This is a genomic window from Burkholderia sp. B10 (genome assembly GCF_004368385.1).
GTDB classification, from domain to species: domain Bacteria; phylum Pseudomonadota; class Gammaproteobacteria; order Burkholderiales; family Burkholderiaceae; genus Burkholderia; species Burkholderia vietnamiensis.
Map to the genome: position 1 here is coordinate 1 of NZ_PQMX01000018.1, position 56,280 is coordinate 56,280.

Genomic DNA, 56,280 nt, shown 5'->3' on the forward strand with positions numbered 1-56,280 from the left:
GTTCTGTGCCGCGTTGGTCTACCGCCCAACTTTCGCGCGACGCTCTTCGTCGCGTTCCCTGCGGGCGGTGCCCGATACGCCGGTATGACCCCGCTTGCATCGGCGTCAGCGATGAACCATGCTCGTTGAACGGGCGCAGGTGCGGCTCGGCATCGATCGCGGTAGCGCGTACCGCATGTCCCGCATCTTTCATCACGCATCCCGCCCCGAAGCCCCGAAGCCCACAACCGCGTCGCGACAGCATGGCCCCGAACCTGCCCGAATGTTTCACCGATCGCGCCGACGCCGGGCGCCGGCTCGCGCATGCGCTCCACGGCTATGCGGACCGTCGCGACGTCGTCGTCCTCGCGCTGCCGCGCGGCGGTGTGCCGGTGGCGTTCCCCGTCGCGCAGGCGCTGCGCGCGCCGCTCGACCTGCTGATCGTGCGCAAGCTCGGCATGCCGTCCGATCCGGAGCTCGCGATCGGCGCGCTCGCGACGGGCGGCGCGATTCATCTGCGGCATGCGGCGATTCGCGCGATGGGCGTGACGCGCGACCAACTGGCCGACGTGATCGCGCGCGAAACCGCCGAGCTGCAGCGCCGCGACGCGCTGTATCGCGGCGCGCGGCCGCCGCTGCCGGTCGAAGGGCATGTCGTGATCGTCGTCGACGACGGTGTCGCGACCGGCGCCTCGATGCGCGTCGCGCTACAGGCACTGCGCGCGCGCCGTCCCGCGCGCATCGTGGCTGCCGTGCCCGTCGCGCCGGCCGGTGCCGCGCATATGTTCGACGACGTGGCCGACGCGTTCGTCACGGTGTTGCAGCCCGCGCGGTTCTTCGGCATCGGCCAGTTCTATGCGGATTTCGACCAGGTCGGCGACGACGAAGTGCGCGCGCTGCTCGACGCGGCACGCGTCCGGCACGACGGGATCAGCCCCGCCTGATGCGGCGCCGGCGCGGCCGCGGGCGTTCGGCTTCGGCCTGCGCGAACATCCGCTGCAGCGCCGGGTGGACGTCGGCGTGCCAATGGTCGCCAGTGAAGAGGCCGTAGTGATCGCACTCGTCGACATCGACGCGATGACGCTCGCCGGCCGTCAGTCCGCGACACATGTCGAGCGCCGCATGGGTCTGCCCGGCGCCGGTGACCGCGTCGCAGCGGCCTTCGACGGTCAGCAGCATGACGCCGCGCAGCGCGGCCGGCTCGACGCGCCGGCCGCCCACGTCCCACGTGCCGTTGGCGAGGCACATCCGCTGGAACACGATGTCGACGGTATCCAGAAAATACTCGGCCGGCATGTCGAGCAGCGCCGTGTACTCGCGCAGGGCGCGCCGTGCGTCGGCCAGCGCCGCCATGTCGACGCGCGATGCGGCGCGCGCGTAGTTTTCGATCAACGACATGAAACGCTGCGGATACAGCAGCGCGATTTCGCCCTGCTGAAGATAGGTCGGGAACACGTGACGGCCGTGGCCGGGGAAGCATGGCGGCACGATATCGATCAGATGACGGCGGCACCACGCGAGCGAATGCGACGCGGCCGTCGTGCCGAGCGCGCTGGGATTGACGCGCGCGTCGATTGGGCCGCCGATCAGCGTGATGCTCGCGGGCGGCGGCAGGCCGCGCGCGGCGCGCAGCGCGAGCGCGCCGAGCGCGGGCACCGTCGCCTGGCATACGGCGACGACGTGCAGCGGCCGAGCGTCGCTCGCGAGCGCGTCGACGAAGCCGTCGAGCGTCGCCACGTACTCGTCGAGTCCGAAGCGGCCCGCGGCGAGCGGGACGTCGCGCGCATTGACCCAGTCGGTCACGCAGACGTCGCCGTCCGCGAGCAGCGCCTCGACGGTTTCGCGCATCATCACGGCCGCGTGCCCGGCGAGCGGCGCGCACAACAGCACGGTGCGGCGCGTGCCGGCTTGCGCGAAGCGTCGCAACTGGCAGAACGGCGTGTGCGCGACGATCCGCTCGTCGATGCCCGGCTCGCGCAGCTCGAAGCGCGGCGGGCCGGCGGCCGGGCCGAGCAGCGGCTCGAACAGGTCGTCGTAACACGTGGACGCGCTGTGCGGCAGCGTCGCGGCCGGCCACACGTCGAACGCGTGACGCGTCGCCGCGCGCCAGGCGCGCATCCATTCCCGCTGCTGTTCGACGACGGCGTACCACATGGGAGACCTTGACGCGGAAGGGGCGTGAATCTGCATTATGGTCATTCCGGACGCGCCGCGGGTGTCCGATGCGTGACCGGGTGACGCGCATCAATCGCGCGAGGGGCCGCGCGTCGCTAGGCGGCCGCCTGCGTCGCTGCTACAGTCGATGGCCCTGGTTTGTCACTTGGAGCGTTTGCAATGAAGCTGATCGGTATGCTGGATTCCCCGTTCGTGCGCCGTGTCGCCATTTCGGCGAAGCTGCTGGACCTGCCGTTCGAGCACGAGTCGGTTTCGGTGTTTCGCCATTTCGACCGGTTCCGCGAGATCAATCCGGTCGTGAAGGCGCCGACGCTCGTGACCGACGATGGAGTCACGCTGATCGATTCCTCGCTGATCGTCGACTACCTCGACCATCTCGTCGCGCCGGAGCGGCGCCTGTTGCCCGAGGCCGTTGACGCGCGGTTGCGCGCGCTCGTGCCGGTCGGCTTCGCGCTGGCCGCGGCCGAGAAGACGGTGCAGGTCATCTACGAACAGGCGCTGCGGCCGGCCGACAAGCAGCACGCGCCGTGGCTCGAGCGCGTGCTGGGCCAGCTCGAGGCCGCGTACGGCGAACTCGAGCCGCTGGTGGCGGCCGCCAACGGCTGGCTCGGCGGCGCGCGGCTGCTGCAGTCCGACGTGACGGTGGCCGTCGCGTGGCGCTTCACGCAGTTCATGATCGCCGAATATGCGCCGCTCGCGCGGATCGAGCCGGCCCGTTATCCGGCGCTCGCCGCGCATTCGGCGCGGGCCGAGCAGCTTCCCGCCTTCGTCGAAACGCCGCTCGATTGAGCGCGGCGGCGCATCGCGCCGATATGCGAGCGAGCGCGGGGAACGCTCTGCGATCCGCTTGAGCCGCGCCGTGTCGCTTCGTGCTTCGTGCTTCGCGGTGCGGGCGTCCCGCACGGCCCGACGGCGCAGTTCGCCGATGGCCGTGCGATAGCCCCACGCACGTTGGTCCGACCCACGGCGCGGCTACCCGGCGCGTTCGCGCAACCCCGACACAGCCGCCCCCACAGGCCCCCGGACGACGCCGTCAGCCGCACCAGCCAAGGGCGTGGCCGATTGTTCACCGGCGGCAACAAGTGACTTCGCAAATGTGCCGTTTATCGGGATCAGGGTGATCCCTAGAATTCACTCCATCGAATATGCGTTGTCTGATGGAGCCGAAGATGAGAGCCCTGATCGAATCGAGCCTGTACCACCCGTCCGTCGTGTTGCCGCTCGCCGCGCTGACGCAGCTGATGGTCGAGCGCGATTTCAATCTCGGCCAGGTCGGCCTGATCGTCGCGGCGCGCGGTGCCCAGGCTGCCGTGTCGCGCTCGCGTGCGCTGATCTTCTGCCGCGAATGCGAAGCGCACGCCTGAACGCCGCTTCGGCGAACGAATAAAGGAACGCCCGGCCGGCAGGCGCCGGTCGGGCGAATCGGAGTAGATCTGGCCCCGGCTATTGCCGGGGTTTTTATTGGGCGCTCATTGGGCGCTTGTTGAGCACTCAGGCGCGTGCGGCCGACACGACGCCGTAGATTTCGGCTTCGTCCTCGTCGCGCAGCTGGCGCACCAGCTGGTGTGCTTCGCGGTGCGTCGCGACGGCCGGCGGCGAGCCCTTGAGCGGCTGACGCGCGGTCTCGGCGAGCGCGACGACCGACACGATGCCGATCACGGCGGCGCCCATCATGTAATAGGCGGGCATCATCAGGTTTTGCGTCACGTCGACGAGCCAGGCCGTCACCAGCGGCGTCGTGCCGCCGAACAGCGACACCGACACGTTGAAGCCGATCGCGAGCGCGCCGTAGCGGATCTCCGTCGGGAACAGCGCGGGCAGCGCCGACGGCATCACGCCGGTGAAGCACGACAGCAGCACGCCGAGGATCAGCAGGCCGCCGAACACCGACGCGGTGGTGCCCGCATGGATCAGCATCATCGACGGGATCGACAGCGCGAGCAGGCCCACGCAGCCGGCCAGCATGACCGGCTTGCGGCCGATGCGGTCCGACAGGCGGCCGGCCGCGAGCGTGAGCGGCATCATCAGCACCATCACGATCAGCACCAGCACGAGGCTGTGCGACTCGTCGAAGTGCAGCGTGGACGACATGAAGCTCGGCAGGTACGACAGCACCATGTAATCGGTCACGTTGAAGATCAGCACGAGGCCGACGCAGAGCAGGAGCGCGCGCCAGTTGGCGAACAGCGTTTCGCGAAAGCGCGTCTTCGGCACGGCCTTGTCCTGCGCTTCGCGCGCTTCGGCCTGACGCTTGAACGCCGGCGTCTCCTCGAGCTTCATCCGGATGTACAGCCCGATCAGGCCGAGCGGCCCTGCGATCAGGAACGGCACGCGCCAGCCCCACGACAGCAGCGCGTCCTCCGACAGCGACGCGGTCAGCAGCGCGACGACGCCGGCGCCCATCACATAGCCGATCAGCGTGCCGAACTCGAGGAAGCTGCCCATGAAGCCGCGGCGCTTGTCGGTCGAGAACTCGGCGATGAAGGTGGCGGCGCCGCCGTATTCGCCGCCGGTCGAGAAGCCCTGCACGAGGCGGGCGACGAGCAGCAGCACGGGCGCCATGATGCCGATCGACGCGTAGCTGGGGATCAGGCCGATCGCGAAGGTGCCGACGGCCATCATGATCATGGTGGCGGCGAGCACGCGCTGGCGGCCGATGCGGTCGCCGAGCGGGCCGAACACCATGCCGCCGAGCGGACGCACGACGAACGCGGCCGCGAACGTGCCGAAGGTGGCGAGCAGCTGCGCGGACGGGCTGCTCGACGGGAAGAACACCTTGCCGAGCGTGACGGCGATGTAGCTGTAGACGCCGAAGTCGAACCATTCCATCGCATTGCCGATGGCCATTGCGCTGACGGCGCGCTTGAGCAGGCTCTGGTCGACGACGGTGATGTCGTCCGCGGCGAGCGGGGCCTCGCCGGACGACGGGGAAGGGGAAGCAGCGATCGGGCTGACGTGTGTTGCGGTCAAGGTCATGCACTCCTTTGACTGCGCCGGAACGGATGGCCGTCCGACACGGTTTGCCGGCAAGCGCGAGGTCGTGTGCAGCGCGTCGGGGCAGGCCTTTGAGCACTTACTGCGCGAATGGCGGTAAAGAGCCGCAAGGGACTGCTTCGACGCGGGCCCGATGGGCCGCCGCGACGGTGCGCTCATGAAGAATGGGCCGCGTGATGCAGGCGGCGGATACCGGTGCGGACGAAAGTCCGGCGCTCCGGCAAGTGCCCCGGAAGGGCAACGAAACGAGAAAAGCGGGCCTGTCGGGCGGGCTTTCCTGTGGATGCAATGTCGATCGAAGCGCCGGCCTGCAGGCGCGGGCGGCATTCGATCGAGATCGAAAAAGAAAGAGATTCGAGGTTGAAACAGGCGACATGATAGCACGATGACAGACGATCGTGCAAATTGCTCGGAGTCGCCCGTCCCGCGGCGGTTCCGGCGCGGCTCGCGCGGGTATGATGGGCCGCGCCGGGCATGCCGTCGCGGGACCCTCGCGGACCCTGCGCGACGGACGCTCATTCCAAGAGGAACCGGATGACCGAACTGATCAGGATCGCGGCATTGTTCGCCGTTACCGCGGTGGCCGAAATCGTGGGCTGCTACCTGCCGTGGCTCGTGCTGAAAGGCGGGCGGCCCGTGTGGCTGCTGGTGCCGGCAGCGCTGTCGCTGGCGCTGTTCGCGTGGCTCTTGACGCTGCATCCGAGCGCGGCGGGGCGCACCTACGCGGCGTATGGCGGCGTGTACATCGGCGTGGCGCTGCTGTGGCTGCGGGTCGTCGACGGCGTCGCGCTGACCCGCTGGGACGCGGCCGGCGCGGCGCTCGCGCTCGGCGGGATGGCGATGATCGCGCTGCAGCCGCGCACGTAGGCGCGGGTGCAGTGCAGCGGAGCGGTCGGATGCGTCAGGCCGCTTCGACGGCGTCCACTTCGGCGGACGTGCGCCAGACGCAGGTGCCCTTGACCGACTTGTCCAACTCGTCGAGCTGCGCCTGGTGCGCGGCGAGCTCGTCGTCGCTGGCGGCGACGACCGGCAGGTCGAGCGACGCGAGCGAGATGCGCTGGCCGTTCGCCGTGCCGCCGTCGGCGCCTGCGTCGTCGAGCATGTCGATCACGAGGCTGTCCTGGCCGCGCGTCATCGCGAGATAGACCTCGGCGAGCAGCTCCGAGTCGAGCAGTGCGCCGTGCAGCGTGCGGTGCGCGTTGCTGATGCCGAACCGGTCGCACAGTGCGTCGAGCGAGTTGCGCTTGCCGGGGAACATCTGCTTGGCCTCGGCCAGCGTGTCGATCACGCCGTCGCAATGCTCGATGAACGGCGGCAGGCCGAGCCGCGCGAATTCGGCGTCGAGGAACCCGAGGTCGAACGGTGCGTTGTGGATGATCAGCTCCGCGCCCTTCACGAAGTCGCGGATCTGGTCGGCGACTTCCGCGAACTTCGGCTTGTCGCTCAGAAACTCGGTGGTCAGCCCGTGCACGGCCAGCGCGCCCGGATCGCTGTCGCGCTCGGGGTTCACGTAGATGTGCAGGTTGTTGCCGGTGAGCCGCCGGTTCAGCAGCTCCACGCAGCCGATTTCGATCAGGCGATCGCCCGAGCGGGGATTGAGGCCGGTGGTTTCGGTATCGAGAATGATCTGGCGCATGTCGGATAAATCGGGAAAGACGGTAGGGCGGCCGGCGTTCAGGCCGCGAGGGATTCGACGCCGCGATTCGCGAGCGCGTCAGCGCGTTCGTTTTCGGGATGGCCCGCGTGGCCTTTCACCCAGCGCCACTCGATCTCGTGCTGCGCGACGAGCGCGTCGAGCCGCTTCCAGAGATCGGCGTTCTTCACCGGGGTCTTGGCCGCGGTGACCCAGCCCTTTTTCTTCCAGCCGTGGATCCACTCGCTGATGCCTTTCTGCACGTACTGCGAGTCGGTATGGACGATCACGCGGCACGGGCGCTTCAGCGCCTCGAGCGCGGCGATCACGCCCATCAGCTCCATCCGGTTGTTGGTCGTGTTCGGCTCGCCGCCGAACAGCTCCTTTTCGCGGTCGCCGTAGCGCAGCAGTGCGCCCCAGCCGCCGGGGCCGGGGTTGCCCTTGCAGGCGCCGTCGGTATAGATGTCGATGGTGTCGATGGTCATGAATGTTCTTGATGGGTGGTCGGGGTGGCCGCCGGCGTGAGGCCCGGCGCGAGCACCGGCTTTTTCATCTTGATCGGGCCGATCAGGCGCATGCCGCGCACGCGCTTGACGGCCGTGACCATGTAGACGGCGCCGAAGATCGGCCACCAGCGGTCGCCGGCGGCTTCCATGAAGCCGTAGCGGGCCAGCCACTTGTCGGTGACGAGCGGCGGCCGGTAGCAGCCGAAGCGGCCGCGCTCGAGATCGAAGCCGAGCAGCTTGATCCAGTCCTTGAGCCGAATGAACGCGATCTGGTCGCGCGCGGCCGGCACGAACGGGCGGTTCGCCATGCGCCCGAACGATTGCCGCATGCCCCACAGGCTCAGTGAGTTGAAGCCGGTGATCACGAGCTGCCCTTCGGGCATCAGCACGCGTTCGGCCTCGCGCAGCAGCCGGTGCGGGTCGGACGTGAACTCGAGCGTGTGCGGCATCACGATCAGGTCGACGCTCTGCGACTCGAACGGCAGGTCGAGCAGGTCGCACCACGTGGTGCTGCGCTCGGCCGGCGCATGCTCGGGGGCGGATGCCTCGCGCGCCCACGGATACTGGTAGGGCGCGCTCGCGCCGCTGGCGGGATCGAGCACGAGGCCGCGATACGGCATGCGGTTCTCGCGCAAGGCATCGAGCTGCGGCAGCCCGAGCTGCAGCGCGTGAAACCCGAACACGTCGGACACGATCCGGTCGAGCTGCGCCTGCTCCCAGCCCAGCACGTAGCGGCCGGGCGGCGAGTCGGTCCAGGCGGGCCAGTCTATAATTTGAGGATCGGACATAACGATGATTGCGTGCCCATGAACGAGCTGGAATACGTGCCGGTGCCGGCATTCGAAGACAACTACATCTGGCTCGTGTCGGACGGCCGCGATGCGATCGCCGTCGATCCGGGTGAAGCCGCGCCGGTACGCCGCGTTCTGGCGGAACGCGGCTGGCGGTTGACCGCTATTCTACTCACCCACCATCACGCCGACCATGTCGGCGGTGTCGCCGCCCTGCGCGATAGCCAGCCGGACGATGCGCCGCTCGTCGTATACGGCCCGGCCGCCGAGGCGATCGGCGTCGTGACGCGGCCGCTGGCCGGCGGCGCTCGCGTGACGCTCGACGCGCCGGCGCTCGCGTTCGACGTGCTCGACGTGCCGGGTCACACGCGCGGCCACATCGCGTATTTCCAGGCGGCCGGCCACGGCGCCGCCATCCCTCACGTGTTTTGCGGCGACACGCTGTTCTCGTGCGGCTGCGGCCGCCTGTTCGAAGGCACGCCCGCGCAGATGCTCGCGTCGCTGGATGCGCTCGCGGCGCTGCCCGGCGACACGCGCGTGCATTGTGCACACGAATACACGCTGTCGAACATCCGCTTCGCGCTCGCGTGCGAGCCCGGCAATGCGGCGCTCGCCGCGTGGCGCGACGACGCGCAGGCGCTGCGCGCGCGCGGGATGCCGACGCTGCCGACCACGATCGCGCACGAGCGCGCGGTGAACCCGTTCCTGCGCGCGGACAGCGCGGCGATCCACGCGACGCTCGAGGCCGAGTTGCACGAAACGGTGCCCGACCGGTTGGCGGCATTCACGCTGATGCGCGAATGGAAAAACCGCTTCCGATGACGCAATCGGGAGGACTCCGTACCTCAGGCGCTACCTGTAAAAATTGCCCCAAACGTAGGATTTCGCTGAGTTTTCGGTGTTTTTATTGACGTGAAGCACGCACTTCCGTAGTATCGCCTGCAATTTCCAGCCGTCGGAAGCCGAGATTTTCATGCGACTTATATTGAGTGCGATGGTGGTCCTGCTGCTCGCCGCATGCGCGAGCCAGGGTCCTGTCGCCAACAACGCCGCCGATTCGCAGGCGGCGTCCAATTACCTCCGTAAATCAGCCACCGCGAAAGAAACCGTCGACGTCGACAAGCAGTCCGTCGGCGATCTGACCAGTGCGGATTCCGACCTGTGGGCGCGCATTCGCCGCGGCTTCCAGATGCCGGACCTGCAGAGCGACCTCGTCGACATGCAGACGACCTGGTACACGCAGCGTCCCGATTACGTGCAGCGCATGACCGAGCGCTCGCAGAAATATCTGTATCACATCGTCGAGGAACTTGAGGCGCGCCACATGCCGACCGAGCTCGCGCTGCTGCCGTTCATCGAATCCGCCTACAACCCGCAGGCGCTGTCGGTCGCGAAGGCGGCCGGCATGTGGCAGTTCATGCCGGGCACGGGCCGCACGTACAACCTGAAGCGCAACATGTGGCAGGACGAGCGCCGCGACGTGCTGGCGTCGACGAGCGCCGCGCTCGATTACCTGTCGCGCCTGCACGACATGTTCGGCGACTGGTATCTGGCGTTGGCCGCATACAACTGGGGCGAGGGCAACGTGCAGCGCGCGATCGCGCGCAACCAGGCGGCCGGCCTGCCGACCGATTACCAGAACCTGCGGATGCCGAACGAGACGCGCAACTACGTGCCGAAGCTGCAGGCGGTGAAGAACATTATCGCCAATCCGCAGCAATTCGGTTTGGCGCTGCCGGACATCCCGAACCACCCGTACTTCGTGACCGTCACCACGTCGCGCGACATCGACGTGGCGGTGGCCGCCAAGCTCGCCAATCTGTCGCTCGACGAATTTCGCTCGCTGAACCCGTCGTTCTCGAAGCCGGTCATTCTCGGCGCGACCGAGCCGCAGATCCTGCTGCCGTTCGACAACGCGGCGGCGTTCGAGAAGAGCCTGAAGGCGTACAACGGTCAGCTGTCGTCGTGGACCACCTATACGGTCAGCGAACGCGCGCGGCCGGCTGCGATCGCCGAGAAGATCGGCGTCGACCCCGATACGCTGATGTCGGTCAACAAGATTCCGGCCGGCATGCGCCTGAAGCCGGGCTCGACGATCGTCGTGCCGCGCGGCGACGACGATGACGAGGACATCAGCGCCGACGTCGCCGAGAACGGCGTGCTGGCGATGGAACCCGACGTGCCCGACACGCGCAAGATGCTGATCCGCGTGCGCCGCAAGCAGTCGATGGCCGCGCTCGCGGGCCGCTACGGCGTGTCGGTCGGCCAGCTGAAGGCGTGGAACCGCACGCATCGCGACATCGCGATGCCGGGTCAGGCGCTGGTGCTGCACGTGCCGGTCGGCCGCGCGGTGCCGGCCGAGCCGGGCCCGGAGCGGATCGCGACGTCGGCGGCCGGTGCGCACATCGAGCGCGCGAGCCTGTCGGTGGGCGGCAAGTCGCGCGGCGGCAAGCATGCCGCGGCGAAGCCGGCTGCGCATGCGGCGAAGGCGGCGCCCGCGAAGGCAGCGCCGAAGGCCGCCGCGCACAAGGGCAAGAAGAAGTAACCCACGCGGCCGCGCGCGCAGCGCGCTGGCCGGGTCGGGCGGCGCGATTGCGCGACGATCCGACACGAAGCGACGCCGTCACCGAGGTGACGGCGTTTTCGTTTGTGCGCGGCGGCGGGCGGGCGCTTCGCGCGGCGACCCGCGGCAACCCGCGGCAACCGGTTGCGAGGAGAGGGCGATGTCGGCGGTGCAGATCAGGGTGCTCGCGCTGTTTGCGCTCGGCTATTTCGTGTCGTACGTGTTTCGCGGCGTCAATCTCGGCTTCGCGCCGTTCGTCACGCACGAGCTCGGGCTGTCGGCGGCCGATCTCGGGCTGCTCACCAGTCTCTATTTTCTCGGCTTCGCCGGCGCGCAGGTTCCGGCCGGCGTGCTGCTCGACCATTTCGGCCCGCGCCGCGTGGCGGCCGGGATGTTGCTGTTCGCGGCCGCCGGCGCGGCCGTGTTCGGCACAGCGCATGGTCTGGGTACGATGATGGTCGGCCGGCTGCTGATCGGCGTCGGCGTGTCGGTGTGTCTCGGTGCGGCCTTCAAGGCGCTCGCGCAGCATTTCCCGGTCAGCCGGCTGCCGCTCGTCAACGGGCTCGTGATGGCCGTCGGCGGCCTCGGCGGCGTCGCGGTGGGTTCGCCGCTCACCTGGCTGCTCGGTCTGACGAGCTGGCGCGCGATCTGCGGCGGGCTCGCGGCGCTGACGCTCGTCGTCGCGGCCGCGATCGGCTGCGGCGCACCCGAGACCGCGCAGCCGCGCCACCAGGGCGGGCTCGTCAGCCAGTTCAAGGGCACGTGGCACATCCTCGCCAGTCGCGCGTTCTGGAAGATCTCGTCGTTCTCGATCGTCACGCAGGGCGTGTTCTACGCGATGCAGTCGCTGTGGGTCGGCCCGTATCTGCGCGATGTCGGGGGATTCGACGCGCAGCACGCGGCGCGGCTGGTGTCGGTGCTGGGCTTCGCGATGATGGCGGGGTGTGTCGGCTTCGGCGCGGCGGCGCGCGCGCTCGAGCGACGCGGCGTGTCGGTCCATGCGTTCTGCAGTGTCGGGATGGCGCTGTTCGTGGCGACGCAGGTCGCGATCGTCGCGCGTGCACCGCTGCCGCCCGCGCTGTTGTGGGCCGCCTACGGGATGTTCGGCGGCGTCGGCATCCTGACCTATGCGGTGCTCGCCGCCCATTTCCCCGCGCATCTGATCGGCCGCGCGAATACGACGCTCACGCTCGCCATCTTCGTGCTGATCTTTACGTTCCAGATCGGGATCGGTGTCGTGCTGTCGCGCTGGCCGGCAACCGACGGCCATTATCCGGCGAGCGCGCATGCGACGGCGTGGGGCGTGCTGCTCGCGCTGCAGCTCGCGAGCGCGGCGTGGTCCGCATGGCCCGCGCGCAGTGCTGGCAAGCGGGCCGATCCGGCAGTACGCTGAAGGGTGATGCGGCGGCGCAAACGGGGCCGCAGCAGCGGAGGCCACGGGCCGGCGATGGATGCGGCACGCGGCGCGCACGATCGGGCGCCCATGCCGATTGAAAATTAGGCCATTTTCGGACTATAATTTGAAAGTTTGTGCTGATCAACCTCGCACCCTAGCGCCTACCTCATTCACCCCGTTCATCCGCCGCACGCCGCCTGTCGGGCGATGCCGCGAAGCCTCGTGCGCGCTGCGCCGGCTTCGCGTGTCGACCACCCAGGGGCGTCAAGCCAGCGACCGACGCGCGTCCACGCAGCGCGGCGCTCGCGCGGCCGGGTAGACAGGTCGGCAGCAGGGTGTTCCCCAAGGAGCCTCCCGTGTTGCCGTCTTTTTCCCCCGCCTTGCTTGCACTCGCCGACGGCACGGTCTTTCGTGGTTATTCGATCGGGGCCGAAGGCCATACGATCGGTGAAGTCGTGTTCAACACCGCGATTACCGGCTATCAGGAAATCCTGACTGATCCGAGTTACGCGCGCCAGATCGTCACGCTTACCTACCCGCATATCGGCAACGTCGGCGTCAACGCCGAAGACGTCGAAGCCACGAAAGTCCATGCCGCCGGGCTGATCATCCGCGATCTGCCGACGCTCGCCTCGAACTTCCGCAAGGAGCGCACGCTCGGCGATTACCTGCGCGACGAAGGCGTCGTCGCGATCGCCGGCATCGATACGCGCAAGCTGACGCGCATCCTGCGCGACAAGGGCGCGCAGAACGGCTGCATCCTCGCCGGCTCGGACGACGAAGCAAAGGCCGTCGAACTCGCGCGCTCGTTCCCCGGCCTGGCCGGCATGGACCTCGCGAAGGTCGTGTCGACCGCCAAGCCGTTCGAATGGAAGCAGACCGAATGGCGTCTCGGCAGCGGCTACGGCATGCAGCAGGCGCCGAAGTACCGCGTGGTCGCCTATGACTTCGGCGTCAAGTACAACATCCTGCGCATGCTCGCCGAGCGCGGCTGCCACGTGACGGTGCTGCCGGCCCAGGCGAGCGCCGCCGACGCACTCGCGCTGAATCCGGACGGCATCTTCCTGTCGAACGGCCCCGGCGATCCGGAGCCGTGCGACTACGCGATCGCGGCGGCCAGGGAATTCATCGAGCGCGGCGTGCCGACCTTCGGCATCTGCCTCGGCCATCAGATCATGGGCCTCGCGGTCGGCGCGAAGACGCTGAAGATGAAGACGGGCCACCACGGCGCGAACCACCCGGTGAAGGATCTCGGCGACGGTCGCGTGGTGATCACGTCGCAGAACCACGGCTTCGCGGTCGATGCGGATTCGCTGCCCGCGAACGCGCGCGTGACCCACGTGTCGCTGTTCGACGGCACGCTGCAGGGCTTCGAGCTGACCGACAAGCCGGCGTTCTGCTTCCAGGGCCACCCGGAAGCGTCGCCCGGCCCGCACGACATCGCGTACCTGTTCGACCGTTTCACCGCACTGATGGACGCGGCGAAGCAGCGCAGCGCCTGACGCGATAGAAGCAACCGAAGCAAACGAAGAACGGGAGAGTCGCATCATGTTCGGCCACGCACTCGGCATCACCGATATCTGGACCTACGTGTTCGGCGTGGTGTTCATCATCCTGCTGCCGGGGCCGAACTCGATGTACGTGCTGTCGCTCGCCGCGCAGCGCGGCGTGAAGGCCGGCTATCGCGCGGCCTGCGGCGTGTTCGTCGGCGACACGGTCCTGATGGTGCTGTCGGCCGCCGGCGTCGCGTCGCTGCTGAAGGCGAACCCGCTGCTGTTCTCGGTCGTCAAGTACGGCGGCGCCGCGTATCTGCTGTACATCGGCGCCGGGATGCTGCGCAGCGCGTGGCGTAAGCTGCGCGCGGGCGCGGACGCCGCGGCCGACACGACCGACGCGCCGCAGCCGCCCGCCGGCGAGCGCTCGTTCGACACGCCGTTTCGCAAGGCGCTGGTCGTGAGCCTGCTGAACCCGAAGGCGATCCTGTTCTTCATCTCGTTCTTCATCCAGTTCGTCGACCCGGCATTCCCGCATCCCGCGCTGTCGTTCGTCGTGCTCGGGGCGATCGCGCAAAGCGCGAGCTTCCTGTACCTGAGCACGCTGATCTTCGCGGGCGCACGGCTCGCCGAGCATTTCCGCCGTCGCCGCAAGCTCGCGGCCGGCGCGGCGAGCAGCGTGGGCGGCCTGTTCATCGGTTTCTCGGTCAAGCTCGCGCTTGCCACCATGAGCTGAGCGCGGCCCGCCGACCCACGACAAAGATTACTTACTGAATTCACAAGCCATGCCAAAACGCACAGACATCAAAAGCATCCTCATCATCGGCGCCGGCCCGATCATCATCGGCCAGGCGTGCGAGTTCGACTACTCGGGCGCACAGGCATGCAAGGCGCTGCGTGAGGAGGGCTACAAGGTCGTTCTCGTCAACAGCAACCCGGCGACGATCATGACCGACCCGAACACGGCCGACGTCACGTACATCGAGCCGATCACGTGGGAAGTCGTCGCCCGCATCATCGAGAAGGAGCGCCCCGACGCGATCCTGCCGACGATGGGCGGCCAGACCGCGCTGAACTGCGCGCTCGACCTGCATCACCACGGCGTGCTCGAGAAGTTCGGCGTCGAGCTGATCGGCGCGTCGCCGGAAGCGATCGACAAGGCCGAAGACCGCCAGAAGTTCAAGGAAGCGATGACCAAGATCGGGCTCGGCTCCGCGAAGTCGGGCATCGCGCACTCGATGGAAGAAGCGACGAAGGTGCACGCCGAGATCATGGCGGAGACGGGCGGCAGCGGCTACCCGGTCGTGATCCGTCCGTCGTTCACGCTCGGCGGCTCGGGCGGCGGCATCGCGTACAACCGCGAGGAATTCGAGGAGATCTGCAAGCGCGGCCTCGACCTGTCGCCGACGCGCGAGCTGCTGATCGAAGAGTCGCTGCTCGGCTGGAAGGAATACGAGATGGAAGTCGTGCGCGACCGCGCCGACAACTGCATCATCGTGTGCTCGATCGAAAACCTCGACCCGATGGGCGTGCATACCGGCGACTCGATCACGGTCGCGCCGGCGCAGACGCTGACCGACAAGGAATACCAGATCCTGCGTAACGCATCGCTCGCGGTGCTGCGCGAGATCGGCGTCGATACGGGCGGCTCGAACGTGCAGTTCTCGATCAACCCGAAGGACGGCCGCATGGTCGTCATCGAGATGAACCCGCGCGTGTCGCGTTCGTCGGCGCTCGCGTCGAAGGCGACCGGCTTCCCGATCGCGAAGGTCGCGGCGAAGCTGGCGGTCGGCTACACGCTCGACGAGCTGAAGAACGAAATCACCGGCGGCCAGACGCCGGCGTCGTTCGAGCCGACGATCGACTACGTCGTCACGAAGATCCCGCGTTTCGCGTTCGAGAAGTTCCGTGAGGCCGATTCGCGCCTGACCACGCAGATGAAGTCGGTCGGCGAAGTGATGGCGATCGGTCGCACGTTCCAGGAGTCGTTCCAGAAGGCGCTGCGCGGCCTCGAAGTCGGCGTCGACGGGCTCGACGAGAAGTCGACCGACCGCGACGAGATCGCGATCCAGATCCACGAGCCGGGCCCGGATCGGATCTGGTACGTCGGCGACGCGTTCCGCATCGGCATGACGGCCGAAGAGATCTTCGCTGAAACGTCGATCGATCCGTGGTTCCTCGCGCAGATCGAGCAGATCATCCTGAAGGAAAAGGCGCTGTCGGGCCGCACGCTCGCGTCGCTGACGTTCGACGAGCTGCGCTTCCTGAAGCAGAGCGGCTTCTCGGACCGCCGCCTCGCGAAGCTGCTCGGCGCGACGCCGGAAGACGTGCGCCGCCGCCGCGTGGAGCTGAACGTGCGCCCGGTCTACAAGCGCGTCGACACCTGCGCGGCCGAGTTCGCGACCAAGACGGCCTACATGTACTCGACCTACGAGGAAGAGTGCGAGGCGCAGCCGACCACCAACAAGAAGATCATGGTGCTGGGCGGCGGCCCGAACCGGATCGGCCAGGGCATCGAGTTCGACTACTGCTGCGTGCACGCGGCGCTCGCGATGCGCGAGGACGGTTACGAAACGATCATGGTCAACTGCAACCCGGAAACGGTGTCGACCGACTACGACACGTCCGACCGCCTGTACTTCGAGCCGCTGACGCTGGAAGACGTGCTCGAGATCGTCGACAAGGAAAAGCCGGTCGGCGTGATCGTGCAGTACGGCGGCCAGACGCCGCTGAAGCTCGCGCTCGACCTCGAGGCGCACGGCGTGCCGATCGTCGGCACGTCGCCGGACATGATCGACGCGGCCGAAGACCGCGAACGCTTCCAGAAGCTGCTGCAGGACCTCGGCCTGCGCCAGCCGCCGAACCGCACGGCCCGCGCAGAAGAAGAGGCGCTCGCGCTGGCGGCCGAAATCGGCTATCCGCTGGTCGTGCGCCCGTCGTACGTGCTCGGCGGCCGCGCGATGGAAATCGTCCACGAGCCGCGCGACCTCGAGCGCTACATGCGCGAGGCCGTGAAGGTGTCGAACGATTCGCCGGTGCTGCTCGACCGCTTCCTGAACGACGCGATCGAATGCGACGTCGACTGCATCTGCGACGGCGAAGCGGTGTTCATCGGCGGCGTGATGGAGCACATCGAGCAGGCGGGCGTCCACTCGGGCGACTCGGCATGCTCGCTGCCGCCGTACTCGCTGTCGAAGGAAACCGTGGCCGAGCTGAAGCGCCAGACCGGCGCGATGGCCAAGGCGCTGAACGTGGTCGGCCTGATGAACGTGCAGTTCGCGATCCAGCAGGTGCCGCAGGCGGACGGTTCGAAGCAGGACGTCATCTACGTGCTCGAAGTGAACCCGCGCGCGTCGCGCACGGTGCCGTACGTGTCGAAGGCGACCAGCTTGCCGCTCGCGAAGATCGCGGCGCGCGCGATGGTCGGCCAGAAGCTCGCGCAGCAGGGCGTGACGAAGGAAGTCGAGCCGCCGTACTTCAGCGTGAAGGAAGCGGTGTTCCCGTTCGTCAAGTTCCCGACCGTCGACCCGGTCCTCGGGCCGGAAATGCGTTCGACCGGTGAAGTGATGGGCGTCGGCCGCACGTTCGGCGAGGCGCTGTTCAAGTCGCAGCTCGCGGCCGGCTCGCGCCTGCCGGAGTCGGGCACCGTGCTGCTGACCGTGATGGATGCGGACAAGCCGAAGGCCGTCGAAGTCGCGCGCATGCTGCACGACCTCGGCTACCCGATCGTCGCGACCAAGGGCACTGCCGCCGCGATCGAAGCGGCCGGCGTGCCGGTGAAGGTCGTGAACAAGGTGAAGGACGGTCGTCCGCACATCGTCGACATGATCAAGAACGGCGAGATCGCGCTCGTCTTCACGACGGTCGACGAGACGCGTCAGGCGATCGCCGATTCGCGCTCGATCCGCATGAGCGCGCAGGCGCACAAGGTCACGTACTACACGACGATGTCGGGCGCGCGTGCGGCCGTCGAAGGCCTGCGCTACCTGAAGGATCTGGAAGTCTATGATTTACAAGGTCTTCACGCTCGCCTAAACTAAGCGTTCAGTTACCTGTCGAAGCAACACGTGCCGCGGTTAAGCGGTGTTTCCGGTTCGCCGGAAACGCGCTTAATCGCGGTGATTTTTTTTATAGCCGTTTTTAGCGATTGACCCGTTTATGAGCACCATTCCGTTGACAAAGCGTGGCGCAGAGCAACTGCGCGATGAATTGCAGCGCCTCAAGTCCGTCGAGCGGCCGGCCGTGATCAACGCGATCGCCGAGGCCCGCGCACAGGGCGATCTGTCCGAAAACGCCGAATACGACGCCGCGAAGGAAAAGCAGGGCTTCATCGAGGGCCGCATCGCGGAAATCGAATCGAAGCTGTCCGCCGCGCAGGTCATCGATCCCACCGTGCTCGACGCCGAAGGCCGCGTGGTGTTCGCGTCGACCGTCGAACTCGAGGATCTCGAGTCGGGCGACACCGTCAAGTACCAGATCGTCGGCGACGACGAAGCCGACATCGATCACGGCCTGATTTCGGTCAGCTCGCCGATCGCACGTGCGCTGATCGGCAAGAGCGAAGGCGACGTCGCGGCCGTGCAGGCGCCGGGCGGCGTGCGCGAATACGAGATCATCTCGGTCAGTTACATCTGAAGCGGGGCAACGTGATGCCGCATCGCGTGTTCCGTCTGCTGTCGGCCGTATGGGTCGGCAGCCTGCTGACGATCGGGTATGCGGTCGCACCCGTGCTGTTCAGGACGCTGGAGCGGATGACGGCCGGTTCGGTCGCCGCCCAGCTGTTTCGTATCGAGGCGATTCTCGGTGTCGTGTGCGGCGTGTTGCTGCTCGCGCTGTCGAACCAGCAGGTGCGGCGCGGCAGCGGCGATTATCGGCGCGTGCGCTGGATCGTCGCCGCGATGATCGCGTGCGTGCTGATCGGCTATTTTGCGCTGCAGCCGTTCATGAATGCGCTGCGGGTGGCCGCGATGGATGCGGGCACCGATATCGCGAACTCGCCGTACGCGAGCCGCTTCGGGATGCTGCACGGCGTCTCGAGCCTGTTCTATCTGGTCGAGAGCGTGCTGGGGCTGATGCTGATCTGGCGTTTGCCGGCGCGCGACGCGTAAGCGACCAAATGACCAAACGGCCGGCGCGACACGGGACACCCCGTGCCGCGCGCCCGTGTTACTTGCCCTGGTGCGGCCGCTTCGTGCTGGCCTGACGCTTTTTCGCACGCTTCACGGTGCCGCCCGCGGTCACGCGCTCGTTGCCGCGCACGAGGACCTTGACCGGCTTCGGGCGACGTACGGGGCTCGCGTTCGGCGACACCTTGACGACCTTCACGGTGCGCGGCGCACGGCCTTTGCGATCCTCGGCGGCTTCGGCTGCGCTCGGCAGCGCGCCGGCGCGGCGGCGGGACGGAGCGGCGACGGGCGCCTCGGGCTTCCAGATCACCAGCAGCTTGCCGATGTGCTGGATCGGCGCCGCGTTCAGGCGATCGCAGATCTCGTCGTAAATCGCGACGCGCTCGTCGCGCTCGTCGCCGAACACGCGGATCTTGATCAGCTGGTGGGCGGCAAGGTGGACCTTGATTTCCTTCAGCACGGCGTCGGTGAGCCCCTCGGCGCCGATCAGCACGACGGGCTTGAGCGCATGGGCCTGGGAGCGCAGCGCGGAGCGCTCGGCGGGGGAAAGCGAAAGGGCGGGCATGGAAATGTCGAAATCTAAATAAGGGCGCGCTGCATCAGATGCGAACGCGGTAAGTTACCGCGTCAGCCGCGCGCCGAAACCACGTAAAATCGCGGCTTGGGCCCCGAAAGGGGCCGCAGCCGCGCGAATAAGACGCGTATTATCCGCCAAAAGCCCGGCTTCACGAAGCAAATAGCAGCAATCACTCTCTCGAATGGCAAAAAACCGCTTTAACCAGCACTGGCTGCACGATCACATCAACGACCCGTACGTCAAAATGGCGCAGCGGGAGGGCTATCGCGCGCGCGCGGCGTACAAGCTCAAGGAAATCGACGAGCAGGACAAGCTGATCCGTCCGGGTCAGGTGATCGTCGATCTCGGCGCCGCGCCCGGCAGCTGGAGCCAGTACGCGCGCAACAAGCTCGCGCAGGGCAAGCAGCGCGACGCGCAGCGCGAAGGCGGCATCGACGGCACGATCATCGCGCTCGACCTCCTGCCGATGGAGCCCATCGCCGACGTGCACTTCCTGCAGGGCGACTTCCGCGAGGACGACGTGCTGCATCAGCTCGAAGGCGTGCTCGAAGGTCGGCCGGTGGATCTTGTTATTTCCGACATGGCCCCCAACCTGTCCGGAGTGGCGTCGGCAGACGCCGCGCGCATCGAGCACATCTGCGATCTGGCGCTCGAGTTCGCGCAGAATCACCTGAAGCCGGAGGGCGCGCTGCTCGTGAAGTGTTTCCACGGTAGCGGCTACAGCCAGATCGTCGAAAAGTTCAAACAGCAGTTTAAGGTCGTCGCACCACGCAAACCCAAGGCGTCTCGCGACAAATCGTCCGAAACGTTCATTTTGGGTCGGCAGCTCAAGCATCCGCGGTGACGCGGAGCGGGATGCCGCAAACGGGCTCCGGCCCTTGCCAGACAAGCGCAGCGCTATCGTGGCGTTTGTCAATGCTTATGGCAGGGGTGGTCGGACTGGATTAGAATGACCGAGGAGCGCCGCAAGGAAAATGTAGGCGCTCGTCTACGAGTGAAGGAGTGGTGCTTTGAACAACAATATGTTTTCGAAGGCAGCAGTGTGGCTGGTGATTGCACTGGTGCTGTTTACAGTGTTCAAGCAGTTCGACAAGCCCCGCGTCCAGGAAGGTGTGTCCTATTCGCAGTTCATGGACGACGCCAAGAACGGCAAGGTCAAGAACGTCGTCGTGCAGGGGCGCAACCTCACCGTCACTCCGGCTGATGGCCAGAAATACCAGATCGTGTCGCCCGGCGACATCTGGATGGTCGGCGATCTGATGAAGTACGGCGTGCAGGTCAGCGGCAAGGCCGACGACGAGCCCAATGCGCTGATGTCCGCGCTGTATTACCTCGGGCCGACGATCCTCATCATCGTGTTCTGGTTCTACATGATGAGACAGATGCAGGGAGGCGGCAAAGGCGGCGCATTCTCGTTCGGGAAATCGCGCGCGCGTCTGATCGACGAGAACAACAACGCAGTCAACTTCTCCGACGTCGCGGGCTGCGACGAAGCGAAGGAAGAGGTGTCCGAGCTCGTCGACTTCCTGCGCGACCCGCAGAAATTCCAGAAGCTGGGCGGCCGCATTCCGCGCGGCGTGCTGCTGGTCGGCCCTCCGGGTACCGGCAAGACGCTGCTCGCCCGCGCGATCGCCGGTGAAGCGAAGGTGCCGTTCTTCAGCATCTCCGGTTCCGACTTCGTCGAAATGTTCGTCGGCGTGGGCGCGGCCCGCGTGCGCGACATGTTCGAGCAGGCGAAGAAGCACGCACCGTGCATCGTGTTCATCGACGAAATCGACGCGGTCGGTCGCCATCGCGGCGCCGGCATGGGCGGCGGCAACGACGAACGCGAGCAGACGCTGAACCAGATGCTGGTCGAGATGGACGGCTTCGAGGCGAACTCGGGCGTGATCGTGATCGCCGCGACGAACCGCTCCGACGTGCTCGACAAGGCGCTGCTGCGCCCGGGCCGTTTCGACCGTCAGGTCTATGTCGGGCTGCCGGACATCCGCGGCCGCGAGCAGATCATGCGCGTGCACCTGCGCAAGGTGCCGATCGCCAACGACGTCGACGCAGCCGTCATCGCACGCGGCACGCCGGGCTTCTCGGGCGCCGATCTCGCCAACCTCGTCAACGAAGCGGCGCTGTTCGCCGCACGCCGCGGCAAGCGGATCGTCGAAATGCAGGATTTCGAGGACGCGAAGGACAAGATCTTCATGGGTCCGGAGCGCAAGTCGGCCGTCATTCGCGAGGAAGCGAAGCGGGCGACGGCTTATCACGAGTCGGGCCATGCGGTCATCGCCAAGCTGCTGCCGAAGGCCGACCCCGTGCACAAGGTCACGATCATCCCGCGCGGTCGCGCGCTGGGCGTCACGTGGCAGCTGCCGGAGCATGACAACGAAACGTACTCGAAGGATTATCTGCTCGACCGTCTGGCGATCCTGTTCGGCGGCCGCGTGGCCGAGGAGCTGTTCCTGAACCTGATCAGCACCGGCGCGTCGGACGACTTCAACAAGGCGACGCAGACGGCGCGCGCGATGGTCGCCCGGTTCGGGATGACCGATGCGCTCGGGCCGATGGTCTACGTCGACGACGAGAGCGACAACGGCCCGTTCGGGCGCGGCTTCACGCGCACGATCTCGGAAGCGACGCAACAGAAGGTCGACGGCGAAATCCGCCGCGTGCTCGACGAGCAGTACAACCTCGCGCGGCGCCTGCTCGAAGAGAACCGCGACAAGGTCGAGGCAATGACGGCCGCGCTGATGGAGTGGGAAACGATCGACGCCGATCAGATCAACGACATCATGGAAGGGCGCCCGCCGCGCTCGCCGAAGAGTTCGCCGGCGGTCGGCGGCGACTCGTCGGGCGGCGGCACGACCGCCGAGGTGAAGACCGGCAACGCGCCGGCGCCGGCTTCCCCGGCCTGACCTTCGTAGTCGCTCCGTTCACGGGCTGGTGTGGCTTCACACCGGCCCGTTTTGCATTCATCAACGCATCCCTCCCGTGTCCGAATCCGCAGTCAGCGTATCCGCTCCCGCGCCGCTCCAGTGCGGCCGCTTCTCGCTCACCTTCGAGCGCCCGCTCGTGATGGGCATCCTCAACGCCACACCCGATTCGTTCTCCGACGGCGGCCGCTTCCTCGCGCGCGACGATGCGTTGCGCCAGGCCGAGCGGATGATGGCCGACGGTGTCGATCTGATCGACATCGGCGGCGAATCGACGCGCCCCGGCGCGCCGCCCGTGCCGCTCGACGAGGAGCTCGCGCGCGTGATCCCGCTCGTCGAAGCGTTGCGCCCGCTCGACGTGCCGCTGTCGATCGACACGTACAAACCAGCGGTGATGCGCGCGGCGCTCGAGGCCGGCGCCGACCTGATCAACGACATCTGGGGGTTCCGACAGCCGGGCGCGATCGACGCGGTGCGCGACGGCAACTGCGGGTTGTGCGCGATGCACATGCTCGGCGAGCCGCAGACCATGCAGGTGGGCGAGCCGGACTACGACGACGTCGTCGTCGACGTGCACGACTTTCTCGCCGCGCGCGCGCAGGCGCTGCGCGATGCGGGCATCGCGCCGCAGCGGATCTGCGTCGACCCGGGCTTCGGCTTCGGCAAGGCGGTGATCGACGACAACTACGCGCTGCTGGCCGCGTTGCCCGACACGGCGCCGCTGCGGCCCGACGGGCGCGCCTATCCGATCCTCGCGGGCATGTCGCGCAAGTCGATGCTCGGCGCGGTGATCGGCGGCAAGCCGCCGCTCGAGCGCGTCGCGGCGAGCGTGGCGGCGGCCGTGTGCGCGGTCGCACGCGGCGCCGCGATCGTGCGCGTGCACGACGTGGCCGCGACGGTCGATGCATTGAAAGTTTGGAACGCCGTGCGCGAAGCCGCGCGGCAACGATAAGTCAGAGTTCAGGAAAGACGAAGGAGGAAGGTTCGCATGGGACGTCGATATTTTGGCACGGACGGCATTCGCGGGACGGTCGGCGATACGCCGATCACGCCCGATTTCGTGTTGCGTCTCGGCTATGCCGCGGGCAAGGTGCTGGCCGGCGCCGCGGACGGCGCGACGGGCGCGCGACCGACGGTGCTGATCGGCAAGGACACGCGCGTGTCGGGCTACATGCTCGAGGCGGCGCTCGAGGCCGGCTTCTCGGCGGCGGGCGTCGACGTGATGCTGGCCGGCCCGATGCCGACGCCGGGTGTCGCATATCTGACGCGCGCGCTGCGGCTGTCGGCCGGCGTCGTGATCAGCGCCTCGCACAACCCGTATCAGGACAACGGCATCAAGTTCTTCTCGGCCGACGGCAACAAGCTGCCCGACGAAACCGAGGCCGAGATCGAAGCGTGGCTCGACAAGCCGCTCGAATGCGCATCGTCGGACCGGCTCGGCAAGGCGCGCCGGCTCGACGACGCGGCCGGCCGCTACATCGAGTTCTGCAAGAGCACGTTCCCGGCCGCCTACGACCTGCGGGGGCTGAAGCTCGTGATCGACTGCGCGCACGGCGCCGCCTACCAGATCGCGCCGCACGTGTTCCACGAACTCGGCGCGGACGTGATCCCGATCGGCGTCGCACCGAACGGCTTCAACATCAACGACGGCGTCGGCGCGACGGCGCCCGACGCGCTGGTGCGCGCGGTGCGCGCGAACCATGCCGATCTCGGCATCGCGCTCGACGGCGATGCGGACCGTCTGCAGGTCGTCGATTCGAGCGGCCGGCTGTTCAACGGCGACGAGCTGCTCTACGTGCTCGTGAAGGACCGCATCGCGACGGCCGGCAAGGTCGAGGGCGCGGTCGGCACGCTGATGACGAACCTCGCGGTCGAGGTCGCGCTGCAGCGCGAAGGCGTCGAATTCGTGCGGGCGGCGGTCGGCGACCGCTATGTGCTCGAACAGCTGCGCGAGCGCGGCTGGCAGCTCGGCGCCGAAGGCTCCGGCCACATCCTGTCGCTCGACCGTCATTCGACCGGCGACGGCATCGTGTCGGCGCTGCTGGTGCTGGCCGCGCTCAAGCGCAGCGGCCGCACGCTCGCGCAGATGCTCGACGGCGTCACGCTGTTCCCGCAGAAGCTGATCAACGTGCGGATGAAGCCGGGCGCCGACTGGAAGGGCAGCGCATCGATTCGCGCCGCGATCGACGCGGCCGAGAGCGCACTGGCGGGCCATGGCCGCGTGCTGATCCGCGCCTCGGGTACCGAGCCGGTGCTGCGCGTGATGGTCGAGGCGCAGCAGGCGGCCGACGCGACGCGCCACGCGGAAGCGATCGCGGACGCCGTGCGCGAAGCGACGAGCTGAGCGAGGCGGGCGGCCGGCACGCGTGACGATTCGATCGCGCATGCCGGCTGAACGATGGCCGAGCTACCGTGAGCGTCGTCAATTCGTCAGACGCAAAGGTTTGCGCTAATAAATAGAGGACGCTCTCGATGGCGTCCTTCGTACTCGATGAAGTCTTCTGCGCCCAACCGGAAGACGAGCGCGCACCGGGCGGTGCGCGATGCGGGAAGCGGCGCGCCCTGCGCCGCACACTGCCCGAAACGGGGCGCGGCCACTCCGCGCAACGGGCAATTCTTGCCGCTTTTCCCAGCGCGCCGCGCGCGTACACGGGCTCGCGCTTCACCGAATATCACCTTTCAAGCAGTCATGTTACTGTCACGCCAGTTTCATTCATTGTCACATTACCGTCATGAGGAGCCCCTAACCTTCGCGGTGCCGTAGTCATCCGCTCACACACTGGAGGTCTCATGAAATTGATGCAAACCGCGATTGCTGGCCTGGCTGGCGCACTTTTCGCAGTTGCTGCGCACGCTGCCGACATCACGGGCGCAGGCAGCACGTTCGCTATGCCGATCTATACGAAATGGGCTGCCGACTACCAGCAGTCGGGCGGCGCGAAGGTGAACTACCAAGGTATCGGCTCGTCGGGCGGCCTGAAGCAGATCATCGCGAAGACGGTCGATTTTGCCGGCTCGGACGCTCCGCTGAAGGATGAAGACCTCGCGAAGGACGGCCTGTTCCAGTTCCCGACGGTGGTCGGCGGCGTGGTGCCGGTCGTCAACGTGCCGGGCGTGAAGGCCGGCGAACTGACGCTGTCGGGCCCGGTGCTCGGCGACATCTACCTCGGCAAGATCAAGAAGTGGAACGACCCGGCGATCGCCGCGCTGAACCCGAAGGTCAAGCTGCCGGATACGGACATCGCGGTCGTGCGCCGCGCCGACGGCTCGGGCACGAGCTTCATCTGGACGAACTACCTGTCGAAGGTCAACGACGAGTGGAAGTCGAAGATCGGCGAAGGCACGACGGTCAACTGGCCGACGGGCACGGGCGGCAAGGGTAACGACGGCGTCGCGGCGTTCGTGCAGCGCCTGCCGGGCGCGATCGGCTACGTCGAATGGGCGTACGCGAAGAAGAACAACATGATCTACACGGCCCTGAAGAACTCGACGGGCACGGTGGTCGAGCCGAAGACGGAAACGTTCAAGGCCGCTGCAGCCGGCGCGAACTGGTCGAAGTCGTTCTACCAGATCCTGACGAACCAGCCGGGCAAGGAAGCATGGCCGGTCGTCGGCGCGACGTTCGTGCTGCTGCACGCGAAGCAGGACAAGCCGGAGCAGGGCGCCGAAACGCTGAAGTTCTTCAGCTGGGCGTTCAAGAACGGCGAGAAGGCAGCGGACAGCCTCGACTACATCTCGCTGCCGCCGGCAGTCGAAGCGGAAATCCGCAAGCAGTGGAAGACCAAGGTGACGGACGCAGCGGGCAAGCCGGTCGCCACCGAGTAAGCAGCAGAGCGGTTCGCTGCCCGGCCGTGCCGGCCGGGCAGTGCGTGCGGTAAGGCCGGGCGTCACGGCGCCCGGCGATCCACAACAGGCACCCAATGTCTGACACTTCCTACACGTCCTTCCGGTCCCCCGATGCCGCGCAGCAACGCGCGCCCGGCCGCCTCGGAGACGTTCTGTTCGGCGGCCTCGCATGGCTTGCCGCGATCGTGACCCTGCTGCTGCTGGGCGGGATCATCGTTTCCCTGATTGTTGCGTCGCTGCCGACCATCGAGAAGTTCGGCGTCGGCTTTTTGTGGCAATCCGAGTGGGATCCGAACTCGGATGTGTTCGGCGCCCTCGTGCCCATCTACGGCACGATCGTGACGTCGATCATCGCCCTCGTCATCGCGGTGCCGGTCAGCTTCGGCATCGCGCTGTTCCTCACCGAGCTGTCGCCCGTGTGGCTGCGCCGCCCGCTCGGCATCGCGATCGAGCTGCTCGCCGCGATCCCGTCGATCGTCTACGGGATGTGGGGCCTGCTCATATTCGCGCCGATCTTCGCGGAATACTTCCAGAAGCCGATCGGCCGCCTGTTCAAGGACGTGTGGGTGCTCGGCCCGCTGACGTCCGGCCCGCCCATCGGGATCGGCATCCTCGCGGCCGGCGTGATCCTCGCGATCATGATCATCCCGTACATCGCGTCGGTGATGCGCGACGTGTTCGAAGTCACGCCCGTGCTGCTGAAGGAATCGGCCTACGGGATCGGCTGCACGACCTGGGAAGTGATGTGGAAGGTCGTGCTGCCCTATACGAAGACCGGCGTGATCGGCGGCGTGATGCTGGGCCTCGGCCGCGCGCTCGGCGAAACGATGGCCGTGACCTTCGTGATCGGCAACACGAACCTGCTCGACAGCGTGTCGCTGTTCGCGCCGGGCAACAGCATCACGTCGGCGCTCGCGAACGAATTCGCGGAAGCGCAACCGGGCCTGCATACGTCCGCGCTGATGGAACTCGGGCTGATCCTGTTCGTGATCACGTTCATCGTGCTGTCCATCTCCAAACTGCTGCTGCTTCGTCTCGAGAAGGGAGAGGGCAAGAAATGAGTCAGCCCATCATGAATTTCCCCGGCCCGGACGGCGCCGTGCTCGAAGCGATGCGCAGCCGCCTGCAGCGCAAGCGCAAGGCGATCAACGCGATCGCGCTGACCGCGTCGCTCGGCGCGATGGCGTTCGGCCTGCTGTGGCTCGTGTGGATTCTGTACACGACGGTGCACCTCGGTATCGGCGGCCTGTCGCTGCAACTGTTCACCGAATCGACGCCGGCGCCGAACACGACCGGCGGCGGTCTCGCCAACGCGATCGTCGGCAGCCTGCTGCTGTGCGGCTTCGGCACGCTGGTCGGCACGCCGATCGGCATCCTCGCGGGCGTCTATCTCGCCGAATACGGCCAGAAGAACCTGCTCGCGAGCACGATCCGCTTCATCAACGACATCCTGCTGTCGGCGCCGTCGATCGTGATCGGCCTGTTCGTGTATGCGATCGTCGTCGCGAAGTCCGGGCGCTTCTCGGGCTGGGCCGGCGTGATCGCGCTCGCGCTGCTGCAGATTCCGATCGTGATCCGCACGACCGAGAACATGCTGAAGCTGGTGCCGAACGCGCTGCGCGAAGCAGCGGTCGCGCTCGGCACGCCGAAGTGGCGCATGGTGATGAAGATCACGCTGCGCGCCTCGGTGGGCGGGATCGTGACCGGCGTGCTGCTCGCGGTCGCGCGGATCGCCGGCGAGACCGCGCCGCTGCTGTTCACCGCACTGTCGAACCAGTTCTTCTCGTGGGACATGAGCCAGCCGATGGCCAACCTGCCCGTCACGATCTACAAGTTCGCGATGAGCCCGTTCGCGGAATGGCAATCGCTCGCGTGGGCGGGCGTGTTCCTGATTACGCTCGGTGTGCTCGGACTCAACATCCTGGCGCGCTCGATCTTCTCGAAAAAGTAACGGCGGAGCAATCCGATGAATATGGCAGAAAGCCACCTGAATCCCGTCGAGCGCACGGTTGCGCCCGCCGGCACGCAAGACACGGCAAACGACCGCCCGCTCGAGCCGTTGAACGCGAAGATCGAGGTCAACAACCTCAATTTCTTCTACAACAAGTTCCACGCGCTGAAGAACATCAACCTGCGCATTCCCGAAGGGAAGGTCACGGCGTTCATCGGCCCGTCGGGTTGCGGCAAGTCGACGCTGCTGCGCACCTTCAACAAGATGTTCGCGCTCTATCCGGAGCAGCGCGCCGAAGGCGAGATCCTGATGGACGGCGAGAACCTGCTGACCACCAAGCGCGACATTTCGCTGCTGCGTGCGCGCATCGGCATGGTGTTCCAGAAGCCGACGCCGTTCCCGATGTCGATCTACGACAACATCGCGTTCGGCGTGAAGATGTTCGAGAAGCTCACGCGCTCGGAGATGGACGACCGCGTCGAATGGGCGCTGACCAAAGCCGCGCTGTGGAGCGAAGTCAAGGACAAGCTGAACCAGAGCGGCTACGGGCTGTCCGGCGGCCAGCAGCAGCGGCTGTGCATCGCGCGCGGCATCGCGATCCGTCCGGAAGTGCTGCTGCTCGACGAGCCGTGCTCCGCGCTCGACCCGATCTCGACGGGCCGCATCGAGGAGCTGATCGCCGAGCTCAAGAGCGACTACACGGTCGTGATCGTCACGCACAACATGCAGCAGGCCGCACGCTGCTCGGACTTCACCGCGTACATGTACCTGGGCGAGCTGATCGAATTCGGCGAGACCGAGAAGATCTTCATCAAGCCGGTACGCAAGGAAACGGAAGACTACATCACCGGCCGTTTCGGCTGATGACGGAGAACAACAGCCATGTCGGATAAACATCTGTCGAGCCAGTTCGACGCGGACCTGAACGCCGTGTCGTCGAAGGTGCTGGAAATGGGCGGACTCGTCGAGTCGCAGATCGTCGGCGCGATGTACGCGCTGAACGAATTCGACCGCGAGGCGGCGGAGAAGGTCGTCACGGCCGAGGAAACGCTGAACGCGATGGAAGTCGAGATCGACCAGGAGTGCGGCAACATCATCGCGCGGAGGCAGCCTGCCGCGCGCGATCTGCGTCTTCTGATGTCGATTTCGAAAACGATTACGAACCTCGAGCGCGCCGGCGACGAAGCCGAGAAGATCGCGAAGCGCGTGCGCCGCCTGATCGACGAGCCGGCCGCGCGCGCGGTCAACATCGCCGAGATCAAGGTGTCGGGCGAGATGGCCGTGACGATCCTGCGCCGGGCGCTCGACGCGTTCGCGCGCCTCGACACGGTGGCCGCCGCGCAGATCGTCAAGGACGACAAGGAGATCGACCTGGAATTCCGTGCGTTCGTGCGCAAGCTCGTGTCGTACATGCAGGAAGATCCGCGCACGATCTCGGTCGGCCTCGAGTACCTGTTCATCGCGAAGGCCATCGAGCGCATCGGCGATCACGCGAAGAACATCGCCGAGTTCATCATCTACATCGTGAAGGGCACCGACGTGCGGCATCAGCCGCGCGACACGCTCGATCGCGAAGCCAACAGTTAATCGACTCCGTATAGGAAGAACAGAGGTGCCGATGCCCAGCAACATTCTCGTCGTCGAAGATGAGCCCGCGATTTCCGAACTGATCTCGGTGAATCTCCAGCATGCCGGTCACTGCCCGATCCGCGCCTACAACGCGGAGCAGGCGCAGAACCTGATCAGCGACGTGCTGCCCGACCTCGTGCTGCTCGACTGGATGCTGCCGGGCAAATCGGGTATCGCGTTTGCGCGCGACCTGCGCAACAACGAGCGGACCAAGCACATCCCGATCATCATGCTGACCGCGCGCGGCGACGAGCAGGACAAGGTGCTCGGCCTCGAGATCGGCGCGGACGACTACGTGACGAAGCCGTTCTCGCCGAAGGAGCTGATGGCGCGCATCAAGGCCGTGCTGCGCCGCCGTGCGCCGCAGCTGACCGAGGACGTCGTGTCGATCAACGGGCTGCGGCTCGATCCGGCCACGCACCGGGTCGCCGCGCACGGCGACGGCAGCGAGATCAAGCTCGACCTCGGCCCGACCGAATTCCGCCTGCTGCATTTCTTCATGACGCATCCGGAGCGCGTGCACAGCCGCACGCAACTGCTCGACCAGGTGTGGGGCGATCACGTGTTCGTCGAGGAGCGCACCGTCGACGTGCACATCAAGCGCTTGCGCGCGGCCTTGAAACCGGCCGGCTGCGATGCGATGATCGAGACCGTTCGCGGCAGCGGCTACCGGCTCGCGAAGCACGCGTAACGTATCCGCACGTGCCGTGTGCCACGGCATGCCGTTCATTCATTCGGGCGCTGAAACATGAACATCATCTGGGCGCGCTTTCTCGTGTCGCTCATGCTGCTCGTGCTGATCAGCGTATTGGTCGGCGTGTTCGCCGGCCCGATTGCGGGCCTCGCGTTCGCGGTCGTGATGCTGGTTGCGCAGGGCTTCTTCAGTACGTTCCACACGCAACGCCTGTGGCGTCTGCTCGATGCGCCCGTCTATGGCGAGGTGCCGAGCGCGCCGGGCATCTGGGGCGAAATCTATTACCGGCTGCACAAGCTCGCGAAGCAGTGGCATGCGCAGGTGCGCCAGGTCGAGCAGCAGCATTCGCGCTTCATCCAGGCGATCCAGGCGTCGCCGAACGGCGTCGCGATGCTCGACGATCACGATCAGATCGAATGGTGCAACGCGATCGCCGAGGTGCACTTCGGCGTCGACGCGAAGCGCGACCTGCGCCAGCACATCACGAACCTCGTGCGCCATCCCGAGTTCGTCCGCTACCTGAACGGGCAGCATTACGACGAGACGCTCGTGATGCGCGGCATGGGCGAATCGCGGCAGAACGTGCTCGAAGTGCAGGTGTTTCCGTACGGCGAGAACCGCAAGCTGCTGCTCACGCAGGACATCACCGAGCTCGAGCGCACCGATGCGATGCGGCGCGACTTCGTCGCCAACGTGTCGCATGAGCTGAAGACGCCGCTGACGGTGTTGTCGGGCTTCCTCGAGACGATGCGCGAGCTGCCGCTGAACGAAGACGATCGCGCGCGTTATCTCGACTTGATGGAGCAGCAGGCGTCGCGGATGCGGCATATCGTGACCGATCTGCTGGTGCTCGCGAAGCTCGAGGGCGAAAGCCGGCCGCCGACGGATCACGCGGTCGACATGCGCGCGCTGTTCGATCATCTGAAGGAGGACGCGCAGACGCTGTCGAACGGGCACCACGACATCACGTTCTCGATCGACGAGACGCTCGGCGTGACCGGCGCGCAGACCGAAGTGTTCAGCGCGTTCGCGAATCTCGTCACCAATGCGATCCGCTATACGCCGGACGGCGGCAAGATCGCCGTGTCGTGGCGGCGCGAGGGCGCGCAAGGCGTGTTTTCGGTCACCGACAGCGGCTTCGGCATTCCGGCGGCCGACCTGCCGCGACTGACCGAGCGCTTCTACCGCGTCGATCGCAGCCGCTCGCGCGACACGGGCGGCACGGGGCTCGGCCTCGCAATCGTCAAGCACGTGCTGCAGCGGCACGACTCGCACCTGTACGTGCAGAGCGAGGAAGGGCGCGGCAGCACGTTCACCGCGCGGTTCCCGGCGTCGCGCGTGATCGCGATCCGGCCCGCGGCGTTCGAGGCGTGAGCGTGTAACGCGCGCGCCGGGCGCTGCATCGGCGCGCGGCCCGGAATGAAAAAAGCACAACCCGCGGGTTGTGCTTTTTCGTTTGCTGCGCGGCGCGCGAGCGCGCGCACGGCGTCGCTACGAACAGAACTTCGCGAGCAGCCCGAGCTGCGCATTGCGGACCGTCTTGCCCGCGCGCCGGCGGCGGTAGTGGCCGTCGCTCTGCATCAGCCAGGCCGACTGGTTGTCGCCGAGGCAGACCGACAGCCCTTCGGCGATCACGCGGCGCTTGAGCTTGCGCGCGCGGATCGGGAACGCGACTTCGACGCGGCGGAACAGGTTGCGGTCCATCCAGTCGGCGCTCGACAGATAGACTTCCTCGGCGCCGCCCGCATGGAAATAGTAGATGCGGTGATGTTCGAGGAAGCGGCCGACGATCGAGCGCACCGTGATGTTCTCCGACAGCCCCGGCACGCCCGGCTTCAGTGCGCACACGCCGCGCACGATCAGGTCGACCTTGACGCCGGCCTGCGACGCTTCGTACAGCGCGGCGATCACCGACGGCTCGAGCAGCGCGTTCATCTTCGCGACGATGCGGGCGCGCTTGCCGGCGCGCGCGTTGTCGATCTCCGCGCGGATCGAATCGATGATGCGCGGATGCAGCGTGAACGGCGACTGCCACAGCTCGTGCAGCGTCAGCTCGCCGCCGATGCCGGTCAGCTGCTGGAACACGTGGTGCACGTCCTCGCAGATCTTCTGGTCGGCCGTCATCAGCCCGAAGTCGGTGTAGAGGCGCGCGGTGCGCGGATGATAGTTGCCGGTGCCGAGGTGGACGTAGCGGCGCAGCGTCGCCTTGCCGCCTTCGACCACGCGCCGCACGATCAGCATCATCTTCGCGTGGCACTTGTGGCCGACCACGCCGTACACGACGTGCGCGCCGACCGCTTCGAGCTGCGACGCCCAGTTGATGTTGGTCTCCTCGTCGAAGCGCGCGAGCAGCTCGACGACGACCGTCACTTCCTTGCCGTTGCGCGCGGCTTCCATCAGTGCGTCCATCAGCGGCGAATCGGTGCCGGTGCGATAGATCGTCTGCTTGATCGCGACCACGCTCGGATCCTTCGCGGCCTGCTGCAACAGCTCGAGCACCGGCTGGAAGCTCTCGTACGGATGGTGGAGCAGGATGTCGCCGGCGTCGATCGCGTCGAACATCGTCGGCGCATTCGCGATCGCGGGCGGGATCGACGCGACGAACGGCGCGAATTTCAGGTCGGGGCGGTCGACGAGATCGGGGATCTGCATCAGCCGCACGAGGTTCACCGAGCCTGCCACGCGGTAGCAGTCCTTGTCGCCGAGGCTGCTTTCGTCGAGCAGGCGGCGCACGATGTGCGCCGGCGTGTCGGCCGAGACTTCGAGGCGCACCGCGTTGCCGAGGTGGCGCGCGGGCAGTTCGCCTTGCAGCGCGACGCGCAGGTTGGTGATTTCGTCTTCGTCGACGAACAGCTCGCTGTTGCGGGTGATGCGGAACTGGTTGCAGCTCTTCACGACGAGCTGCGGGAACAGTTCGCCGACGAAGCGTTGCATGAACGAGCTGAGCAGCACGAAGCCGTGCTCGAAGCCCGACAGCGATTGCGGCATGCGCACCACGCGCGGCAGCGCGCGCGGCGCCTGCACGATGCCCATCACCGCCTGCCGGCCGAACGCGTCGCGGCCTTCGAGCTCGACCACGAAGTTCAGGCTCTTGTTCAGCACGCGCGGGAACGGATGCGCGGGATCGAGGCCGATCGGCGTGAGCACCGGCAGCAGTTCGTCGAGAAAGTAGCGGCGCGCCCATTCGAGCTGCGCGTCGTTCCAGGTGTCGCTCGCGTGGAAGTAGATGCCTTCCTGTTCGAGCGCGGGCAGCACGGTTTCGTGCAGCATCGTGTACTGGCGATGGACGAGCCGCTGCGCGCGCTCGACGACGAGATCGTAAGCGTGTTGCAGCGACATGCCGTCGGGCGTCAGCGCACCGGGATTGTCGCGGATCTGTTCCTGCAGGCCCGCCATCCGCACCTCGAAGAATTCGTCGAGGTTGCTGCTGGTGATGCAGATGAAGCGCAGGCGCTCGAGCAGCGGCACTTGCGGGTCGGCGGCCTGGGCCAGCACACGCTCGTTGAAACCGAGGATGCCGAGTTCACGATTGAGTAGCGGGTAGCGAGCGGACATCGGCAGAGTAACGGATGATTCGGGCGATGATTCGAAAGGACGCTCGGAAACTCTCACGGTAGGATGACGTGCTGATGACGTTGGTTTATTGGTATCGGGAAATTCTACGCCGGAACCCGTTTCGTCTCATAAATGTTTCGGATATATGGAATCTACCTGTTTACATGCCCGTGAAGCGTGGCAATGGCAAGGGTTCCACGCTTAAAATGACGCCTTTGACAGTCGTCCAGCGGGCCTGACCGGTTGCGGTTGCCGCGGGCGTACGCGCACGGAGCCCCTTCTGATGGTTACATCCCCCCACTTGCTGGCGGCCGTCGATCTCGGCTCGAACAGCTTCCGGCTCATCGTCGGGCGCGTCGAGGAAACGTCGGCGGGCAGCCAGATCTATCCTGTCGATGCGTTGCGCGAGCCCGTTCGACTGGCCGCGGGGCTGTCGAGCGACAAGATGCTCGACCGTGCGTCGCAGGAGCGTGGCTGGGACGCGCTCAAACGGTTCGGCGAGCGCCTGCGCGATTTCCATCCCGATCATGTGCGCGCGGTGGCGACCAATACGTTGCGGGTCGCGAAGAATGCGGGCGAATTCCTCGGCGAGGCCGAGGCGGCGCTCGGGTTTCCGATCGAAGTGATCGCCGGTCGCGAAGAGGCGCGGCTGATCTACGCAGGCGCTGCGCATTCGGTGCCGGCGAGCGCGGGCAAGCGGCTCGTGGTCGACATCGGCGGCGGCTCGACCGAGTTCATCATCGGCTCGCACTACACGCCGCTCGTGATGGAGAGCCTTTATATCGGCTGCGTGAGCCACAGCCGCACGTTCTTTCCGGCCGGCAACGTCGACGAATACACGATGCGACAGGCCGAGCTCGCGGCCAAGCGCGAGATCCAGATCATTTCCAGCGAGTACAAGAAGGCCGGATGGGACCAGGCGATCGGGTCGTCCGGTACCGCGCGTGCGCTCGCCGAGCTCGTCGAGGCGAACGGCTTCAACGATGCGGGCATCACGCACGGCATTTCGCGCGGCGGGCTCGAGCGCCTGAAGCGCGCGCTGATCAAGTCGGAGAACGTGAACCGGCTGAAGCTGATCGCGCTGAAGCCCGATCGCGTGCCGGTGCTCGCCGGCGGTCTCGCGATCATGCTGGCCGTGTTCGAGGAGCTGGGCGTCGACTATGTCGATACGACCGACGGCGCGCTGCGTCTCGGCGTGCTGTACGACCTGCTCGGCCGCACGCAGCACGAGGACATGCGCGCGGTGACCGTCGAGGGCTTCACGCGCCGCTACGGCGTCGATCGTGCGCAGGCCGGGCGGATCGCCGCGCTGGCCGTGCGGTTCTACGACGAACTCGAGGAAGGCGACGACGAGGCGCGCGAGGAAGGCCGGACGTTTCTGGGCTGGGCCGCTGCGCTGCACGAGATCGGGCTGTCGATCTCGCACAGTTCGTATCACAAGCATTCGGCCTATATCGCGAGCAATGCGGACATGCCGGGCTTTTCGCGTACCGATCAGGCGCGCCTCGCCGCGCTCGTGCTCGGGCACGCGGGCAAGCTCGGCAAGCTGTCGCAGGCGCGCGATGTCGAGTGGCCGCTGCTGTTCTGCCTGCGGCTCGCCGCGCTGCTGTGCCGACGCCGCACGGATGCGGGGCTGCCGGACATTTCCGTGTCGCAGATGAAGAAGGGCGGGTATGAAGTGCGCCTGCCGGGCGCATGGGTCGAGCAAAACCCGCTGACCGACTACAGCCTCAGCCAGGAAGCGGCCGAGTGGGAGAAGGTCGGTATTCCGTATCGCGTCGTCTATACCGGCGCTTGATGCGTTCGGCGTTCGCGCGTGGGCGGGCGGCGCGTTTGCGCGCGCCCGGATTCTGCGCGACTCGCTCAGTCAGAGCACACGATCGCGGTCAGGAACGGAAACGCCTGCTTGACGGTGGCGTCGCTGCCTGCATTGCGCACGGCCGTCTCGACGGCGCTCTTCGTGCCGTGCACGACGACGCCATAGGCCCATTCGCCGATCGGCGTGCCGGTGCCCGAGCGGAAGATCGGGTCGTTCGCCTGGTAGCCGAGCACGACGTAGACGCCGAAGCCATAGGCGGTCAACGGATGGCTCGTACGGAACGCGTTCACCGAATTCGGTTCGACGTGCATCGGCTGCGACTCGATGTCGCCCGCGGCGAGCAGCGGCGCGACGAACTTGTGGCCGTTCGAATGACAGTCGAGCGCGGCGTCGATCGATTTGCCGGGTGCGGCGTTGCACGATGCGGCGAACGCGAGCAGCGCGCCGAAGAGGGCGGTTTTGAAAATTGGGTCGTTCATGCGCGGTTGCGAGTTTGATCACGGATATTATCGCGTGGTGTCGCAAGATTCGTGCGTGGGCTGGCGCCGGTGAAAACCGGTCGCTACTGCGCAAAAAGAAAAAGGGGTTACACGCTTTTGGCATGTAACCCCTTGATTCCTTTGGTCGGAGCGATAGGATTCGAACCTACGACCCTCTGATCCCAAATCAGATGCGCTACCAGGCTGCGCTACGCTCCGACGAGCCAAAGATTCTAGCGTCTAATGGGTCGCTGGGTCAATCCCGTTATCCACATGCCGCGTTCGACCACGAACGCCCACCGATTGGCGACAATACCAACGATGACCGTCCGCCGCGCACACGTACGGCCGGACGGTTCGCCGACACATGGAGAGACACGATGATGAATCTGATCCTGTGGCGTCACGCCGAGGCCGAGGACTACGCGGCCAACGATCTGGCGAGACAACTGACCACCCGCGGCCGCAAGGAAGCGCAGGCGATGGCCAAATGGCTGCGCGGCCGGCTCGAATCGAGCAGCGTGATCCTCGCGAGCCCGGCGGCGCGCACGGTGCAGACGGTCGAGGCGCTCACCGACCAGTACCGGACCGTCGATGCGCTCGCCCCGGGCGGCAGCGTGGACGACGTGCTGGCCGCCGCAGGCTGGCCCGACGGCATCGCACCGACGGTCGTGATCGTCGGCCACCAGCCGACGCTCGGCTGCGTCGCCGCCGAACTGATCGCGCGCAACGGCGACAGCTGGAGCGTCAAGAAGGGCGGCATCGTGTGGCTCGCGAGCCGCACCCGCGACGGCAACCATCAGGCCGTGCTGCGCGCCGTACTGACGCCGGAGCTTGTCTGAAGCGGTTTTCGTGCCATTGATCATACGGTTGCGTAAGCTTTCTGCTAAAGTCAATTCGGCGACACGTCATTGAAAGGACACGGTCGTGCCACAGAACGGTAACGACCGGTTACTACATTGGCTGGCATGTCGTCCTATTCCTTACGACCAGGAAAGCCTAATGCGAGAACTGCCGACGCCTACGCTCCCCTTCGCCTCGCTGCCCCTCGATACAGCGCGGCGCCACCTGCCGCGCGCCGCTGAAACCGTCACATCCGAGTACCGTCTGCGGGCCGCCTGGGCGCGCACGGAAGACGAACTGCGCGAGGCGCAGCGTCTGCGCTACACCGTATTCGCCGAGGAGATGGGCGCGCAGGTCAGCGGCCCGTCCGGTCTCGACGTCGATCCTTTCGACGCCTACTGCGACCACCTGCTGGTCCGCGATCTCGATACGCTGAAAGTTGTCGGCACGTATCGCGTGCTGCCGCCGCACCAGGCGGCCCGCGTCGGCCGGTTGTACGCCGAGGGCGAATTCGACCTGTCGCGGCTGACGCACCTGCGCGGCAAGATGGTCGAGGTCGGCCGCTCGTGCGTGCACAGCGACTACCGTAGCGGCGCGGTGATCATGGCGTTGTGGGGCGGTCTCGGCGCCTACATGATGCAGAACGGCTATGAGACGATGCTGGGCTGCGCGAGCGTGTCGATGGCCGACGGCGGCCACTATGCGGCCAACCTGTATCAGTCGCTGCCCGCACACTCGCTGACCGCGCCCGAGTACCGCGCCTTCCCGCACACCGCGCTGCCGGTCGACGAGCTGCAGACGGGCACCGTCGTCGCGCCGCCGCCGCTCATCAAGGGCTATCTGCGCCTCGGCGCGAAGATCTGCGGCGCACCGGCCTGGGATCCCGACTTCAACTGCGCCGACTTCCTGACGCTGTTCCGCCTGTCGGACATCAACGCGCGCTACGCCCGGCACTTCCTGGGCTGAGCACTGCCGCTTGCCTGCGCGTCGCGCCCGACGCGCACGCGCAGGCGAACGCAAACGAACGCCCTCACGCGCCGATGCGCCGCGTGATGGCGTTCGCTTTTCGCGGCACGCACCGGCCGCTCCAGCGTGCGCATGTCCGCACGTTGGATGCGCCGCTCACGCGGCGGACCCGACGACGCAGCGGCGTGCGCTAATGCTTGCGCCGCCAGTCGAGCAGATGGTGTTCCGCCATCCAGTGATGGATCATCCCTTCGCCACCGTGGGTGCGCTTGTATTCGCGCGACTCGAAGTAGGACAGCGCGATGAGCACCATCACACCGATGAACAGGCCGATCAGGCCGGCGATCTCTTCAGACATCATGGCAGCCTCCTTTCAACGGCACAGCGCCATGTTTGCATGGTAGGACATGTGCGCGACGACTCCCAACCCGGAATTCGGCTAGACTCGGCCCGGTTCCGGCGCGCGCTGGGCGCGCCGTTTTTCGGAGCCTTCCCGATGCCCCGTTTGATGCTGTTCGTGCTGGCCGTGTCGATTCTTGCCGGTTGTGCCGGCGATCCTCGCGAGGCACGCCGCGGCCACCCGCCGCAGGATCCAGCCGACTACCACGGCGTGCCGACCGACATGACGCCGCCGTCGATGCTCGATGTGTCGCCGGCGCCCGCGGGCGCTGCGGCGCAATAGCCGTTGCCCGAGGCGCTCAGGCGCCGGCCGCCGGCCCGTCGGCGCCGATGCGCCGCACGAGCGCCGGCAGATGGCGTGCGAGTGTCGCGCCACGCGCGGCCATGAACAGCAGCAGTGCGAACCACAGTCCGTGGTTGCCGAACGGGCCGACGGCGACGAGCGTCGCAGCGATGAAGACCGCGAGCGATGCCACCATCGCGCGCATCAGCGACTGCGTCTGGGTTGCGCCGATGAACACGCCGTCGAGCAGAAAGCCCCACACGGAAACGATCGGCGAGACGGCTGCCCAGGGCAAATAACGCAGCGCGACGGCGCGGATGTCTGCTTGGTCGGTCAGCCGCGCGACGATCCAGCCGCCGGCTGCCCAATAGACGAGCGCGAACAGCAGCGCACCCAGCGCCGACCACAGCAGCGTGACGCGCACGGCCTGCCGGAACGTCGCGCGATCGCGTGCGCCGGCTGCGGCGCCGACGAGCGCTTCTGCCGCGTGAGCGAAGCCGTCGAGCCCATATGCCATGAAGGTTTGGAAATTCAGCAGCAGCGCGTTTGCGGCGAGCGTCGCGTCGCCCTGTTGCGCCCCGAGATGCGCGAACCAGCCGAACGCGCCCAGCAGGCACAGCGTGCGCAGGAAGATGTCGCGATTGAGCGCGATCAGCCGCGTGAGCGCTATGCGATCCACCAGCGCATGCGCCGCGAGCGGCCCGAGGCCGCGCGGCCGCAGCCGCCACAGCATCCACGCGCCGAGCGCGAAGCCGCACGCGTCCGCGGTGGCCGTTGCGGCGCCGATTCCGGCGATGCCCCAGCCGAAGCCGTACACGTAGAGCAGCACGGCGCCGATGTTCACCGCGTTGATGAACACCTGCGCGACGAGGGCGAGCCGCACGCGCTGCACGCCGAGCAGGTAGCCGAGCACGACGTAGTTCGCCAGCGCGAACGGAGCACTCCAGATGCGTGCACGGCTGTAGGCGAGTGCCGTCGCACGCACCGCGTCGCTGCCGCCGAGCGCGGTCAGTGCGAACGACAGCAGCGGCACCTGCAAGGCGAGCACGGCGGCGCCGAGCGCGAACGCGACGATGAGCGCGCGCAGCACGCTCAGGCGGATGCCGGCTGCGTCGCGGGCGCCGTGCGCCTGCGCGACGAGGCCGGTCGTGCCCATCCGCAGGAAGCCGAAGCCCCAGAACACGAAGTTGAAGACGAGGCCGCCGAGCGCGACGCCGCCGAGATACTGCGCGCCGTCGAGATGGCCGGCCACGGCCGTGTCGACCGCGCCGAGCAGCGGCTGGGTCAGGTTGGCGAGGACGATCGGGAACGCGAGCGCGAGGACGCGCCGGTGCGAGACGGCGGCCGATGCGGTGTCGGCCGCGTGCGGTAAGGCGGATTCGGACATCGCGAACGCGTCAGGCGCGTTCCTGCACGCACACCCACGGCGACACGACTACCGCCCACAGCTCCGGATCGCGTGCCGCGTAGTCGGAAGCGGTTGGTGCCGGCATGCGCGCGACGAGGCCGGCCGACAGCCAGCGCGTGACTTGCTCGGCGTCGTCGCTGGCGATCGCTTCCGCGACGCTGACGAGATCGAGATCGCGCGCGACCGACAGCAGCTTGCCTTGTGCGAAGAAGCGCTCGAGATCGCACCAGTCGATCTTGGCGGTTTCACCCAGGAGTTTGGCGTAGAGCGGGCTATGCGACGCGCCCGCGGCGGTTTCGTGTTGGGAGGACATCGGTGTTCGGGAGAAAGGCTGCGTGGCGCCACTATAAACCATCCGGGCTATCGGGCGACCGGCTGGCCGTCGCGGCACGGCCGTGCTGCTGGCGTGCGTTGCATGGCGAGGGATGCGCGAGCGTGTCGTCGCCAACATCGCCGGGGTTCGGCGGCGCGATGAACGCCTTCACGATGTCGGTAGCTGTCCCGCCCTGGGGCACGCCGACCATGACCGCGGGCCGATGCGGTAACCGCCGGTCGCGATTGCTTCGTCGTCGCGGCCGACGAAGTGCACGGCGCGCACGGAGCCGTTCGCGCGACGGTTAGAAACCTTCCTCAGTTCGCCGAGCGCGGTGCGTGTCACGTTGCCGTGGGATGTTTGTTGAGTCGGCGCGAGCCGTCCGCCGTCGCTCACGCGGCAATCGCGGCGCGGCTGGAACCCTCGTGCTGAAGTGGCTGAGCGGCCTTTTTGGGCGGTCGGCTGCACGCGGTATCGCGGGTCGCGTCGAGGTCTGCCGAAGCAACCGTCGGCGCGCTTACATCATTGATTCACGCGACCGAAACCACAATGGCGACTGTGGATAGGGAATGTTCGGACTCGTGCGACGGGGCAGTTCAGTGCACGATTTCTCAATGACGCATAAGATCACGACAAAACAGTGATGTGACCATGGATTTGCTTCTGATTGCTACGGGGTTCAGCCTGTTCGGAATCGGCGCGCTGGTGATGTTTGCGAGCCGTGTCGATCCGTTGTCCGGCCGTTTCATCGGTCGTCTGCGCAAGCGCTGACACAACCTTTCGGATTGCCCTCGCGACGACATGCGATGCATGCCGGCATCTCATGTCGTCCGTCGGCGGCCCGCGCGTTCAGCGCGCGGGCAGGTAGCGTGCGGGGTCGATCGAGCGGCCGCCGTAACGCAGCTCGAAATGCAGCGCGACGCGATCGCTGTCGCTGCTGCCCATCTCGGCGATCGTCTGCCCCTGTGTGACCGACTGGCCTTCCCTCACGAGCAGCGCGCGGTTGTGCGCGTAGGCCGTCAGGTAATCGGCGTTGTGCTTCAGGATGATCAGATTGCCGTAGCCGCGCAAGCCGTTGCCCGCATAGACGACCGTGCCGGTGGCGGCCGCCTGCACCGGCGTACCGGCCGAATTCGCGATGTCGATCCCCTTGGATTTCGATCCGTCGAACGTGCGCACCACATTGCCGGCTGCCGGCCAGATCAGCGCGATGCTGGAAGCCGGTTTGACGTTCGATTCGACCGGCGCGGATGGCGCGGGGCGGCTGCGCGGCGCGCTACCGGTGCTGGTGCCGGAGGTGGACGCGGTCGTCGTGCCGGGCGGCGGCGCGACGCGCAGTACCTGGCCGACTTCGATCGCATCGGGATTCGTGATCTGGTTCCAGCGCACGATGTTTGCCAGCGACGTGCGGTTGTCGCGGGCGATCTTGTAGAGCGTGTCGCCGCGCTCGACGCGGTAGTAGCCGGGGCCGACGGGCGCGGAGCCGCACGCGACGAGCAGCGCCGCACAGGCGGCAGCGAAGAGCCGCTTCGTTGTTGTTCCGAACATTGAACCTCGCAAAACGCTGCCGCGCGCGGCGCGGCAGGCAATCCAAAACGTCCGATTTTAACGGGTTCGATCGGCCCGCCGCAGTTTCTGGCCGTAGTCGGCCGGCATGGCCGGCCCGGCGCCGGCGATGTCAGCCGGCGTGCGGCAGCACGCGAATGCGCAGCGTGGCCGTTTCGGTCGCGCCCGGCGCGAGCATGCGCAGCCCGAGACCGTTGTGAATTGCGTCCGGCAGGCCGAGCCACGGCTCGACGCAGTAGAAGTCGGATTCCGGCTTCTCGGTCCACGTCGTGACCGCATACCACGGGATCGAGCCCGGGATGTCGAGCGCGATCTCGATCGTGCGGCCGCGCCCCGGCATCACGATCCGTACCGGCGCGGACGGCGCGCCATCGTCGAGACAGTGGAAGCGGTCGAGGATCTCCGGATCTCCGAGGCTGTAGGACGATTGGCCCGGCTCCGCCGCGCTGATCGAGCCGTCGGCCAGTTGCATGCGGCGTTGCGTCGGCGGCAGCTCGAGCGTGGTCTGGGCGCGTTCGCCGTGCGGCAGCGCGAAATAGAAGTGGTGGCCTGCGTAGTACGGCAGCGGCGTGGCGCCGCGGTTCGTCGTGGTCAGCGCGACGTCGAGCATGTGGGCATCGACGAGACGGTAGGTCGCTTCGAAGCGGAAATCGAACGGGTAGCTGTCGTGCAGCGCGTCGGTTGCATCGAGCGACATCGCGAGCGCGGCGCCGTCCGGCGACGCGTGTGCCGCGAACGGCAGGTCGCGCGCGAAACCGTGCATCGGCAGGTCGCGGACCACGCCGGCGGCGTCGCGCCAGCGGCCGAGTTCGCCGTCGACGCGATGCCGGCCGAGGAACGGGAACAACAGCGGATTGCCGCCGCGCACGCGCGCGAGGTTGGTCCAGTCGGCGGTTTCCGGCCAGAAGATGATCGGCTCGCCGTCGACGTGCCACGACAGCAGGCGGCCGCCGAATTGCGGAGCGACCCGAACGAGCGACGGGCCGGTGTGAAGTTCATGGATGTCGTGCTGCTGGAAGATCGGCATGGCAAGTCGGGATGAACGGGTGAGGGGATGCGCGAGCGCGCTCCATTATCGGGCAGCGACGCGGTCGGGGAAAACCCTTCTCGGGAAATCGCGACTTTTTAACACCGTCGACGGTCGGGATAATGCATCTAAACCGGTGATGTTGCCGGGTCATGACACTTCGAGGAGGCGCCATGGATCTGGCAATGGCAATGGGAATCGCACTGTTCGGCATGTTCACCGGCAGCACGGTATTGTTCTTTTATCAGCTCGGCCGCTGACGACAGGATTCTGTCCGATTCGAAAGGCCCGCCATGCAAATGGCGGGCTTTTTGCTTTCTGTGCGCTTACATTTTGCAAGCGTTTGTGTGCATCGCCGCAATTAGCGGTCAAATGCCCTTGGCGCAGTAATCATGGCTCGGCATAATCGGGGCGCGTTTTTCGGATGACGCGGTGCGTCGTCCGTCTTCCTACCGATTGTTCACCTTTAAAAGGACCGACGCGTGAGTCTCTGGTTTCTGGTATTCCTGAGCGTCCTGCAGGGCGTCACCGAACTGTTCCCCGTCAGCAGCCTCGGCCACACGCTGCTCGTGCCGGCGCTGTTCGGCATGCATATCGACAAGCACGCGCCGCAGTTGCTGCCATTTCTCGTTGCGCTGCATCTGGGTACGGCGCTCGCGCTGCTGTGGTACTTCCGTGAGCGCTGGATTGCGCTGATCGGCGGTTTCTTCGCGCAGCTCGGCGGGCGCAAGAACGATGACGGGCACATGATGTGGGCGCTGATCATCGGCACGATCCCGACCGGCATCGTCGGGTTGCTGCTCGAGAAGCGCATCGAGCGCGTGTTCCACGACCTGCGGATCGTTGCGATCGCACTGATCGTCAACGGCGTGCTGCTGTGGATCGGCGATCGGATTCAGCGCAGCCGCGCGCATCAGCCGCCAGAGAAGATGACGTTCAAGCAGGCGTTCCTCGTGGGCCTCGCGCAGATCGGCGCGCTGATCCCGGGCTTCTCGCGCAGCGGGCTGACGATGATCGCCGGCAATGTGGCCGGGTTGACTGCGGAGAAGGCTGCGGAGTTTTCGTTCCTGCTCGGTACGCCGATCATTTTTGCCGCGGGCGTGCTCGAGTTGCCGAAGCTGTTCCATGCTCGCGACCAACTCGCCGATGCACTGCTCGGCGGCGTGTTGACGGCGATTGCCGCGTATCTGAGCGTGCGGTTCCTGATGCGTTATTTCGAAGGGCGCGGGCGGTTGGCGTCGTTCGGGCTTTACTGTGTGATCGCCGGGGCGTTCTGTCTCGGGTGGTTCATGCTGCATCCGCAACCGGTTTGATGGTTGCTGCACCGGTCTGGCGTGATGTGTCGCGATGATCGGGTATAATTTCGGGCTCGGCTTCATGCCGGGCCCGTTTCGTTTCGGGGCTTCGAGTGGGTGGTTCTGGTATGGCTCGAAGCGCCTGTGCGTTGCATGCGGCCTGGGTTGTGTTTGTGTCGCCGTGTCTTTTCTCTCGACCGCCCTTAGCTCAGTTGGATAGAGCAACGGCCTTCTAAGCCGTAGGTCACACGTTCGAATCGTGTAGGGCGGGCCAGTCAAATCAAGCACTGGCGAAAATCCCCCTTGAGTCAATGCCGTCGAGCCGTAGACCATGTAACCATGGTGTAACCGGATTTGGTCAATTCGAGATAGCCGCGTTGCTACTTCGGCGAAGCAAAGCCAAGAATCACCCAGGCGACCGCTTTTGCCTGCGCCTCACGATACGGGAGGGAGGTGTCCATACCATTTCTCGAAAGAGTTGGGACCTCCACGAAACGTGAGATGGTTCGGCCTGTCGCCGATTGAGTTTGAGCGACGCCATGCGCTAAACGGCTTGCGATTGTCGATGAAGCTCCGGCCGGGCCAGTTTGAACGCGCGAAGGCCGCTGCCACCAGATCGCTCGAGCATCTCTCCCGATGCGCTGTACCGGCTGGGTACATGGCACGACTTGACGGTCACGGCACGGACCGAAAAAAGCTCGGCGCGTCCCCCGCGCCATCGCGCTCCACTGCACGCATGTCCGGACGCGCATGCGCATGTGCTCGCCGATATTCGATCGGGGTCTTGTCGAAGTGCTGGCGAAACAGGCGCGCGAGATGCTCGCCGCTGCCGAGCCCGCAACGTCGAGCGATCGAGTCTGCTGGGAGCGCGGTGAAGGCGAGCATCGCACACGCGCGTGCCAGCCTGACACGCATCAAATAGGCGCTGGGTGCCATGCCGATCTCGCTCGTAAAGTGACGCAGCAGGGTGCGCTCGCTCATCGCGACGAGATCGGCGGCCTGTCGAACCTTGACGGGCTTGTCGAAGTTGCACGCGATCCACTTGGCCACATGCTGCATTTTCTCGGACATGGGCCGCTCGTTCAGCGGAATTTTCATGGCGGCGTGGTTGATTGCCCCGTCATTGAAGTCGAGGTCGTCAATCAGCGGCTGGCCGCGCGCTGCATCGACGCGAACCTGTACTTTGTTATCGGAATCGTCTTTCGCGAGGCGGTTCTCGGCCTGAAACGTCGAGCGCCGCATGTCCGAAGAGAATGGCATCGAGAATATCGTCCTGTGGTTGTCGAACGGGTATTGTCGACGCCCGTTCGGACATACGGTGTCTTGATGCCGCATGAGGTCATGCATCCCCGGCGCGGTCGTGACGATCGTTGCATGCACATCGATGTTCACGCCGCCGCGGAAGTGAATCCGTCATCGGGACACCAATTGTCCGAACCGCACGGCACACTCGCGTCCGGCACGAGTTCGTCTGCGTGAATATCCGATTCGGCATGCGCTGGCACCGGCCTGAGTCTGCGCCCGATGGGTCCGCTCGAGCACGTGCTGTGTCACCTGAAGGGCTTGCTTCGCGCGAAGCGTGGAGGCGAGGCGCTCAAGAATGGCCATCGCCGGTCGATATACCGTGATCGACTCTTTGCGAGCAACGCTTACCCATCATGTCCGATCTCGATCGCGAAATCATGCGCGCGCTTCCCGACGCGGCAACGCACGACGACTACATCAGCACCCCCGATATCCACCGCTGGCTGTCGCGGACCGCGCTCGACACGCCAACCGTCAGGACGATCAACCGGCGCCTCGCGAAGCTCGAGCGCGACGGGCTCGTCGAGGTGCTCGAACGAGGCACCGCGCTGGTGTGGCGCAAGAAGGCGGGTGCGAGCGGCATGGCCGCCAAGGCTGGCTCGATGATGACGTTCGACGAGGCGCTCGCGCTGCAGACGTTGCGGCGCTTTTCGTCGCGCCAGATTCCGGAACTGGTGGCCGAATCACTGTCGTCGATGTTCGACGTCGCGGAGGCACGGCTGCAGCGGACGAGCAATGAAACCGAGCGGCGCTATTCGCGCTGGGCGAGCAAGGTCGCGGTCGAAAGCGGCGGCTTCTCGCTGCATTACCCGGTAATCGACCGGGAACTGTTCGGCATCGTGTCACGCGCACTCTTTGAAGAGCGCAAGCTCGAAATCGTCTATCGCCCGCGTCACAACACCGACAACGACCGGGCCAGGATCATTCTGCCGCTCGGGTTCGTGGAGGTTGGCGGGCTCGTCTACCTGGTCGGCGGTACGCCGGGCAAGACCGAACCGACGATGTACCGCATGGACCGTTTCACGCGTGCCAGCGCGCTGCTCGAAACGTTTGACTATCCGCCGACCTTTTCGCTCGATGCCTATGTGAAGCAACAGCGTCGCTTCGACTTCATGGTCGAGAAGGAGGTGATGCTCAAGCTCAAGTTCCTCAACGGTGCCGGCGAGCATCTGCTCGAAGCGCCGATGTCGAAGGATCAGGCACATACCCGCGACGGCGACGCACTTTTCGTCAAGGGCACCGTGCTATTGAGTCAGCGCTTGCGGTGGTGGTTGCGCTCGTTCGGGCCGAACGTCGAGGTGCTTGCGCCCGCCGGCTTGCGTGCCGAGTTCGTGCGAGAGGCGAATGAGCTTGCACGCATGTACGGCAAGCCGGCGGGTGCAAGCCGCGCCGATGAAGCGGGGCGTCCGGAATGACCGCCTGACGTGCGCAGGCATTCGCCGCAGGAGTAAAAGCAATCGGGCGGCGGTGCGGCGTTCCGTCCGCGACCGCCGCGCGAGGCCGTTCATGCCATGTCGAGATCATGCGAGATCAGGCGCATCAGCGCGCGTCGCACCGGCGGCTGCGTCTGCCGCTGCGGCGCGGCACAGGCCGCGATCAACCGGCCGAGCCTTGCAAGTGCCGCGGCCGGCGGCAATGCCCCGGCGGCGACCCAGTGACCGACGCGCTCGGCCGGCATCTGCTCCGAAGCGCCGATCAGAAGAGCGAGCTCCGTGCCGCAGGCCGCAAGCGATTGCCTGAGCGCATAGTTTGCACCGATGCCGTTCCAGCAGAACTGCCCGCGCGCTGCCGGCGCCGGCCTGACGACGTGGACCACGATATCCGCGCCGGGCGCCCGTCGATCGGTCGCGAGCTCCCACGCGATAGCCCGATCCAGTGTAGGCAGTGCGTTGATCCACGACTGGACGACGCAGGCATCGAATCCCCACGGGCGCAATGCGATACGCAGCGTTGCGGAATCGTTGCGGAGGCAACGAGATGATCGTGCCAGGTAGGCGCGCTCGTGGCTCGCCGGTTTCGTCATGCGGGTATTCACGTGTGCATCTCCTGTTCCTGTTCCTGTTCCTGATTCTGATGGACAGTGTGCAACGTGCTTGAGACATACCCTGTCGCGAATCACGCAATCGCTTTCCGTTCGGTTGGACATGGGGCTGTCGGCGAGAGGCGGCATGGGTTCGCTGACGGCCCGTCACCCGGACCCTTCGGAAATTCCGTGCACCAACGTCCGCTTAGAAACCTCATCCACCTCACCCCGGCAACGAAATCACGAACCGCGCGCCGCCCAACGGCGAATCCTCGAGCCACACCTCACCCCCATGCACGCGCGCCACGCGCCGCACGATCGCGAGCCCGAGTCCGAACCCGCCGGTCTGTCGGTCGCGGCTCGAATCGAGCCGCTGAAACGGTTCGAACACGCGCGCGCGATCGGCCACTGGAATGCCCGGCCCGTCGTCGTCGACGCTCAGCACCAACGCGCCCGACGCATCGCTCGCCGCCGACAGCAGCACCGTACGCGACGCGTAGCGCGCGCCGTTGCGGATCAAGTTCAACAGCGCACGCGCGACGAGTTTCGGATCGCATACGTGCGAGGCGGGCGCCCCCGTGGTCGACACGTCGAGCATGATGCCGCGATCGGCGACATCGTTCGCGACGCTGCCGGCGACGCTGTCGATCAGCGCATTGACGGCCACCTCCATCGGCTCCAGTTCGCTCGCGCCCTGTTCGAGCCGTCCGATCGTCAGCAACTCGGTCACGAGTTCGTCGAGTTCGCGCACGTCGCGTCGCAGCGCGTCGCAACGTGTCTGCATCCGGCTGCTGTCGTCGGCGTCCGCGAGCAGCGCGAGTCCGAATTCCAGGCGAGCGAGCGGCGTCTTCAGCTCGTGCGAAATCGCATGCATCATTTCGCGCTGCTGCTTGATCGACGCTTCGATCCGTTCCGCCATGTCGTTGAACTGCACCGACAGCTCATAGATGTTCGACCGTGCGGACAATCGCACGCGCGTCGACAGCTCGCCCGCGCCGAACGCGTGTGCGGCAGTCTGCAGCTTGCGCAGGTCGCGCCAGTGATGTGACGTCCACAGCGCAACGGCGAACAGTGCGGCGAGCGCGATCATCCCGTTCGCATAAATCTTGACGTCGAGCATGGCCGGCTGAATCGGACGAGCATGCAGCACCGAACCATCGGCGAGCGGCATGTAGTAGTTCCTGCGGTCGTAGCTGATCGCAATCCGGCCGGCGTCCAGATCGCGCAGCGGCGCGTCGGACAATTGCGCGCGTGCGTCGGCCATCGTCAGGAAACCGAATCGCTCGTTGCCGTGCTGGCCGAGTTCGCTGAGCGCGAGCGTACGCTTCGCACCCGGATGGCGTTCGAGGTAATCGTTGAGCACGAACGCATACGTGGTCAGCGTATCGCGCTGCGCCTGCGCAACGCGCTCGTAGAAAATCTTGTCGAACGACCATTGAACGAATACGACCGCCGCGGCACAGCTGACGATCACGATCAGGTACAGCTTGATCAACGGGCGCAGCATTCACTCGTCCCATGCGGAAGGGCTGAACAGATAACCGCGGCCCCAGATCGTCTTGATCCGTTGCGGTTCGGACGAATCGTCCTCGAAGCGTCGGCGCAGCTTCGAGATGCCCGCGTCGACCGACCGGTCGATGCCATCGAACTCGATGCCGCGCAATTGCTTCAGGATCGCGTCGCGACTCAGTACGGTACCGGCTGCGCGCGCAAGGATCAGCAGCAGGTTGAACTCGGTGGTCTTCAGGTCGACGAGCTCGCCGCGCCACGCGACCGTGCGGTTCGGCGGCGAAATCGTCAGCTCGCCGAACTGCAGCGCCTGCACGGGCGCAGCGTCATCGGTCCGCGGTTCCGCAGGCTGCGCACGGCGCAGCAGCGCGCGAGCGCGGGCCACCAGCACGCGCGGCTCGATCGGTTTCGTCACGTAGTCGTCGGCGCCGGTTTCGAGGCCCGCGACCTGATCGTAGACATCCGCACGCGCCGTTAGAATCAGCACGGGCACGTTGCTGAACGCACGAATGCGCCGGCACACTTCCATCCCGTCGAGATTCGGCAGCATCAGGTCGAGTATCACGAGCGCCGGCCGGTGTTCGCGCACGGCGGCGATCGCGAGATCGCCGCGGCGCACGACCGTCACCGAGAATTCGTAGCCGTCGAGATATTCGCGCACGAGCTCGGCGAGGCGGTCGTCGTCCTCGATCAGCAGTACGCGGTATTTGAGCGGATGGTCGTTCATGGTCTCCTCGAAATGCGCGCCTTCTCTTTCAGGCCAATGCGGGCGTGGCGCGGCACGCGAATTCTATCCGGCGTTGTAGCGGCCCGCGAGGCCTCACGACAATCGGGAACACTCGAACACAATTGAGCACACATTTTCCGCAGATTGCGGACAGTCGTGCCGCGCGGGCGCTCCTAGACTTCGGGCTCCGTCACTCTCGTTCCGATATCGTGCGTCCCTCCATTCGTTCGTTGCGCTATTGCATGCCGCTTGCCGGCCTCACGCTTGCCTCCGCCGTCCACGCCGAAAACCAGTACGCGATATCGCTCGGCGGTGGCTTCGCGCCGCGCTATCAGGGCAGCAATCAGTACCGCGCCATCGTCGCGCCGTCCTTTTCCGCGATGTTCGGCAACGGCTTCTTCGTCGACAGCAGCGCCGGCGCCGGCTATCGCCTCGCGCTGCCGAACGGCGCGTTCGTGTCGGCCGCGCTGGGCTACGACGCGGGTCGCACCGACGACGATCGCTTCGGTCGTGCGGGCTCCGATCATCTGAAGGGAATGGGCAGGGTGCCGGGCTCGGTGCTGTTCGCGATGCACGCAGGCGTGAAGCTGCCGGACGGCGGCGAGCTGAGCCTTGCGATCGATGCGCCGGTCACGCATGGGTCGCGCGGCTTGTCCGGCCATGTCGATCTCGCGGTGCCCGTGTTCGAGCGCGGACGGCACGCGCTGGTCGCGACGGCCAGCGTGCATGCCGGCACGGGGCGCTATATGCAGACCTTCTACGGTGTGACCGATGCGCAGTCGCGGGCGAGCGGGTTCGGCCCGTATTCGACGAGCGGCGGCGTGGACAGCGCGACGCTGTCGCTCACGTGGAACTGGGACCTGTCGCGGCATTGGGCAGTGCGCGCGACGGGCGGCTTCACGCGCCTGCTGGGCCGCTACGGCGACAGCCCCATCGTGCAGACGCGCAGCAACTACTACGGGATGGCCGGCGCGACCTACCGGTTCTGACCGAACCGCAAGCGACGCCTGCACTGCACGATTTGCCTGCGGTAACATCGGCGCGAAGCCGGCACACTGGCCGGCCGCAACAAGGAGAAGCGGATGAATAAGACGATCACGATGCTGGCCGCGCTCGTTGCGAGTGCAACCATTGCCGGCTGCGCGGATACGGCCACACAGCATCGCAACGCCACCGCCGGCGGCGCGGTGCCGATCGCCGTGCCATCGGGCGCCGCGAACGCATGCAAAGCTGACGCGATGCCCGACGACGCGCTGATCGGCAAGACCGAAGTCGATGCGGCCGCGCTGCTCGACGGCTGCCTGTGGCGCGTGCTCGAACGCGACGGCCGCTCTCTGCCGGGCACGATGGATTACCGCGCGGTGCGGCGCGATCTTGGCGTGCGCGACGGGAAGGTGATCTGGGTCCGGCGTGGATGACGGACGGCGCGTGCGCGGCGCAGCCGTAGCGCGCCGGCCCGCTGCGCTACTTCGAGATGTACCAGAGCGCGTCGGCGCTCGCGCGCGAATCCTGCGTAGCCGCAGCCGGGGCTTGCGGCGCGGCGGCCGGCGGCGTGTTCGACGTGACGGCAGTCGGCCACGTCGCGGGTGTGTTCGACGCGGTCGACACCGCGGGATTGTTCGCGCTGCTGCCGGTCGATGCCGAACCCGACGTGCCCGGCGTGTTCAGATACCACAGCGCGTCGGTGGAAGCCGTCCGCGCGGTCGGCGCCTTTGCCGGCTGTTTCGTTGCCGGCGCCGCGCCCGGGCGCGTCGTTGCCGCGCTTGCCTGCGCAGTCGTCGCGCCGCCGCCACGTTGCGCGCGCGCCTCGAACGGCCCGAGCTGGAAGATCAACGTTTGCGCGGAACGCGTCACGACGGCATACGGAAACTGCAGTTCCCACGACATCAGGACGCGCCCCGACGAAGTCTCCGTGAAGATCGCCGGCACGTGCTTCATGTCGCTGAACTGCACGTAGATGCGTGCGCCGTCGTCGAACACCTGGGTCGGCTTGGCCTGGTCGGCGCCCGTGACGGTCCAGCCGAAGTTGTACGTGCCGGCCGGCCCGGCGGGGCCGCCCTGCGAAGCAGGCGGAGCGGCCGGCGCGAGCGTGCGCGTGCGCGCGACCGGCGGCGCCGACACGCTCAGGCTCGCGAACGGATTGTACGGCTGCACCTGTTGCGGCGGCGTAAAGGAAGGGGGCAGGATGGGCATGGGAGTATCGGGCGAATCCGGCAGGGTCCGGATTGCATCATAGACCTTGCGGGCATACGCGAGGCGCTTGTCGGGCGACGCGGAGTTGTACGCGCCGATCGCGTTCCAGTTCGCGCCGAGCTGACGGATGTTCTGCGACAGGATCCACGCGCCGACGTACGCGTTGGTGCAGGCGTCGAACAGGCTTTCGCGCGTGATCCCTTCGCGCGCGAGCGTCGGCAGCCACGTGCTGTTGATCTGCATCAGGCCGATGTCGACCGTGCCGTTCGTGTTCGTGTTCACCGCGTTCGGATTCATCCCGGACTCCACCTGCGCGATGCCGCGCAGCAGGCTCACGCTCACCTTCTGGAACGTGGCGGCGTCGTCGAGGCAGTCCGCGTGCGCAAGCGTGGGCAGCGCGCACGACAGGGCGAGCGCCGCGGCGAGCGTCGGCATGGCGTGGCTGATCGAACGGTTGGTCTGACGCGGCATGACAGGATGGGGCGGAATCCGGCCGCCCGGTGCAAGGAAATTACGCAGACGCGAAGTGTGCCATAGCATTCGGTCAAATGGTTCGCGTCAAACTTTCCTTTGCAATTGTGCGGGCATTTTGGCCCGAATTTCCCCGCGTTTTCGTGAATTCCGCCCCGCTGAAATCGGTAAAAAAGACGATCTGGCGCATCTATGCCGACGAGCCGTTGCTGCCGCGCACGGAGATGACGCGGCGCGTCAATTCACCACAAAATGCGGCCATGAAAGACGGCAGCCCAAGGCTGCGGCCAATGGGCCTTGGTAAATGGCGGCGGCGCGCGGCCCGTCGTGCCCCTCAGAAGCGATGGCGCAGCCCGAGATTGACGATCGTCTGCGAACTGGTGCCTGCGTAGCCGTACGAACCGATCGATGCCTGCGCGGCCATCGATTCGCCGTTGCCGTCGCCGGTCTGGCCGCTCGCGTGCTGGTAGGCGGCGGTCAGGTAGACGTCGGTGCGTTTCGACAGGTTGTAATCCGCGCCGACCGACACCTGGTGATAGGTGGCCGACGTATCGCCGCCCGAACGCGTATAGCTGTAGCCGAGGCCGACGAGCAGCGCATTGGTCGCCTGATAGTTCACGAAGCCCTGACCGGTGTTGTAGTGCTCGTTCGAGCCGAACACCGAGCTCGCATCGCGGCGGTATTGCGCGTTGCTGTAGCCGACGCCGAAGGTGAACGGGCCCGCGACGTACTGGCCCGCGATGCGTGCGATGCCGATCGAATGCGCGCTCGCGTAGCCGCTGTTGACCGGGCCGTCGAAGGTGCCGTCGGACGAGCTGGTCCAGCCGTTGCGCAGCCCGTTCGACGCCGCGCTGTTGGTCGCATGGAAGTAGCCGCCCGCGACGCTGAACGGTCCGTTGCCGTAGGTGACCGCCGCCGAGTACGACTGTTGCGCGCCGGTGCTGCCGGCGATCCCGCCGAACGAGTACATCGCCGCGAACTGCAGGCCCGAATAGACGGCCGACGTGTATTTCACCGCGTTGTCGACGCGGAAGCTGTTGTCGTAGTTGTCCACGTCGCCCGGCGTCGCGAACACGCTGCCGAAATAGTTGTCGGCGGTGATGCCCTGCACGAGATCGATGAGCGGATCGTACTGGCGGCCGAACGTGAGCGTGCCGTATTGGTCGCTGGTCAGCCCGACGAACGCCTGGCGGCCGAACAGCCGGTTGCCCTGGCCGAGCCGGCCGTTGCTCGGATCGAAGCCGTTCTCGAGCTGGAACAACGCCTTGAGGCCGCCGCCGAGATCCTCGATGCCCTTCACGCCCCAGCGGCTGCCGGCGAGATTGCCCGCGCTGCTGTTGCCGAGCATCCACGCGTTGTCCTTGCCCTGCGCGTGATTCACGTAGGTGACCGACGTATCGATCACACCGTACAGCGTCACGCTCGATTGCGCGTGCGCGGCGGGAATCGCCGCGAACGACGCGAGCGACATCAGCGAAAGGGCCGTGCGTTTCATCTCATCTCCTTGCGTATTGGTTTTTTCACGAAAAGCGGAATGGCAGGAGACTACCGAGCGCATCGCGCATCGGCAAAAACGAAATACTCCGATGTGACCTAAAGCCGACATGTGCATTCTGCGGCAAGGTGCATTGAGAGATTCAGATTATTGATAAACGTGAGTCAATCTCGGTGAAATAGGCGCGCATATAAGGTTTGCGTTGCCGGATTTGCGATAATTCCACGCGAATTTCACACCGAAACGCGTTTGTCGCCGATTCGTCAATTAATTATTTAATGAATCGAATGCCGGAAAGCGTACGGGATGTGTTATTTGCACGCCGCATTCGCGCCGGCCGGTGCGCGCCGCATCGGCACCGATCGCCCGCAACAGCTCGCAACCCGCTCCGAGAACACCATCATGACCGTCCCGTCTCCAAAGTCGCGCCTGCAGCTGTTCGCAGCAGCCTTGGCACTCCTGTCTGCCCTCTGCGCGGTTGCACCCGCATACGCATACGCGGACGCGCCGGCTGCGCTCGAGCGCGGGCTGCACGCGTTCATCCGCGACACCTACGGCGCGTGGCGCGCCGACCGCAAAGGCTGGCAGCCGGCTGCCGGCGACTCGATCTATTCGGCACGCGGAACGTTGCGGGTCGCGACGGCCGACGGTCCACGCATGCTGCTCGCGATGTGCGGCGAGACCGACGCGGCCGTCGCCAACGGGATGCCGGGCATGGGCTCGGACGGCACGCCGGGCACGGTGCGCATCGAGCGGCTCGGCCCGCATCTGTTCGGTTTCGTGATCGGCGACGGCACCACGTTGCAGGGCTATACGCAGACGAGCCAGTCGATCCGGCTGCCGTACCGCAACGCGCTCGTCGAAGCCGCGCCGCGCATCGACGAAGCGCTCGACAACGGTGGCTCGCTCGATTGCGCCAACGCGAAGTCGCACTGCGAGCGCCGCACGTTCGCGATCGCGCCCGACACGACGGCCACGGACGACGTCTATCCGTTGACGGTCATCGAGACGGGCCGGCGCGGCAGCCGCGAGATCCACGCGCGCTACACGGTGAAGTTCGACGCGGCACGCGGCCGCTACGTCGTGCCGAAGCCGCTGCGCGAAGGCTATTGAGCGGCGCTGTACGGCGCCCGGCAAGCACCCCTCGGCACGCCGCGCGCCCGCGCGTCAGACGTACAGATACCGCACGAGATGGAAGAACACCGGCGCGGCGAAGCAGATCGAATCGACGCGATCGAGCATCCCGCCGTGACCGGCGATCATCGAGCCCCAGTCCTTCGTGCCGAGCGAGCGCTTCACGGCCGACAGCACGAGCCCGCCGACGAAGCCCGCGATCACGACCGCGAGCGAAATGCCGAACGCCGCGCCGAAGCTGAACGGCGTCACGCGATACAGCGACGCGCCGCACAGCGTCGCGAGCAAGCCGCCGCCGACGAAGCCCTCGACCGTCTTCGACGGCGACAGCTGCGGTGCGATCTTGCGGCGGCCGAACAGCTTGCCGACCACGTACTGCAGCACGTCGCTGATCTGCACGACGAACAGGAAGAAGAACAGCAGCAGCGCGTTCTGCCCCGCGTAGTGCGGAATGTCGAGGATCAGCACGGCGGGCGCATGGCTGAGCCCGTACACGCACACCATCAGCGCCCAGTTGATCTTCGCGTTGCGGCTCAGGAATTCGCGCGTGTCCTGCGTGAGCGCCGACACCAGCGACATCGCGAAGAACAGGTGCACCGGCACGAAGATCGAATACATCCCGTACCAGTTGATCGCGAGCAGCAGGTACTGCACCGGAATCGCGACGAAGAACGCGATGAACAGCGTGGTGTGGTCGCTCGGCGTCGTCGGCGTGAGCGTGATGAATTCGCGCAGCGTCAGGTACGACAGCAGCGCGAACACGAAATACGTGACGTTGTTGCCGAGGCTGATCGCGACCACCATGATCGCGATCATCGCCCACCACGCGCGGATGCGCTGGTTCAGGTTGACGATGGTCGCGTTCGCGCCGCCGCTGCGCGCGCCGAGGATCGCGCCGATCACGGTCGCGATCACCAGCACGCCGGTGACGCCCGCGACCAGTTCCCAGAAGAGAGTTCGCATGAAGAAGTCCGGAATAGGAAGAGTAGGGCGCCGCGTTCAGCCGGCCGGCCGCTGCGGCGGCGCGAGCGCGACGAGCGCGTCGCGCATGCGCGCGAGGAAGGTCGGTTTGTCCTCGCCGGCGCGAAGCGCATCGTTCGCGCCGAAATGCACCTTGCAGATCAGCGGCACGGGCCAGATCGTGCCCTTCGGCATGATCCGCTGCAGGTTCTCGAGGTAGACGGGCGCGAGCG

Annotated in this window: 53 protein-coding genes and 2 tRNA genes (1 of these 55 only partly in view); 33 read left to right on the plus strand and 22 right to left on the minus strand. The window is 66.4% G+C overall.

The window, feature by feature from the left end; translation table 11 throughout:
• Nucleotides 1–242: 242 nt before the first annotated feature.
• Nucleotides 243–923: a phosphoribosyltransferase family protein gene (locus tag C3Y15_RS11755; protein WP_080957807.1), complete on the plus strand. Its 681-nt coding sequence runs from the start codon at nt 243–245 to the stop codon at nt 921–923.
• Here C3Y15_RS11755 and phaZ read toward each other — a convergent pair.
• Nucleotides 910–2,133, minus strand: a complete 1,224-nt coding sequence (phaZ, locus tag C3Y15_RS11760; RefSeq protein ID WP_059734058.1) for a polyhydroxyalkanoate depolymerase — start codon at nt 2,131–2,133, stop codon at nt 910–912. The two genes, C3Y15_RS11755 and phaZ, sit on opposite strands and share 14 nt — an antisense overlap.
• Before the next feature lie 180 nt (nt 2,134–2,313).
• Here phaZ and C3Y15_RS11765 point away from each other — a divergent pair, with 180 nt between their 5' ends.
• Nucleotides 2,314–2,943: a glutathione S-transferase gene (locus C3Y15_RS11765; protein ID WP_069246200.1), complete on the plus strand. Its 630-nt coding sequence runs from the start codon at nt 2,314–2,316 to the stop codon at nt 2,941–2,943.
• A 368-nt stretch (nt 2,944–3,311) separates the two neighbouring features.
• A complete protein-coding gene (locus C3Y15_RS11770; RefSeq protein WP_014722807.1) occupies nt 3,312–3,518 on the plus strand; it encodes a hypothetical protein in 207 nt (68 codons plus the stop codon).
• Nucleotides 3,519–3,645: 127 nt separating this feature from the next.
• Here the strand turns inward: C3Y15_RS11770 and proP are convergent, their stop codons facing one another.
• Nucleotides 3,646–5,130, minus strand: coding sequence for a glycine betaine/L-proline transporter ProP (proP, locus tag C3Y15_RS11775; protein WP_011884265.1), 1,485 nt, complete (start codon nt 5,128–5,130; stop codon nt 3,646–3,648).
• Nucleotides 5,131–5,682: 552 nt separating this feature from the next.
• Between proP and C3Y15_RS11780 the strand changes: the two genes are divergently transcribed.
• A complete protein-coding gene (locus C3Y15_RS11780) occupies nt 5,683–6,015 on the plus strand; it encodes a YnfA family protein (protein WP_059894796.1) in 333 nt (110 codons plus the stop codon).
• A 34-nt stretch (nt 6,016–6,049) separates the two neighbouring features.
• On the opposite strand, the gene dnaQ is transcribed toward C3Y15_RS11780, so the two are convergent.
• From dnaQ to C3Y15_RS11795, 3 genes are read right to left on the minus strand one after another with little or no spacing between them, the layout of a single operon-like run.
• A complete protein-coding gene (dnaQ, locus tag C3Y15_RS11785; RefSeq protein WP_011884267.1) occupies nt 6,050–6,784 on the minus strand; it encodes a DNA polymerase III subunit epsilon in 735 nt (244 codons plus the stop codon).
• 38 nt (nt 6,785–6,822) lie between these two features.
• On the minus strand, nt 6,823–7,266 hold the full coding sequence (gene rnhA / locus C3Y15_RS11790) for a ribonuclease HI (RefSeq protein ID WP_011884268.1): 444 nt from the start codon (nt 7,264–7,266) through the stop codon (nt 6,823–6,825).
• A complete protein-coding gene (locus tag C3Y15_RS11795; RefSeq protein WP_011884269.1) occupies nt 7,263–8,075 on the minus strand; it encodes a class I SAM-dependent methyltransferase in 813 nt (270 codons plus the stop codon). The genes rnhA and C3Y15_RS11795 overlap by 4 nt, the downstream gene beginning before the upstream one ends.
• An 18-nt stretch (nt 8,076–8,093) precedes the next feature.
• Here C3Y15_RS11795 and gloB point away from each other — a divergent pair, with 18 nt between their 5' ends.
• The 8 genes from gloB (at nt 8,094) to C3Y15_RS11840 (ending at nt 18,638) form a co-directional block, all read left to right on the plus strand.
• The gene (gloB, locus tag C3Y15_RS11800) at nt 8,094–8,900 is read left to right on the plus strand and encodes a hydroxyacylglutathione hydrolase (RefSeq protein ID WP_011884270.1); all 807 of its coding nucleotides are present in this window, start codon (nt 8,094–8,096) and stop codon (nt 8,898–8,900) included.
• Between the two features lie 151 nt (nt 8,901–9,051).
• Nucleotides 9,052–10,623: a transglycosylase SLT domain-containing protein gene (locus tag C3Y15_RS11805; protein ID WP_011884271.1), complete on the plus strand. Its 1,572-nt coding sequence runs from the start codon at nt 9,052–9,054 to the stop codon at nt 10,621–10,623.
• 178 nt (nt 10,624–10,801) lie between these two features.
• On the plus strand, nt 10,802–12,034 hold the full coding sequence (locus tag C3Y15_RS11810) for an MFS transporter (protein ID WP_045579269.1): 1,233 nt from the start codon (nt 10,802–10,804) through the stop codon (nt 12,032–12,034).
• A gap of 359 nt (nt 12,035–12,393) precedes the next feature.
• Nucleotides 12,394–13,539, plus strand: a complete 1,146-nt coding sequence (gene carA / locus C3Y15_RS11820) for a glutamine-hydrolyzing carbamoyl-phosphate synthase small subunit (RefSeq protein ID WP_011884273.1) — start codon at nt 12,394–12,396, stop codon at nt 13,537–13,539.
• A gap of 46 nt (nt 13,540–13,585) precedes the next feature.
• Nucleotides 13,586–14,266 carry a leucine efflux protein LeuE gene (gene leuE / locus C3Y15_RS11825; RefSeq protein WP_059462292.1) on the plus strand — a complete coding sequence of 227 codons (681 nt, stop codon included), beginning with the start codon at nt 13,586–13,588 and terminating at the stop codon, nt 14,264–14,266.
• A 49-nt stretch (nt 14,267–14,315) separates the two neighbouring features.
• Nucleotides 14,316–17,570, plus strand: a complete 3,255-nt coding sequence (gene carB, locus C3Y15_RS11830; RefSeq protein ID WP_011884275.1) for a carbamoyl-phosphate synthase large subunit — start codon at nt 14,316–14,318, stop codon at nt 17,568–17,570.
• Nucleotides 17,571–17,688: 118 nt separating this feature from the next.
• Nucleotides 17,689–18,165: a transcription elongation factor GreA gene (gene greA / locus C3Y15_RS11835; RefSeq protein WP_011884276.1), complete on the plus strand. Its 477-nt coding sequence runs from the start codon at nt 17,689–17,691 to the stop codon at nt 18,163–18,165.
• A 14-nt stretch (nt 18,166–18,179) separates the two neighbouring features.
• The gene (locus C3Y15_RS11840; RefSeq protein WP_011884277.1) at nt 18,180–18,638 is read left to right on the plus strand and encodes a DUF4149 domain-containing protein; all 459 of its coding nucleotides are present in this window, start codon (nt 18,180–18,182) and stop codon (nt 18,636–18,638) included.
• Nucleotides 18,639–18,696: 58 nt separating this feature from the next.
• On the opposite strand, the gene C3Y15_RS11845 is transcribed toward C3Y15_RS11840, so the two are convergent.
• A complete protein-coding gene (locus tag C3Y15_RS11845; protein WP_011884278.1) occupies nt 18,697–19,221 on the minus strand; it encodes a YhbY family RNA-binding protein in 525 nt (174 codons plus the stop codon).
• A 193-nt stretch (nt 19,222–19,414) separates the two neighbouring features.
• Here C3Y15_RS11845 and C3Y15_RS11850 point away from each other — a divergent pair, with 193 nt between their 5' ends.
• The 11 genes from C3Y15_RS11850 to phoR all read left to right on the plus strand — a co-directional run bounded on the left by C3Y15_RS11850 (nt 19,415) and on the right by phoR (nt 31,651).
• The gene (locus tag C3Y15_RS11850) at nt 19,415–20,077 is read left to right on the plus strand and encodes an RlmE family RNA methyltransferase (RefSeq protein ID WP_011884279.1); all 663 of its coding nucleotides are present in this window, start codon (nt 19,415–19,417) and stop codon (nt 20,075–20,077) included.
• 166 nt (nt 20,078–20,243) lie between these two features.
• Nucleotides 20,244–22,139 (plus strand): ATP-dependent zinc metalloprotease FtsH, encoded by a 1,896-nt coding sequence (ftsH, locus tag C3Y15_RS11855; RefSeq protein ID WP_011884280.1) that lies wholly within the window; start codon nt 20,244–20,246, stop codon nt 22,137–22,139.
• Between the two features lie 28 nt (nt 22,140–22,167).
• Nucleotides 22,168–23,109, plus strand: coding sequence for a dihydropteroate synthase (folP, locus tag C3Y15_RS11860; protein WP_051974411.1), 942 nt, complete (start codon nt 22,168–22,170; stop codon nt 23,107–23,109).
• Between the two features lie 36 nt (nt 23,110–23,145).
• Nucleotides 23,146–24,501: a phosphoglucosamine mutase gene (gene glmM, locus C3Y15_RS11865; protein ID WP_011884282.1), complete on the plus strand. Its 1,356-nt coding sequence runs from the start codon at nt 23,146–23,148 to the stop codon at nt 24,499–24,501.
• A 446-nt stretch (nt 24,502–24,947) separates the two neighbouring features.
• Complete coding sequence (gene pstS / locus C3Y15_RS11875) at nt 24,948–25,982, plus strand: phosphate ABC transporter substrate-binding protein PstS (RefSeq protein WP_014722815.1); 1,035 nt, start codon at nt 24,948–24,950, stop codon at nt 25,980–25,982.
• Between the two features lie 95 nt (nt 25,983–26,077).
• Nucleotides 26,078–27,064, plus strand: coding sequence for a phosphate ABC transporter permease PstC (gene pstC / locus C3Y15_RS11880; RefSeq protein WP_069246201.1), 987 nt, complete (start codon nt 26,078–26,080; stop codon nt 27,062–27,064).
• The gene (gene pstA / locus C3Y15_RS11885) at nt 27,061–27,954 is read left to right on the plus strand and encodes a phosphate ABC transporter permease PstA (RefSeq protein WP_011884285.1); all 894 of its coding nucleotides are present in this window, start codon (nt 27,061–27,063) and stop codon (nt 27,952–27,954) included. The genes pstC and pstA overlap by 4 nt, the downstream gene beginning before the upstream one ends.
• 15 nt (nt 27,955–27,969) lie before the next feature.
• Nucleotides 27,970–28,818: a phosphate ABC transporter ATP-binding protein PstB gene (gene pstB, locus C3Y15_RS11890; RefSeq protein ID WP_011884286.1), complete on the plus strand. Its 849-nt coding sequence runs from the start codon at nt 27,970–27,972 to the stop codon at nt 28,816–28,818.
• Between the two features lie 18 nt (nt 28,819–28,836).
• The gene (gene phoU / locus C3Y15_RS11895; RefSeq protein WP_011884287.1) at nt 28,837–29,541 is read left to right on the plus strand and encodes a phosphate signaling complex protein PhoU; all 705 of its coding nucleotides are present in this window, start codon (nt 28,837–28,839) and stop codon (nt 29,539–29,541) included.
• 31 nt (nt 29,542–29,572) lie between these two features.
• Nucleotides 29,573–30,274 carry a phosphate regulon transcriptional regulator PhoB gene (gene phoB, locus C3Y15_RS11900; RefSeq protein ID WP_006750313.1) on the plus strand — a complete coding sequence of 234 codons (702 nt, stop codon included), beginning with the start codon at nt 29,573–29,575 and terminating at the stop codon, nt 30,272–30,274.
• Nucleotides 30,275–30,331: 57 nt separating this feature from the next.
• Nucleotides 30,332–31,651 (plus strand): phosphate regulon sensor histidine kinase PhoR, encoded by a 1,320-nt coding sequence (phoR, locus tag C3Y15_RS11905; protein ID WP_011884288.1) that lies wholly within the window; start codon nt 30,332–30,334, stop codon nt 31,649–31,651.
• A 117-nt stretch (nt 31,652–31,768) separates the two neighbouring features.
• Here phoR and ppk1 read toward each other — a convergent pair whose 3' ends face one another.
• Nucleotides 31,769–33,832, minus strand: a complete 2,064-nt coding sequence (gene ppk1, locus C3Y15_RS11910) for a polyphosphate kinase 1 (RefSeq protein WP_045579266.1) — start codon at nt 33,830–33,832, stop codon at nt 31,769–31,771.
• 283 nt (nt 33,833–34,115) lie between these two features.
• Between ppk1 and ppx the strand changes: the two genes are divergently transcribed.
• A complete protein-coding gene (ppx, locus tag C3Y15_RS11915; RefSeq protein WP_011884290.1) occupies nt 34,116–35,630 on the plus strand; it encodes an exopolyphosphatase in 1,515 nt (504 codons plus the stop codon).
• 65 nt (nt 35,631–35,695) lie between these two features.
• Here the strand turns inward: ppx and C3Y15_RS11920 are convergent, their stop codons facing one another.
• Together C3Y15_RS11920 and C3Y15_RS11925 are read right to left on the minus strand one after the other, a co-directional pair.
• A complete protein-coding gene (locus C3Y15_RS11920) occupies nt 35,696–36,130 on the minus strand; it encodes a hypothetical protein (protein ID WP_011884291.1) in 435 nt (144 codons plus the stop codon).
• A 142-nt stretch (nt 36,131–36,272) separates the two neighbouring features.
• Nucleotides 36,273–36,349: transfer RNA gene (locus tag C3Y15_RS11925), tRNA-Pro, on the minus strand.
• A gap of 161 nt (nt 36,350–36,510) precedes the next feature.
• Between C3Y15_RS11925 and sixA the strand changes: the two genes are divergently transcribed.
• Together sixA and C3Y15_RS11935 are read left to right on the plus strand one after the other, a co-directional pair.
• Nucleotides 36,511–36,972 carry a phosphohistidine phosphatase SixA gene (gene sixA, locus C3Y15_RS11930; protein ID WP_011884302.1) on the plus strand — a complete coding sequence of 154 codons (462 nt, stop codon included), beginning with the start codon at nt 36,511–36,513 and terminating at the stop codon, nt 36,970–36,972.
• A 160-nt stretch (nt 36,973–37,132) separates the two neighbouring features.
• Nucleotides 37,133–37,939 carry a GNAT family N-acyltransferase gene (locus tag C3Y15_RS11935; RefSeq protein WP_011884303.1) on the plus strand — a complete coding sequence of 269 codons (807 nt, stop codon included), beginning with the start codon at nt 37,133–37,135 and terminating at the stop codon, nt 37,937–37,939.
• Between the two features lie 190 nt (nt 37,940–38,129).
• Here C3Y15_RS11935 and C3Y15_RS31720 read toward each other — a convergent pair whose 3' ends face one another.
• Nucleotides 38,130–38,300, minus strand: a complete 171-nt coding sequence (locus tag C3Y15_RS31720) for a hypothetical protein (protein ID WP_011884304.1) — start codon at nt 38,298–38,300, stop codon at nt 38,130–38,132.
• Between the two features lie 135 nt (nt 38,301–38,435).
• On the opposite strand from C3Y15_RS31720, the gene C3Y15_RS11940 reads away from it, so the two are divergent.
• The gene (locus C3Y15_RS11940) at nt 38,436–38,621 is read left to right on the plus strand and encodes a hypothetical protein (RefSeq protein ID WP_069246202.1); all 186 of its coding nucleotides are present in this window, start codon (nt 38,436–38,438) and stop codon (nt 38,619–38,621) included.
• Between the two features lie 16 nt (nt 38,622–38,637).
• Here the strand turns inward: C3Y15_RS11940 and C3Y15_RS11945 are convergent, their stop codons facing one another.
• The 4 genes from C3Y15_RS11945 to C3Y15_RS11960 form a co-directional block, all read right to left on the minus strand.
• Nucleotides 38,638–40,008 carry an MATE family efflux transporter gene (locus C3Y15_RS11945; RefSeq protein WP_069246203.1) on the minus strand — a complete coding sequence of 457 codons (1,371 nt, stop codon included), beginning with the start codon at nt 40,006–40,008 and terminating at the stop codon, nt 38,638–38,640.
• A gap of 10 nt (nt 40,009–40,018) precedes the next feature.
• Nucleotides 40,019–40,342, minus strand: coding sequence for a DUF2288 domain-containing protein (locus C3Y15_RS11950; RefSeq protein ID WP_034193252.1), 324 nt, complete (start codon nt 40,340–40,342; stop codon nt 40,019–40,021).
• 849 nt (nt 40,343–41,191) lie between these two features.
• Nucleotides 41,192–41,890: a peptidoglycan DD-metalloendopeptidase family protein gene (locus tag C3Y15_RS11955; RefSeq protein ID WP_011884308.1), complete on the minus strand. Its 699-nt coding sequence runs from the start codon at nt 41,888–41,890 to the stop codon at nt 41,192–41,194.
• Nucleotides 41,891–42,020: 130 nt separating this feature from the next.
• On the minus strand, nt 42,021–42,935 hold the full coding sequence (locus C3Y15_RS11960) for an aldose epimerase (protein ID WP_069246204.1): 915 nt from the start codon (nt 42,933–42,935) through the stop codon (nt 42,021–42,023).
• Between the two features lie 482 nt (nt 42,936–43,417).
• On the opposite strand from C3Y15_RS11960, the gene C3Y15_RS11965 reads away from it, so the two are divergent.
• Nucleotides 43,418–44,248, plus strand: coding sequence for an undecaprenyl-diphosphate phosphatase (locus tag C3Y15_RS11965; protein ID WP_011884310.1), 831 nt, complete (start codon nt 43,418–43,420; stop codon nt 44,246–44,248).
• Between the two features lie 179 nt (nt 44,249–44,427).
• Nucleotides 44,428–44,504: transfer RNA gene (locus C3Y15_RS11970), tRNA-Arg, on the plus strand.
• A gap of 401 nt (nt 44,505–44,905) precedes the next feature.
• Here C3Y15_RS11970 and C3Y15_RS11975 read toward each other — a convergent pair.
• Nucleotides 44,906–45,622: an AraC family transcriptional regulator gene (locus tag C3Y15_RS11975; RefSeq protein WP_224056577.1), complete on the minus strand. Its 717-nt coding sequence runs from the start codon at nt 45,620–45,622 to the stop codon at nt 44,906–44,908.
• A gap of 266 nt (nt 45,623–45,888) precedes the next feature.
• On the opposite strand from C3Y15_RS11975, the gene C3Y15_RS11980 reads away from it, so the two are divergent.
• Nucleotides 45,889–46,950 carry a WYL domain-containing protein gene (locus C3Y15_RS11980; RefSeq protein ID WP_059567945.1) on the plus strand — a complete coding sequence of 354 codons (1,062 nt, stop codon included), beginning with the start codon at nt 45,889–45,891 and terminating at the stop codon, nt 46,948–46,950.
• A gap of 89 nt (nt 46,951–47,039) precedes the next feature.
• Here the strand turns inward: C3Y15_RS11980 and C3Y15_RS11985 are convergent, their stop codons facing one another.
• From C3Y15_RS11985 to C3Y15_RS11995, 3 genes are all read right to left on the minus strand, one after another.
• Nucleotides 47,040–47,570 (minus strand): hypothetical protein, encoded by a 531-nt coding sequence (locus C3Y15_RS11985; protein ID WP_224056575.1) that lies wholly within the window; start codon nt 47,568–47,570, stop codon nt 47,040–47,042.
• A 211-nt stretch (nt 47,571–47,781) separates the two neighbouring features.
• Entirely contained in the window at nt 47,782–49,065 is a 1,284-nt protein-coding gene (locus tag C3Y15_RS11990) for an ATP-binding protein (RefSeq protein WP_059462260.1), read from the minus strand.
• A complete protein-coding gene (locus tag C3Y15_RS11995; protein WP_011884363.1) occupies nt 49,066–49,794 on the minus strand; it encodes a response regulator in 729 nt (242 codons plus the stop codon).
• A gap of 242 nt (nt 49,795–50,036) precedes the next feature.
• Between C3Y15_RS11995 and C3Y15_RS12000 the strand changes: the two genes are divergently transcribed.
• Entirely contained in the window at nt 50,037–50,783 is a 747-nt protein-coding gene (locus tag C3Y15_RS12000; protein WP_043290978.1) for a MipA/OmpV family protein, read from the plus strand.
• A 93-nt stretch (nt 50,784–50,876) separates the two neighbouring features.
• Nucleotides 50,877–51,212: a hypothetical protein gene (locus C3Y15_RS12005; RefSeq protein ID WP_011884365.1), complete on the plus strand. Its 336-nt coding sequence runs from the start codon at nt 50,877–50,879 to the stop codon at nt 51,210–51,212.
• A gap of 46 nt (nt 51,213–51,258) precedes the next feature.
• On the opposite strand, the gene C3Y15_RS12010 is transcribed toward C3Y15_RS12005, so the two are convergent.
• Both C3Y15_RS12010 and C3Y15_RS12015 read right to left on the minus strand, forming a co-directional pair.
• Entirely contained in the window at nt 51,259–52,458 is a 1,200-nt protein-coding gene (locus C3Y15_RS12010; protein WP_014722830.1) for a transglycosylase SLT domain-containing protein, read from the minus strand.
• A gap of 334 nt (nt 52,459–52,792) precedes the next feature.
• The gene (locus C3Y15_RS12015; protein ID WP_059462903.1) at nt 52,793–53,953 is read right to left on the minus strand and encodes a porin; all 1,161 of its coding nucleotides are present in this window, start codon (nt 53,951–53,953) and stop codon (nt 52,793–52,795) included.
• A 402-nt stretch (nt 53,954–54,355) separates the two neighbouring features.
• On the opposite strand from C3Y15_RS12015, the gene C3Y15_RS12020 reads away from it, so the two are divergent.
• Nucleotides 54,356–55,066 (plus strand): topoisomerase IV, encoded by a 711-nt coding sequence (locus C3Y15_RS12020; protein WP_069246373.1) that lies wholly within the window; start codon nt 54,356–54,358, stop codon nt 55,064–55,066.
• 54 nt (nt 55,067–55,120) lie between these two features.
• Here C3Y15_RS12020 and C3Y15_RS12025 read toward each other — a convergent pair whose 3' ends face one another.
• Together C3Y15_RS12025 and C3Y15_RS12030 are read right to left on the minus strand one after the other, a co-directional pair.
• Nucleotides 55,121–56,050 (minus strand): phosphatidate cytidylyltransferase, encoded by a 930-nt coding sequence (locus C3Y15_RS12025; RefSeq protein ID WP_011884369.1) that lies wholly within the window; start codon nt 56,048–56,050, stop codon nt 55,121–55,123.
• A 36-nt stretch (nt 56,051–56,086) separates the two neighbouring features.
• Nucleotides 56,087–56,280 carry the 3' end of a lysophospholipid acyltransferase family protein gene (locus C3Y15_RS12030; protein WP_011884370.1) on the minus strand. 439 nt of this gene lie beyond the right edge of the window, so the window shows 194 of its 633 coding nt (coding positions 440–633); its start codon lies beyond the right edge, outside the window; its stop codon occupies nt 56,087–56,089.

Coding starts and splice junctions, on each gene's coding strand:
- rnhA (WP_011884268.1), bottom strand. CDS start 7,266: ATGACCATCGACACCATCGACATCTATACCGACGGCGCCTGCAAGGGC.
- pstS (WP_014722815.1), top strand. CDS start 24,948: ATGAAATTGATGCAAACCGCGATTGCTGGCCTGGCTGGCGCACTTTTC.
- C3Y15_RS11765 (WP_069246200.1), top strand. CDS start 2,314: ATGAAGCTGATCGGTATGCTGGATTCCCCGTTCGTGCGCCGTGTCGCC.
- phoU (WP_011884287.1), top strand. CDS start 28,837: ATGTCGGATAAACATCTGTCGAGCCAGTTCGACGCGGACCTGAACGCC.
- C3Y15_RS11950 (WP_034193252.1), bottom strand. CDS start 40,342: ATGTCCTCCCAACACGAAACCGCCGCGGGCGCGTCGCATAGCCCGCTC.
- C3Y15_RS11955 (WP_011884308.1), bottom strand. CDS start 41,890: ATGTTCGGAACAACAACGAAGCGGCTCTTCGCTGCCGCCTGTGCGGCG.
- C3Y15_RS11810 (WP_045579269.1), top strand. CDS start 10,802: ATGTCGGCGGTGCAGATCAGGGTGCTCGCGCTGTTTGCGCTCGGCTAT.
- pstB (WP_011884286.1), top strand. CDS start 27,970: ATGAATATGGCAGAAAGCCACCTGAATCCCGTCGAGCGCACGGTTGCG.
- ppx (WP_011884290.1), top strand. CDS start 34,116: ATGGTTACATCCCCCCACTTGCTGGCGGCCGTCGATCTCGGCTCGAAC.
- C3Y15_RS11845 (WP_011884278.1), bottom strand. CDS start 19,221: ATGCCCGCCCTTTCGCTTTCCCCCGCCGAGCGCTCCGCGCTGCGCTCC.
- ppk1 (WP_045579266.1), bottom strand. CDS start 33,832: ATGTCCGCTCGCTACCCGCTACTCAATCGTGAACTCGGCATCCTCGGT.
- C3Y15_RS12015 (WP_059462903.1), bottom strand. CDS start 53,953: ATGAAACGCACGGCCCTTTCGCTGATGTCGCTCGCGTCGTTCGCGGCG.
- carB (WP_011884275.1), top strand. CDS start 14,316: ATGCCAAAACGCACAGACATCAAAAGCATCCTCATCATCGGCGCCGGC.
- phaZ (WP_059734058.1), bottom strand. CDS start 2,133: ATGTGGTACGCCGTCGTCGAACAGCAGCGGGAATGGATGCGCGCCTGG.
- C3Y15_RS11945 (WP_069246203.1), bottom strand. CDS start 40,008: ATGTCCGAATCCGCCTTACCGCACGCGGCCGACACCGCATCGGCCGCC.
- C3Y15_RS31720 (WP_011884304.1), bottom strand. CDS start 38,300: ATGATGTCTGAAGAGATCGCCGGCCTGATCGGCCTGTTCATCGGTGTG.
- C3Y15_RS11795 (WP_011884269.1), bottom strand. CDS start 8,075: ATGTCCGATCCTCAAATTATAGACTGGCCCGCCTGGACCGACTCGCCG.
- C3Y15_RS12005 (WP_011884365.1), top strand. CDS start 50,877: ATGAATAAGACGATCACGATGCTGGCCGCGCTCGTTGCGAGTGCAACC.
- greA (WP_011884276.1), top strand. CDS start 17,689: ATGAGCACCATTCCGTTGACAAAGCGTGGCGCAGAGCAACTGCGCGAT.
- C3Y15_RS11940 (WP_069246202.1), top strand. CDS start 38,436: ATGCCCCGTTTGATGCTGTTCGTGCTGGCCGTGTCGATTCTTGCCGGT.
- sixA (WP_011884302.1), top strand. CDS start 36,511: ATGATGAATCTGATCCTGTGGCGTCACGCCGAGGCCGAGGACTACGCG.
- gloB (WP_011884270.1), top strand. CDS start 8,094: ATGAACGAGCTGGAATACGTGCCGGTGCCGGCATTCGAAGACAACTAC.
- C3Y15_RS11995 (WP_011884363.1), bottom strand. CDS start 49,794: ATGAACGACCATCCGCTCAAATACCGCGTACTGCTGATCGAGGACGAC.
- glmM (WP_011884282.1), top strand. CDS start 23,146: ATGGGACGTCGATATTTTGGCACGGACGGCATTCGCGGGACGGTCGGC.
- C3Y15_RS11990 (WP_059462260.1), bottom strand. CDS start 49,065: ATGCTGCGCCCGTTGATCAAGCTGTACCTGATCGTGATCGTCAGCTGT.
- C3Y15_RS12020 (WP_069246373.1), top strand. CDS start 54,356: ATGACCGTCCCGTCTCCAAAGTCGCGCCTGCAGCTGTTCGCAGCAGCC.
- C3Y15_RS11755 (WP_080957807.1), top strand. CDS start 243: ATGGCCCCGAACCTGCCCGAATGTTTCACCGATCGCGCCGACGCCGGG.
- C3Y15_RS12000 (WP_043290978.1), top strand. CDS start 50,037: ATGCCGCTTGCCGGCCTCACGCTTGCCTCCGCCGTCCACGCCGAAAAC.
- dnaQ (WP_011884267.1), bottom strand. CDS start 6,784: ATGCGCCAGATCATTCTCGATACCGAAACCACCGGCCTCAATCCCCGC.
- C3Y15_RS11770 (WP_014722807.1), top strand. CDS start 3,312: ATGGAGCCGAAGATGAGAGCCCTGATCGAATCGAGCCTGTACCACCCG.
- pstA (WP_011884285.1), top strand. CDS start 27,061: ATGAGTCAGCCCATCATGAATTTCCCCGGCCCGGACGGCGCCGTGCTC.
- leuE (WP_059462292.1), top strand. CDS start 13,586: ATGTTCGGCCACGCACTCGGCATCACCGATATCTGGACCTACGTGTTC.
- phoB (WP_006750313.1), top strand. CDS start 29,573: ATGCCCAGCAACATTCTCGTCGTCGAAGATGAGCCCGCGATTTCCGAA.
- C3Y15_RS11840 (WP_011884277.1), top strand. CDS start 18,180: ATGCCGCATCGCGTGTTCCGTCTGCTGTCGGCCGTATGGGTCGGCAGC.
- C3Y15_RS11780 (WP_059894796.1), top strand. CDS start 5,683: ATGACCGAACTGATCAGGATCGCGGCATTGTTCGCCGTTACCGCGGTG.
- C3Y15_RS12025 (WP_011884369.1), bottom strand. CDS start 56,050: ATGCGAACTCTCTTCTGGGAACTGGTCGCGGGCGTCACCGGCGTGCTG.
- C3Y15_RS12010 (WP_014722830.1), bottom strand. CDS start 52,458: ATGCCGCGTCAGACCAACCGTTCGATCAGCCACGCCATGCCGACGCTC.
- C3Y15_RS11935 (WP_011884303.1), top strand. CDS start 37,133: ATGCGAGAACTGCCGACGCCTACGCTCCCCTTCGCCTCGCTGCCCCTC.
- C3Y15_RS11920 (WP_011884291.1), bottom strand. CDS start 36,130: ATGAACGACCCAATTTTCAAAACCGCCCTCTTCGGCGCGCTGCTCGCG.
- C3Y15_RS11960 (WP_069246204.1), bottom strand. CDS start 42,935: ATGCCGATCTTCCAGCAGCACGACATCCATGAACTTCACACCGGCCCG.
- proP (WP_011884265.1), bottom strand. CDS start 5,130: ATGACCTTGACCGCAACACACGTCAGCCCGATCGCTGCTTCCCCTTCC.
- C3Y15_RS11980 (WP_059567945.1), top strand. CDS start 45,889: ATGTCCGATCTCGATCGCGAAATCATGCGCGCGCTTCCCGACGCGGCA.
- pstC (WP_069246201.1), top strand. CDS start 26,078: ATGTCTGACACTTCCTACACGTCCTTCCGGTCCCCCGATGCCGCGCAG.
- C3Y15_RS11805 (WP_011884271.1), top strand. CDS start 9,052: ATGCGACTTATATTGAGTGCGATGGTGGTCCTGCTGCTCGCCGCATGC.
- phoR (WP_011884288.1), top strand. CDS start 30,332: ATGAACATCATCTGGGCGCGCTTTCTCGTGTCGCTCATGCTGCTCGTG.
- C3Y15_RS11850 (WP_011884279.1), top strand. CDS start 19,415: ATGGCAAAAAACCGCTTTAACCAGCACTGGCTGCACGATCACATCAAC.